Below are 57671 nucleotides of genomic sequence, written 5' to 3' on the forward strand. Positions count from 1 at the left end.
GTGCCGGCCGTGCGGGCCGGACGCTCGTTCGCGGCCTCGACCTTGGTGAACGCACCGTCGAGACCGACCTCCTCGGCCTCGATGTCCAGGTCGGACAGGTCCCAGGACTGAACCGGCTTCTTCTTGGCGGCCATGATGCCCTTGAAGGACGGGTAGCGCGCCTCACCCGACTGGTCGGTCACCGACACGACGGCCGGGAGCTGCGCCTCGAGCTGCTCGGAGGCGGCGTCGCCGTCACGGCGGCCCTTGACCGTGCCGTCCTCGACGGAGACCTCGGACAGCAGGGTGACCTGCGGGACGCCCAGGCGCTCGGCCAGCAGGGCGGGAACCACACCCGCGGTGCCGTCGGTGGAGGCCATGCCGGAGATCACCAGGTCGAAACCGGCCTTCTCGACGGCCTTGGCCAGCACCAGCGAGGTGCCGATCACGTCCGTGCCGTGCAGGTCGTCGTCCTCGACGTGGATGGCCTTGTCCGCGCCCATCGACAGCGCCTTACGCAGCGCGTCCTTGGCGTCCTCCGGACCGACCGTCAGAACGGTGACCTCGACGTCGTCGTCGGAGTTCTCGGAGATCTGCAGCGCCTGCTCGACCGCATACTCGTCCAGCTCCGAGAGCAGACCGTCCACGTCGTCGCGGTCGACGGTCAGGTCATCGGCGAAGTGCCGGTCGCCAGTGGCGTCGGGCACATACTTCACAGAAACAACGATGTTCAGGGTCACAGTCGGCTCTGCTTTCCGTGCGGAGGAGCGGCGGGAGTGAATCGCATGGGTTTTCGTGAAGGCTCCGGCAGGCCGGGATGACCTGCCCGGCGTGCGACAACTCGATCACGGTTTATGTGGCGACGAGTTCCACGATCGTGGCGTTCGCCGTGCCACCGCCTTCGCACATGGTCTGGAGGCCGTACCGGATGCCTTGTTCGCGCATGTGGTGCACGAGCCGAGTCATCAGGATCGCTCCGGACGCCCCCAACGGGTGCCCGACGGCAATGGCACCGCCGAGCGGATTGAGCACGGCGTCGTCGACCCCGAACTCCGCCTGCCAGGCCAGCGGAACCGGCGCGAACGCCTCGTTCACCTCGAATGCGCCGATGTCGTCGATCGAGAGGTCCGACTTGCGCAGCACCTTCTCGGTGGCGGGGATCGGGCCGGTCAGCATCATGATGGGGTCGCTGCCGGTGACGGCTCCGGAGTGGTACCTCGCAATCGGCTCGAGCCCGAGCTGTGCGGCTCGTTCCGGCGTCGTGATGAGTACCCCGGCCGCGCCGTCGGAGATCTGCGACGCGTTGCCACCGTGGATCACACCGTTCTCGAGGAACGGCGTCCTGATGCCGGCGAGCCTTTCCGGTGTCGTACCGCGACGCAGCCCTTCATCGGCGACGAAGTCCGGCAGACCCGGGACACGGATCAACTGACTGTCGAACGCGCCGTCGTCGATGGCGGCAGCAGTGCGCTCATGACTCATCGACGAATACTCGTCGAGCCGGTGCCGGGAGAATCCCCACTTTTGCGCGATCAGCTCTGCGCCAAGCCCTTGGTTGAAGTCGCCGTCGGGGAAGTCCGCGAGCTGCTCGGCGTAGCGCTCACGGGTCAGCTCGCCGAACGGGCGGCCGAACTCTCGACCGCGGCCGGCGCCCGGCGCCACCCGCGACATCGACTCGACCCCACCGACGACGACCATGTCGTACTGTCCGGACATGACCATGCCCGCCCCGAAGTCGATCGAGGCCTGCGCCGAACCACACGCTCGGTTGATCGTCACGCCGGGCACCGACTCCGGCCAGCCGGCGGCGAGTACGACGAAGCGAGCGATCTGCGCCGCCTGGTCCCCCAACTGGTTGACACAGCCCCACAGCACGTCGTCGACGTCGGCCGGGTCGATCCCGGTGCGCCGTTGGAGTTCTTGCAGCACCGCGGCGGACAGATCCACCGGGTGGACGTCGGCGAGCGCGCCGCGGCGCTTTCCGATCGGAGCACGCACCGCCTCGACGATGACTGCTTCGGGCATGATTCCTCCGTACGAGTGCGAGCGTTACGCAGCGGGATTCGATTGCGGCGTGAGGTTCTCGAGCGCTGAGCGCTTGTCCGCGTCGACCAGGGTGTGGCGCATCTCGCCGATGCCCTCGACCCATGTCACCAGTTCGTCGCCGGGTGCCATGAATCGCTGCGGGTCGCGCCCGAACCCGACGCCGGCGGGCGTGCCGGTGAGGATGATGTCGCCGGGCAGCAGCGTGAGGATCTTGGAAAGATAGGCGATCGTCTGCGGGATCGTGAAGACGAGGTTCTCGCTGGTGCCGTGTTGGACGATCTCGCCGTTGAGGCTGCAACCAAGGGTGAGGGCGTCGCGATCGGCGACGGCGTCTGGTGTCACGACGCACGGCCCGATTGGGGTGAAGGAGTCGAACGACTTGCCCATCGCGAACTGAGGCATGCCTCCCGCGTTCTGCGTCACCCGCTCGGAGATGTCCTGTGCGACGGTGAGACCCGCGACGTGGTCCCACGCGTCTGCTTCGCGGACGAATCGAGCTTGCCTGCCGATCACCGCGACGATCTCGACCTCCCAGTCCACCTTGCCGCCGGCGGGGATACCGATGGACCCGGTTGGGCCGGTGATGGAGGTGACGAACTTGGTGAAGACGCTCGGCTCCGCCGGCAGCGGAATGCCGACCTCCGCTGCGTGATCACGATAGTTCAGGCCGATCGCGAAGATCTGGCGAGGACGCGGAGTCGGCGCACCGACCAGGGCGGCGTCGAATGCCTCGGCGGCCTCGTCGCCCTGGCCGGCGGCCCAGGACCGGAACTCGTACCACTGCTCGTAGATCGCCTGGGGGTCGGCGCCGAACCGCCCCGCCGACGCACGCTCGATGTCGATTCCGCGATTCTCACCGGTGACGAGCGTCAGCCGACCGGCGACATTGGCTATCCGCATCTACTGGTTCCGTCTCCTCAGGCCCGCGGCGCGTAGCCGGCGTAGCCGGGTGCTGTACCCGGGGTGACCGCGGTGCGGCCGCCATCGACAGGGAGGATCACTCCGTTGATGTAGCTCGCCTCGTTCGACGCCAGGAACAGGACCGCGGCGGCGTACTCGGCCGGGTCGGCGGCAGGGCCCATCGGGGTCGCGTAGTCGAGTTCCGCGAACACCTGCGGCGCCAGCGGTAGCGCGGTCGAGCCGGCACGGCCGATTCCGTTGACCCGGATGCCGGAGCTGCCGAGTTCACCCGCCAGGCAGTGCACGAGGGCGTGCACACCACCCTTGGACGCCGAGTAGGCCGGGATGTTCGGGTTACCGAGTATCCCGTCGATCGAGCCCGCGTGAACGATGCTCGCCCGCTCGGCGGCACGCAGCGCCGGCAGGAACGACTTCGTCGTGACGAAGGCGCCCGTCAGATTGACGCGTAGTGCCTCCTCGAACTCCTCGCGGGTCGTGTTCTCGACGGACGCGATCGTGGTCGCGAAGTGATGGGTGACGAGCACGTCGACCGAGGACCAGCGCTCCGAGATCTGCTCGGCCACCGCAACGATCTCCGCGGGGTCACGCGGGTCGCTCTTGTAGGCGTGCGCGACACCGCCCTTCGCGGCAATGTCGGTGACACACTCGTCCGCCATCTCCTTCGTCACCTGGACGACAGCGACCTCGGCGCCCTCACGGGCGAAAGCCGCAGCCGAGGCGCGGCCGATGTCGTCGAAGCCGTCGATGCCGAACCCGCTGCCGACGACGACTACGCGCTTTCCTTCGAACCGTGCACCGGTCATGGTGTTCCTCTCGGAATCTGTGTTGTTCACGCCGCAACGCCGCCCCTCGTGGGCAGTCGCCACAGCCAGTCGTAGATGTTCGCGTCCGTCGCTCCCCGCCGGATGCGCGCGTCACGCGCCTCCTGCTCGGGGCCGTCCGGCATGTGGAACACGCCGGCGTTGTTGCGGGAGGTCGTCTGCACCTTGACCGCGCGTTCCTTGCGTCCGCGCTCGTACTCCTTGAGCGCACCGTCGACGCCGGACGGATCGACGCCGGGAAAGACGCGCATCAGGTACTCGCCGTCCTCGATGGCCTGCGCCGCGCCCTGCCCCAGATAGGGGATCATGGCGTGCGCCGCGTCGCCGAGCAGCCCTACCTTGCCATCGACCCAGGACTCCACCGGGTCGATGTCGAACAGGTCGTACCGGATGACGTCGCCACCGAGCTCGGCGAGACGGCGGATGACGGGTGACCACCCTTCGAGGGCCGACATGAGCTCCGAACGGTCGACCTGGGCGGCGCTCGCGCCGGTGGAGATCGGAGGGGCCTGCATGCAGGCCGTGACGTTGATCTCCCGGCCGCCGCGGAAGCGGCAGTGCACGACGTGCCCATTCGGCCCGAGCCAGGACTCGAAGCCGTTCCGCTCGACCAGGTCACGCAGCAGCGGGTCGGCGAGCGCGGCGTCGGTCTGCACCTGCGTCCGGTAGCCAGTCTCCCCGCTGTAGCGCGGGGTGACAGGACCGAAGACGGTCTCACGAACGGCCGAGCGGATGCCGTCCGCACCAATGACTAGGTCGGCACGGTACTCCCCGGCGGCGGTGAGGACGACGCCCGTCTGGGCATCGACCGACTCGCACTTCGCACCGAGGACGACGGTGACGGGCTCGCCCACCCCGGGCTCGTCCTCGGCCTCGGCCAGCAGCGCAGCCTGTAGATCACCACGGTGTGCGAACCAGAACGGGGCGCCGTAGCGCTCCTCGACGTCCGCAAGCGGGTCGACGAAGAGGTCGGATCCGTCCTGCCAGCGACGGCGCGTCGCAAAACGGGGACGCACCGCTGTCCTTTCGAGACGGTGACCGACGCCCAGGCGGCCGAGTGCGGCCGCGGCATTGGGCGCCAGACCGATCCCCGCGCCAACTTCTGCGATCTCCCGCGCTCGCTCCAGGACGGTCACGCGGTGTCCTGCACGACGAAGACCCAGCGCGGCCGCCAATCCTCCGATGCCACCGCCGACGACGACTATCTGCATTGCCTTCTTCCTCGCTCTCGCAGTGTCTGCGGTACGTGCCTGGCGGGGCACCGACCAGGTCTCCATGGACCGGAACATGCCCTCCTAGGAACCCGGCAGACATCTAACGTATCACAGGATTTGCGATACCTGAGATGATTTTCGAAATTCTTGCTGAGCTCTTCGATTTATGGAAAGATGCGAACCATGAAGGATCCTTCAACCACGCGCGGCGAATTGGTTCTCTCGGCGGTTCGCTCCGACATCCTGCGCGGCGAGCTTCCCCCCGGGTCGAAGCTGCCTTTCGCGATGCTGATCGAGCGCTACGACGCCAGCACCGGTGTCCTGCGCGAGGTGCTCCCGCGCCTCGTGGAACAGGGGCTTGTCACGAGCCAACCGCAGCTCGGCTACAAGGTCGTGTCGGTCAGCATCCCCGAGCTCGAGCACCTCACAGCAGCGCGCATCGCGTTCGAGGGCCAGATCCTGCGGCAGTCGATCGAGTCGGGCGACACCAACTGGGAGGGCGAGGTCGTGGCAGCGAACCACCGTCTCTCGCGCATTCCCATGTATGACGGCGAGCAGGTGAGCCTCGCATGGCTCGACGAGCACAGCCGGTTCCACCGCACCCTGTTGGCCGGCTGCCCGAACCCGATGCTGTGCGATCTGGCAGAGCGCCTGCGCGATCTCACCCAGGTCTATCGGTGCTGGTCGATCACCGCTTCCAGCGATCTGGGCCGACTCAGCGACACGGAACACCGGAAACTCGCCGAGTACACCGTCGCCCGTCAGGCGGATGACGCCGTCCGCGTCCTGTCCGAGCATATGCAGCACACGGCAGACTTCCTCATCCGCACACAGCGCGCCCGCGAAGAGGCGAACGCGGAGGCGGCCAGCGCTTCCCACTGACCGCCCGCTCGATCGCATGAGCCGTTTCGAGTCAGGCGCCGAAGGCGCCGTCGGAGGCGAGTGCGGCGATCTCCTCGTCGCTGAGCCCAAGTTCGTGCAGGACTTCGTCGCGTTGCTCCCCCACCCGCGGAACGCGGGCGGGGGCGGCGATGGCGAATCCGGTCGGGTCGGTGGGCAGGCGTATCGTCCCGCCCAGCCCGTCGTCAACCTCGACGAACGCCTCCCGCGCGGCGAAATGCTTCGACTCGAGCACCTCGTTGAGCGTCAGTACGGGGGCTGTCGGCACGTCCTGAGCCAGGATCGCCTCGATCACCTGTTCACGAGGCAGTGTGCGACTCCAGCTCTCGACCAGGTCGACGACCTCCTGTCGTCGTGTCGCACGCTCGAGGAACTTCGCATAGCGTTTGTCCTCGGCAAGTTCGTCGCGACCCATCGCACGGCACAGACGAGCCCACATGACGTCGTTGTTCACTCCGATGTTGAACGCACCGTCGGCGGCTTCGAAGGTCCCGTAGGGAATTCCGTGCAGGTCCTGGTTGCCCGTCTGCGCGGCGACCGCAGGGTCGACGAACTGCGCGCGGGAGAGCGCGACCGCCGTCATCGGCAGCGTCGACTCGGTGAGAGAGCAGTCGATGAGCCGGCCCTCACCGGTCCGGTCCTGGTGACGAAGGGCCAGCAGGATTGCAGCGTGTGCCGTCATGCCGGTCAGTACGTCACCCATCGCGAAGCCGACCCAGGTTGCCCGGCCTTCACGGTCGCGCGTGAGACTGTTCGTTCCGGCGAGCGCCTCCGCGACCATCGCAAGTCCCGCTCGGTTCCCGTCCTCGCCGGTGTTCTCGATCCCGAACCCGGTCATGACCGCGACAACGAGTCGGGGGTAGCGCTCCCGGATCGTGTGCGGGTGGATGCCCAGCCGATCCAGCGCCTGCGGGCGCATGTTGGTCGTAAAGACGTCGGCCGTCTCAAGAAGGCAGTGCAGGGTGTCGATGCCCGCCTTCGACTTCAGGTCGAGGACGACGGAGCGCTTACGACGGTTCAGCGCGGCGTAGTACCCGGAAACAGACCCTTCCTCGGCATGACGGATCGGCTCACGGTGCCGGGTCGCCTCGCCCTGCGGCGGCTCGATCTTGACAACGTCGGCCCCTTCGTCGGCGAGCAGTTGGCCGCAGTACGGCCCGGCGATGAGATGGCAGAGCTCGACCACGCGGACGCCGTTAAGCACGCCGTGGGAAGCAGCGATGTCGGACATGTCGTTCTCCTGTATCAGGCGGCCTGCGTAGCGGCCGAACGGCCCTGTTCCGGCGCGACGACGATGTCGAACCTGACCCGCGACCACGCCGCGTCGCCGAGGTCTCTGCCGTCCGGCGTCGCCGTACCGGGCGCCTGCATCTCGAAGAGCTTGACGAGGGATTGCTTCACACCAAACACGGTGTCGTGCTTCAGCAAGTCGTCACCATCCACGAAGATGTGGGTGACAAGGGTGCGCAGGCCTGGCGCCGTGACCATGAAGTGCAGGTGGGACGCTCGCATGGGGGATCGCCCAGTCGCTTCGAGCATCTTGCCGACCGGCCCGTCGTGCGGAATCGGGTAGGGCGTAGGTGTCAGGCCCCAGAAGTGGTACTCACCGTTCTCGTCGGTGTACAGATGCGCGCGGCATGCGACGCGGTCGTCGCCGTACTGCACGTCGTACAGGCCGTCCTCGTCGGCCTCCCAGACCTCGATGCGCGCTGCCGGTACCGGATTGCCGTCGAGGTCCTTGATCGTCCCTTCGACCCAGCAGGGCTCGCCGTTCGCGCCGCCCGACATGTCGCCGCCGAGTTCGATCTCAGGAGAGCCGTCGACGAAGAACGGGCCGAAGACGGTGGCCTCCGTGGCGCCGGGGATCGCGGCGTTGTTGACGTTGATCGTCTGACTCGAGACGCCGAGCACGTCCGAGAGGAGGATGAACTCCTGACGACGGTCGTCCGTGATGTGTCCGACCGCGGTGAGGAATTCGATGGCCTTCTGCCACTCGGTCTCGGTCAGGCGGACGTCGCGCACGAACTGGTGCGCATGGCTGACGAGTGACTGCATGATCTGCTTCAGTCGCGGGTCCTCGGCCCGCTCGAACGACCTCAGGACGTTGTTCAGCAGCGTCTCCTCGACGAGGGTCTGTTCGGCGCTGACAGTCCGCGCGGCATCGGTCATCGTGTCTCCTCAGGCAGACAGTTCGGCGGGGTCGACGCCGGTGAGAGCCGCGTGCAGCAGCGCGGTGAGCCGCGAGGCCGTGACACGACGGGGATTGTTCACAGGGATGGACGGCAGAGCGACCTCGACGGCCGTAGCGATGCCGTCCTCGGTGAAGCCGAGATCCACAAGGGCTCGGGGTGCTCTCAGTTCCGCGCGCAGCCGCTCGAGACCGGCCACCGCCGTCGGGGCGTCGAGCGCCGCGGCCAGACGTGCTTCGGCGTCCGGCGCGTAAGGCGCGTTGAAGGCCAGGACGTACGGGAGCACGACCGCGTGCGTCTCGGCATGCGGCAGGTTGAACGTCCCGCCGAGAACATGGCAGATCTTGTGGTGGATGCCGGAGCCGGCCGATGCGAAGGCCACCGCCGACAAATAGGCGCCATAGGCCGTCTCTTCACGCCCCCGCAGATCCGAAGCGGCGGCCACGATCCGGGGCAGCCCCGAGGTCAGGGCACGTACGCCTTCGACCGCGAGAGCGGCGTTGATGGGGTCGGCCCGCGGCGCCCACAGCGAGTCGACGCAATGGGCGAGCGCGTTCAACCCGCTGGCGACCGAGATGCCGACGGGCAGCGTCAGCGTCAGCGACGGGTCGTAGATCACGGTCACGGGCAGAACGCGGTCGTCCACGCCTGTCGTCTTTCGCGTTGCTTCCGTGAGCCCCCAGACGTTCGTCGCCTCGGAGCCGGCGTACGTCGTGGGAACAGCAACGATCGGCAGTCCCGCCGTCAGCGCGACGGCCTTCGCGAGCCCGGTTGTCGAGCCGCCGCCGACAGAGACCAGGAGGTCGGCCGCTGCCGCCGCTGCCGCGGCGCGCGCACGCTCGGCGACCTCCACGGGGACGTGCATCACGACCTCGTCGTGCCAGTGTGCCACCTCGATCCGGGCTGCGACGGCACGTGCCATCTCCATCTCGGACTCGGAGGCGATCACCATCACGCGTTGCGCGCCCAGGCGGTCCACCTCGGCCGCAAGATGCTCGGCAGCGCGTCCGGCGCCGAACAGGACGCGCTGCGCCAGCGTGACATGCGCGAAGGAGAGGCTCATCGGCGAGAACACCCTTTCGGGAGTGAGGAGGACGGGTGGAATCTCCAGCAGATTACATGTGCAGATCTCATACATCCAGAGATAATTTCGAATACGGGAAGAATCTCGAACGGCGACTCAGAGAACGTCGAGCAGGACCGACAAGACCCGTCGCGGCGAGTCGAGGATCACGTGATGCCCGGCGTCCTCGACGACGACTTCCGCGAACAGCTCGCCGCCCGCGTCGCGGACGAGCTCCATGACGTCGTCCCGCACCAGCCCGAGTCCGGACCGTACGAGCACGACCTCACCCGGAGCGTCCACGAGCTCGCGCAGGCCGGGGGCCTCGCCCTGACGGGCCAGGACCACCGGATCGCGCTTCCACCCCCATCCGCCCTCGACGCGGTGGACGCTCTCGCGGAACAGGTGCTCCAGAATGAGCGGGTGCGGATCCCTCGGCGAGGGCGGGACGAGGCGGAAGCGCTCACGCGCCCGCTCCAGCAAGGGATAGGGCCCTGGCCGCGGGGGCGCGAGGGAAGCTGGTGCCCGTGCCGTCCTCCGGGTGCCGCGGAGCGGTGTGTCCAGCAGCACCAGCCTCTCGAACGGTGCTCCGAAGCGGGCGGCCGCCGTCAGCGCGAGCGATCCGCCCAGACTGTGACCCACTACGCGTTTCGCCCCGTACGACGCGGCGATACTCTTCACCTGCTCCGCCCAGGCATCCCAGGAGTACGACGGCAGCCAGGCGCTGTCACCGTGGCCGAACAGATCGAAGGCCACGACATGACGGCCCGTAACGAGCCTCGGACCCAGGTGGTCCCACCAGCCCGCATGTGCCTGATTGCCGTGTACCAGCAGAACGGTGGGCGCCTCGGGGTCCCCCCAGGACCGGACGGACGACAGCCGGCCGTCGACCTCGACCGTGGTGCGTCGCGGCAGTGACGCGTAGGCGCCCGTCAGCCATTCCGAGAGGTCGGTGGATCTCGCCGGGAGGCCGGTGGATCTCATCGAGCCCGCACCAGTGGCACACATGGCGCGCCGTCGGCGCCCCGCAGGGGCACGGGGACGGCCTGTACATCCAGGCGCCGTCCCCGGAAGGCCGAGACCGCCGCCGACACGTTCTCCATGATCAGCACATCCGCGCCGAGGAGTGCCCGGTGCACCGGGAACGCGAACCCGTCCTTCCGACGCACCGCGGGAAGATCGGGCGTCGGGGTGTCGACACCGACCACTCCCGCGCCACGCTCGATGAGCAGGTGCGCGGCGTCGACGCCGAGGTAGGGATGATCGCGGTACTCGTCCGTGCCGTATCGCACGGCCCAACCGAAGTCGAGGAACACGAAGTCACCGGGACGGACCGTGTCGATCCTCGGCTCGAGCAGTGCGGCCGGGACCTCCCGGATGCCCAAGTCGGAGAGGTCGATCACCGTGCCCTCGCCGCAGAAGCGATCGACAGGGTACGCGTCGATCGTCGCCCCACCGGCGACGAAGTGCGCCGGTGCGTCCAGATGTGTTCCGACGTGCGCCGCCATCTGCAGCAGTGTGAGCCGCACGCGCCCGTCGCCGCCGATCGGCTCCGTGAGGGTCTGGATGTCCGCGACGCCGCGCGGACCCGGAGAGGGCAACCCGGACCAGACGGGTTGTGCGAGGCTCACCCAGCCCCGGGCCGGTCCACGTGGCACCGTCACGGCAACCGAACCTTCGCCGAGCCGGCGACGACCTCGACACCGCCCTGGTTGACGGTGGAGAGCGCCACCTCGGCGATCCCGTCCTCGATCGACGTCACACGGCCGGTGACGGTCAGGTCGTCACCCGGCCACACCTGCTTCTTGAACCGTACGGCGAAGCTCACCACCCGCTCGTTGCCGAACCACTCGGCAAGGAGTCGTCCGGTGAGTGCCATCGAGAGCATGCCATGGGCGAAGACCGTCGGCGCACCGGCCACCTCACGTGCGTAGACCTCGTCGGTGTGCAGCGGGTTGTAGTCGTCCGCGGCGCCGGCATACTGCACGATCTGGGTCCGGGTGAGGTTCTCGACCGCTCGAAGCACGCGTTCGCTGCCTACGGTGACAGCGTCCGGCGCGCGTGTGTCCACAGCCATCTCACGCCTCCCGGCTCGGAACGTGCGCCGCCTCGACCGTGACCCGCACAGCCGTGGCGACGAGTTCCCCCTTCTCATCGCGGTAGTCGGTGATCAGCTCGCTGAACACCATCCGGCCACCGGCGCGCCCCTGTTTCGTCCAACTGTCGCCGGACCGGCTCTCCGCGAACAGCACATCGCCTGCCAGGACCGGTCGGTGATAATCGAAGCGCTGTTCGGCGAGGAGGCCGGTCCCGCGACGCTGGACGTCGGGCGTGCCGGTCGCCGTCCTGCCGGAGCCCACCCACGGCTCCCCCGGGTGCGGGCGCAGCCGGTTACTCCGGTCGAATCGAGCCGACGACCGCAGGAAGGTCAAGGGCGCGACCAGCGGCACGGCCGGATCGGCGGCGGTGCGCTCGAAGTCGGCGTCCGCCTCCCCCGTCGCTCGCGCCAACTCCAGGATGTGTCCGCGCTCGACTGGGAATCGCAGCATGATCAGTGTCGTCCCTTCACGTGTCAGACCGCCGCACGGAACGTGTCTTCGACGAGAGCGGCCATCCGCTCCAGGTCCCACGGCCCGGTACCGATGATCTGCCGCTTCGGCTCGGGCTTGTTGAACAGGGTGAGGGTGTACCCGCGCGAGTCGATGACCTGACCGTTCAGCCACCGCGAGCGCTCGCTGGCGACGTAGGCGACGATCGGAGCGACATGACGCGGGCTGCGCTCGTCGCCGTCCTCGGAGTAGAGCAGCCGCTCCTTCGGTACCGATGCCGTCATGCGGGTCGCGGCACCGGGCGAGATCGCGTTCGACGTGACTCCGTACTTCGTCAGACCGTTCGCGAGCGAGTAGGTGAGACCGATGACGCCCATCTTCGCGGCCGCGTAGTTGGGCTGTCCGACGTTGCCGAACAGGCCGGCTGCCGACGTGAAGTTGATGACGCGGTTGTTCGCATCGGGGTTGCCCTGCTTGCGCCAGTAGGCGGTGAGCGGGCGAATCGTCGAGAAGTGACCGCGCAGATGAACCTTGATGACCGCGTCCCACTCCTCCGCCGTCATATTGAAGATCATCTTGTCACGGAGGATGCCCGCGCAGTTGACCAGGACGTCGACGTTCCCAAACGCGTCGAGCCCTGTCGCGAGGAGGCTCTCGCCGCCCTCGATCTCCGAGATGTCATCGGTGTGCGCGACGGCTTCGCCGCCCACTGCCTCGATCTCCTTCACGAGATCGAAGGCGGGACCACCCGTGACCTCCGTCCCGTCCAGCGAGGCACCGATGTCGCTGGCCACGATCCGTGCGCCTTCGGCCGCACAGAGCTTCGCGATCTCGCGGCCGATGCCGCCTCCCGCACCGGTGATGGCGATGACGCGCCCGCTAAGCATGCCCATGACGGTTCCCTTCGTTTGTCGTGTTCGGTGGGCCGCGTCAGCGGCCGGTGAAGCGCGGCGCGCGCTTCACCTTGAAAGCGGCGACGCCTTCTTTGTGGTCCTCGCTGCGGCGGGCTATCTCTTGAGCGCGGGTGACGATGCGGAAGTGGTCGGCAAGATCTTGCTGCGAGCTCTGGTTCACGAGCTGCTTGATCATCCCGATGGCGAGCTTGGGCCCCTGCGCGAGGCGTGTCGCCATCTCCAGAGCAACGGGAAGGGCCGCGCCTTCCTCCTCCGTGACACGGTTGACAAGACCGATGCGGAGCGCCTCCCGCGCGTCAACCGCTTCCCCGCTCATCTGCAGCCACTTCGCCGTGGCCGGCCCGACCAGCTTCGTCAGGAGCCAGGTACTGCCGTCGCCGGGGATCAGGCCATGCCGCACGAACGCCTCGCTGAACTTCGCGCGGGCCGAGGCCACGCGGAAGTCGCACGCGAGCGCGAGGCCGCAGCCCAGCCCGTACGCCGTGCCGTCGACGGCGGCGATCGTCGGCTTCGGCAGCGTGTGCAGGCGGCGCACGAGCTCGGGGGCAAGCGGAGTCTCGGGCGCGTCTACGCTCTCGCGCAACGTGTACACGGGGTCGAGAATCTCCCAGGGGGTGGGGCCCGGCACCGTAGTCCCCTTCGCGTCGTCGGCGATGCGCCGGGCGAAGCCCTTCACGTTGGCGCCCGAGCAGAACGCCCCGTCGGCTCCGGTGAGCACGACGGCGCCCACCTCGTCGTCGACCGCGGCGCGCTTGAGCTGTGCGAGCAACTCGGCCCCGCTCTCCGCTCCGAGCGCGTTGCGTGTGGCCGGATCATTGAGCGTCAGTACAAGGACGCCGTCACCGGTCAGCTCGACAAGCAGGGGTGCGGCATCCGTTGAGTCAGCCATCGGCCGTTCTCCTTCGGGTTTTTCGAAATCACTCTGCGAGCGACGCCAGGCCATCGACGATCGCCACACCCTCGCCGGGCGCTCCGATCAGGACAGGGTTGACGTCGAGTTCGCGCAACGTCCCGCGCGCTCCATCGACCAGCTCGGACATCCGCGCGGCGAGCGCGCAGAACGCGTCGAGGTCGATCAGGTCGGCGCCGTCCCGGTGCAGATCACGCCAGCAGCGCAGCCCCCGCAGCGCCGTGCGTACCTCGGCAGCGGTCGTCGGCGCGGGGATGGTCGCGATGTCCGCGAACACCTCCGCGTTCCCGCCGCCGCGCCCGACAGTGAGGAAGGCGAATCCGTCGAGCGCCTCGGAGACGCCGGCCCCGATCAGCAGTTCGTAGCCGGGCGCCGCCATCGCCTCAACGAGCACACCGTCGAGCTTCTCGGCCGGGACCTGTGCACGGGCCGCCTCGTCGACGCGCGAGAACGCGGCACGCAAGTCGTCCACGGTGTGCAGCGACAGTGCGAGCACCCCTGCATCTCCCTTGTGCGGAAGCAGGCTCGACTGCGCCTTGAGGACCACCGGGAATCCGATCTCCGCCGCGGCGGCGGCCGCCTCGTCGGCGTCGGCGACCAGGCGACCGGCGGGCACAGGCAGACCGTGCCGGGTGAACCAGCGCTTCACCGCGAACTCGGGCACGCTCTCGGGGCGCGGGCGGTCGGCCGGCCACAGTCGGTCGACAGGCTGCGCCGAACGTGCTGTCAGGATGCGCTTACGCTCGGCGGCTTCGCCGAGTCGCTCGTGGTCGGCGCCACGCTGCGCGAGCACCAAGGCGGCGTGCGTCACGCCGCGCTGGGTGGGGAACCACGGCACACCGGCGGCGGCGACCGCCTTCGCGCCCTCTTCGGCAGGCGCCGTATAGGTGTAGGACAGCAATGGCTTCGACAGCGGCAGGATCGGCTTGAGGCTCTCCAGACGCGCCAGGGTGCGCTCGGCGACGATCATCGATTCGATCGCGATGACCGCGTCGATCTCGTCGGAGTCGGCGACCGTCCGCAGCACGGTCCCCAGCGTCGACGACCCGTGCGCCGCGCTCGCCGTCATGTCGACCGGATTGCGCACCGACGCGAAGTACGGCAACTGCGGGAGCAGCTCCGCCTGAGTGTCGGCCGAGAGGACCGGGATCGCCGCCCCCATGCCTGCCGCAACGTCGGTCAGCCACGCGCCGGAGCCTCCGGAACCGGTGACGATGCCGATGCGCGGGCCGGTCGAGCGGGGGTACTTCGAGAGCACCGCGACCGTGTCCAGAAGGTCCTCGAAGTCGGTGACCTCGACGATGCCCACACGACGGAACACCGCGGAGTACAGCTCGCTGGGGCCGGTCATGTGGCCGGTGTGCGAGATCGCGGCGGCCTGCGCCTGAGCGGTACGGCCCACCTTCGCGGCAACGATCGTCTTGCCTAGCTCATGAGCGCGCAGCGCCAACTGCTCAAGGCGCGCGATCGAGCTGACGCCCTCGAGGAAGAGGACGACGACCGTCGTGTCGCGATCGTCCTCCAGGAGGTACTCGAGGTAGTCAAGGGCATCGAGATCGGCCTCATTGCCCGTCGAGACGACGTGAGTGAAGTCGATGTTCCGGGCGAGCCCGCGTTGGAAGATTCCGAACCCGAGTCCACCGCTGTGCGACAGTACGGCGACGTTTCCCGGCGTCGGGCGCTCCCTCAGTCCGCGTTCGTAGTCGACCGTCGGACTGAATCCGATCGCGATGTCATCGACGATGTTGTAGATGCCCTCGGCGTTCGGCCCGCCGACGGCCATGTCAATCTCGGCCAGGACGGCTTCGAGCTCCGTCTGCAGCCCTTCGCCCTCGGTCCCCTTGCCGGCCTCGGCGAAGCCCGAGCTGATGACGTACGCCGCGCGCATGCCACGGGCCGCGAGCTCACGCAACGCCCCGGGCACCATCGGCGCGGCGATCGCCACGAGGGCAAGGTCGATCCCCTCCGGCAGCCCGGCGATTGAGGGCAGGCACGGGGTCCCGTCGATCTGGTCTTGGTTGGGGTTCACGAGGTAGATCTCCCCCGCGAAGCCGTGCTGCTTCAGGATCAGGAGGGTCCGGCCGCCGGGCGAGTCCGGATTCGCGGACGCCCCGATGAGCGCGATACTTCCAGGGCGCAGGAAGCTTGCGACGCGCGCACGACTACCGCTCACGCGACCCACCCGAGGGTAGGCGCCATGCGGGACCTCTGCCACTTCGGGTCGCCCAGCAGGGCATAGAGGGTGCGCGAGGCCTGCGTGTACACGGTGAGGCCGTAGTCGGGGTCGCTGCCCAGGCCGGCGTGGACCTCGTGCGCGGCGTTCGCGGCCTCGAGGCAGGACTCGCTCGCCGTGGAGGCGGCCAGGTAGCTACGGCCCGCGCCGTTGCGGTCGTTCTCCAGCGCCCAGGCGGCTTCGTACGTCGTCCAGCGCGCGGCGTCCAGTGCGTTGATGAGGCGCACGATATGGTCCTGGACTCGCTGGAACCGGCCGATCGGCTGGCCGAACTGCTGACGTGTGTTCGAGTGCTGGATCGACATGTCCAGCATCTCCTCGCAGCCGCCGAACTGATAGGCGGCCAGTGCCACACGAGCGATCGACATCGCGTCGTCGAGCTCGGTGCCGGTCGCGGTGCGGATCAGGTTGTCCTCCGGGACGGCCACATCTGAGAACACCACCTCGTAGTGGGCGTGGAGGAACCCGCCCAGGTGACGCACCGAGATGCCCTCGGAGTCCGCTGGGACCAGTGCGAACGTCGCACCGTCGGCGGCGTCGACGCTCACCAGGAAGTGCGTCGCGTCGGCAGCCCACGGCACGTACACCATCATGGCGTCGAGCACACGCGAGCCTGCGGCACCGGTCAGCGTCGCCGGCGAGCCGAGCAGGCCCTTCCATGAGGTCTTGGGCCGGCGCACCGCCGGGACCACGATCGCCTCGCCCGCGGCGATGCCGCCGAGGATCGCGTCACGCACGTCGGTCTGCTCCGCCCCGAGAAGAATCGACGTACTCAGGATGCTCGAGACGAACAGCGGCGACGGGATCGCATGACGGCCCATCTCGGCCATGAACACCACGACGCTCGTCGGGTCGAGCTGGGCACCGCCCTGCTCCTCGGGGATGACAAGAGCGGTCCAGCCGGCCCGCGCGAACTGCCGGTACCACTCCGGCTTCCAGAGCTGTCCGGACCGACGGAGCGTCTGCAGCTCGGCGCGCATCGATTCGCGCTGGGCGAACGAACGGACGGAGTCGCGGACGGAGAGCTGTTCCTTGCTGAGAGATAGATCCATGGCGCTTGCTCAGTTCCTCTCCGTCGAGCGGCGACGCGTGCTTTCGACGCCCAGGCTTCCGGCCTTCTCGCGTTCTCTCTTGCCCAGGCCCAGACGGCGGGCCATGATGACGCGCTGGATGTCGGTCGTACCGCCCGGGTGCATACCGACGATGCCCGCGCGCTGCTCGTACTCGGCGATGCCGTCGAGAGCGCCATGGACCGGGTCGTCGGTCAGCGCATCGAATCCGAGCAGGTCGTGCACCGCCTTCGTGAGCCACAGGTCGGTCGTTTTGCGCACGTACGAAACCTGCGAACCCTCGTAGGTGCGGTGCTCGTTCGCGTAGAGCTTGTAGAAGTTGCGCGTCTGGAGCAGCCGCACCACCTCGAGGCGGGAGTAGATCTCGGCCAGGCGCTCCTGAACCTCGGCGTCTTCGATCAGGGGCCGACCGTCCCGCTCGGTGGTCCGGCAGTAGCGGAGAAGATGCCCCCAGACCTTGTTCGGGCGGATGTTCCCCGCTCCGCTGTGCTCGGCCTCCAGATGCGTCGACGCGACCTTCCAGCCGTTGTTCTCGCCACCGATGAGGCTGAATGCGGGAACCCGCACATCCTCGAAGTAGATGGTGTTCTTGTGGCCGTAGGGGTCGGTGTCTCCCTCGGCGCCCGGGCTCAGCATCCACTGCGGTTGCATCGTGATCCCGGGCGAGTTCGCGTCGACCATGAACCACGAGAGGTTCTTGTGCCGCTCACCGCCGGGGTCGGTGTTCGCGAGTACCCAGAGACGGTCGGCGCCGTTGGAGGAGCCGATGTAGATCTTCGTGCCGTTGAGGATGTAGTCGTCCCCGTCACGGACCGCGGTCATCTTCACGCCGGCCAGATCGGATCCCGCCGTCGGCTCGGTCAGCAGCTGGAAGGTCCTGACCTCGCCGCGGTAAATCGGGCGAAGGAACGCCTCCTTCTGCTCCGGGGTGCCGAAGATGCGCAGACAGGCACCGCCCATCTTGCCGCCCGAGTCGTAGTAGGGCGGCAGCGAGAAGCCCCGCTTGGTCGACTCCTCCTCCAGCACGATGATCTGGTCGAAGGTCAGGCCACCGCCCCCGTACTCCGGGTCGCCCGCCGGGTACAGCCAGCCCTTCTCACCGAGTTGGCGCCCGAACTCACGATGCAGCTTGTAGAGCTGCGTGCTCTCCTCCGGATTGGTCGGTCGCCGGCCGACACCCTCGGGCACGTGCTCGTCGAACCACGCGTTCACCTCGGCTCGGAAGCCCTCCTGCTCCTCCGAGTACGTCAGTTCAAAGTCCATCAATCTCTCCTTCTGCGTGGACGAACGACTCATTCGGTCCGCGAGACCTGCACGAATCCGCAGCCCGACCGCCGCGGTCCGCAGACCGTCGCCGGCAGAACACCGAGCGGGTGCGGCGTCGGTCGCCATCAACGTCTTCAGAGAATCATGAACTGCTTTCCTCCGTCAACTAAATTTCGAATATTGCTCAAGTTCTCGGGATGTGCCAGGATCAGATCAAATCAGTCCTATGTTCGGCTGGCCAGTGACAAGCGAACGATGGCGGAAGGAACCTCGCATGAAGCTGACCGAGGACCAGTTGGCGATCCAGCAAGCAGTCACCGAACTGTGCGCCCCATTCGACGACGCCTACTGGCATCACATCGAGGCTGCCGGCGAGTACCCGAAGGAGTTCGTCCAGGCGCTCACCGACGCGGGCTGGCTCGCCGCCCTGGTCCCGGAGGAATACGGCGGCGCCGGCGGCTCGATCATCGACGCCGCGATCATCCTGGAGGCGCTGGAGCGCGCGGGCTGCCCCACCGTGGTAGCACACGCTCAGATGTACACAATGGGTACACTGCTGCGGCATGGCTCGGAGGAACAGAAGAAGCGCTACCTGCCCGGCGTGGCCGACGGCAGCATCCGCTTCCAGTCCTTCGGCGTGACGGAGCCGGACGCGGGCTCGGACACCACCCGGATCCGGACGTTCGCCCGGCGTGAGGGCGACGAGTACATCGTCAACGGCAGCAAGATCTTCACCTCTCGCTTCAACTACTCCGATGTGCTGATGCTGTTGGTGCGGACGCAGAAGTACGACGACGTGGTGAAGAAGACGGACGGCATGACGGTCCTGCTCGTCGACATTCCGGAGGCCGTCGCCTCGGGGCAGATCGAGGCGCGTCCGATCGAGACCATGATGAGCCACGAGACGAACGAGCTCTCCATCCGCGACCTCCGTGTCCCTGTCGCCAACCGCATCGGCGAGGAGGGCAAGGGGTTCCGCTACATCCTCAGCGGAATGAACGCCGAGCGGGTGCTCGTCGCGTCCGAGTACATCGGACACGGCCTGTGGTTCATCGACCGGGCGACCCGCTATGCCCGCGAGCGGGAGGTCTTCGGCCGCCCGATCGGGCAGAACCAGGGAGTCCAGTTCCCGCTCGCGCAGGCGTACGCGAACCTTCACGCGGCCAGCCTGGCCCGCTGGAACGCGGCAGAGCTCTTCATGGCGGGTGAGCAGCCCCAGTACGAGGCCAACTCGTGCAAACTGCTCGCATCCCAGGCACTGTGGGCGGCCGCCAACGCCGCGATGGATACGTTCGGCGGCTATGGGGTCACGAAGGAGTACGGAATCGAGCGGCGGTTCCGCGAGGCACGGCTACCGCTGGTGGCCCCACTGAACAACAACGTCATCCTCGCCGGGATCGCGCACGGCACCCTCGGCCTGCCAAAGTCCTACTGAGCACCGCCATGATCATGACCTCGCCCCTGAACACCCGCTCGATGACGGGCCTGCGCGTGCTGGAGATCGGCACGAGCGTCGCAGGACCGTTCGCCACGCAGATCCTGGGCGACCTCGGCGCCGAAGTCATCAAGATCGAGCGCGTGACGGGCGGAGACGACACACGCAGTTGGGCTCCGCCCGCCTGGAACGACGAGAGCGTCGCGTTCCTGTCGTTCAATCGCAACAAGAAGAGTCTCGCCCTCGACTTCAAGACGCCGTCGGGGCGGAAGATCCTGGAGCGTCTTGTCGGGACGGTAGACGTCCTCGTACAGAACCTCCGCCCTGGCGCGCTCGCGGCCAGCGGCTTCAGCGCCGGGCGGCTGCGGCAACTGAACCCGCGTCTGATCTACTGCGAGATGACCGGGTTCGGCGGTCGCGGTCCCCGCGGGAACCAGCCGGCGTACGACCCGCTCCTGCAGGCCTATGCCGGAATCGTCAGCATCACCGGCGAGGAGGGCGGCGCCCCGGTGAGGGTTCCCGTCTCGATTCTCGACATGGGGACCGCCATGTGGTCGGTCATCGCCGTGCAGGACGCGTTGAGCCAACGGGACCGTACCGGCGTCGGCTGCCACATCGAAACGTCACTGCTGCAGACGGCGGTGAGTTGGCTGGCCTCCTCACTGGTCGGAGTCCTTGCCGGCGGATCATCACCGAGCCGCCTCGGGTCGGGCGTCGCCGGAGTGGTGCCGTACGGCGCCTTCCCCACCAGCGACGGTCACGTGTTCATCTCGGCGGGAAACGACGCCGCATGGGGCCGTCTCTGCGACGCACTCGATGCCGACGACCTCCGCCAGGACGGGACGTACGCGACGAACCCGCTGCGGGCACAGCGTCGCGAGCGGGTAAATGCCGATGTCGCCCGGCGGACGCGGCGCTACACGATCAAGGAGCTTCTGGCGCGCCTCGAGGCGCACCAGGTGCCGTGTGCGCCCGTCCGCGACATAGCGGAGGTCGCGCAGGATGAACAGGTCCTAGAGCTCGGTCAGCTGCAGGACCTCCCGCATGCGGCCATCCCCGACCTGCGCGTCATCAACACCCCCGCCACATTCGACGGCGCCTACCCGCCCCACCAATCCGCCCCGCCCGCGTTGGGAGAGCACAGCGCACACGTCCTTCGCTCCGTCGGAGCCACTGAGGAGGACATCGCGCGTCTCATCGCCGACGGCGTCGTCACACAACCCGCGCATCAGCCTGCCCTCGCTGATGGGCGCGATCTCGATCCCCTGCCGAGTTCGGGACATCCGCCGTCAACCGGCCGACCACTGATTTGAGGACTGGGTCTCGCCTGAGTCCGACAGAGTGCGATCGTCGACCCACCACCCTGCGTATGAGGCATCCGCAGGGTGGTGGGTCGACGTTTGAAGGTAAGTGTTCCGCGAGCGGATCGGATCTCCTTGGTGGCGGCCGAGCGGTTCGCTGCCGACGCCTCAAATGCCGCGATCGCCGAGAAGTTATGGTCACCCCGCGCTCGATGCTGCGCCGGCACCAGACCTGGCAGGAGGCGGAGACGGGAGGACTGGCGCCCGGCTCGTCCCGCCTCTCTGCCCAATCCGAGCACGCGGTGACGGGTCGGGGGAAGGAGACCTGACCGCCGACCGCCCACGCTTGATCCCACCGCGGAACCACTCCGGTAACCGGGGTCCGAGGACGCTCCCGATGCCGCATCTCGATCGCGGCCCTGGTCTGCCGGACGTCCGTTGCGAAGGATGACCCGCGTCATACCGGTCGGGGTCGTCGACGCGATCAACGCCACCCCCAACGCACACGGGCCCGTCCCTCGGGGGACGGGCCCGTGTGCCCAGCTCGGCGTTGTCATCGCCAGTCGCGGCCGTACGGCTGGAAGGTCAGCTCGCCCTGGTCGGGCGGGTAGCCGTCGGCCAGCCGGACGCGGACGCCGCTGCGGATCGCCGACGGGGAGCCGAGAAGCCGGCAGCGCAAGCTGAAGCCCTCGGTCATGAGGATGACGCCCACGATGCGCTGCCGGGGAGTGTTTCGGTTGACCACCACGGCGCGGACGACGACGCCGACGCCGACACTGAGCTCGGGCTCCAGGTCGGTGGAGGCGCAAACCGTGCAGAGCAACCGCCGGAACATCGGCGTGTGACACCACCGGCAGCGCTGGAAATGCAGAGGGGGCCGGGCCGCATCCGCGACCAGGACGTCCGTAGCACTCGCCGTGCGAGAGCGGAGCATGTTGTCATCTCCCTGACTCCAGGTACAGGTCATCTCAATCGGAGAGTCGCCAGTGGCAAATGAGGGGGCAAGCGACGCTGGTGAAGGCCAGGAAGTGGCCGGCTTTGCGTCGTAACGGCGGTGCGGGCGGCGGCATTGGGCGAGCCAGGCCCCCCACCGCAGCCGACCCCCCTCATTTCAGGGTTGCCGGCATGTCCTCAGGCGGCGAAGACGTATCCGGGCTCCTCTAGCCGCAGTTGCACTTCGGTCTCCGGCAACCCGAATCGCTCGATGACACTCACCGTCTGCTCGCCAACGCGGAAGAGGTGGTCGTAGCCGCTGCCGACGTACGAGCTGCTGACCAGGGTCGCGGGCAGGCGGTCGAGCCCGTCGGCGACCGCTTCCCCGGGAGAGACGACGCTGAGGCGCTCAGGCCGGACACCGACGCTGACGCGGGAGCCCACCTCGAGGTTGTCTTTCGTCGCCGTCAGCCGCGCACCGCACTCATCGAGTTGGACCACCCCACGCTCGACGATATGGCCGGGGAAGAAGACGCACCGTCCGACGAAGTCGGCCGAGGCAGGGGTCGCGGGGTCGTCGTAGACCTCCTTCGGAGTGCCGACCTGCAGTACGCGGCCCTGATCCAGCACGGCGATCCGGTCGCTCGCGTACAACGCCTCCTGCTGGTCGTGCGTGACGTAGATCGTGGTGATGCCGGTCTGCCGTTGCAGGTCTTTCAGCCACTCCCGTGCCTGGAGCCGCAGCTTCGCGTCGAGATTCGACAGCGGTTCGTCCAGCAGCAGGACCGACGGCTCGTAAACGAGTGCCCGGGCAAGGGCGACACGCTGCTGCTGCCCGCCTGACAACTCGTGCGGGTAGCGCTTGTGGTGCTCTCCGAGACCGACCTGTTCCAGCACCTTGTCGATGAGCGCCGCCCTGTCCTGCTTCGCCACCTTCTTGATCTTGAGGGGCATCGCCACGTTCTGGGCCACCGTCATGTGCGGCCACAGCGCATACGACTGGAAGACCATCCCGATCTCACGGCGCTCGGGCGGCATGTAGTACTTCCGCTCACCGCTCACAAGGACGGTCTCGCCGACGGAGATCGTCCCCTCCGAGGGGTTCGTGAACCCGGCGATGCTCTGCAGTGTCGTCGACTTGCCGCATCCCGACGGGCCGAGCAGCGTGAAGAACTCGCCGTCGCGAACATGGAAGCTGAGGTCGTTCACGACCCGGTTGCCTCCGTAGTCGTGGCTCAGGTGGTTGACGGTGATGTCAGGCATGCTTGTTACCTTTCGCAACGAGCCGACCGACGCCCGTGGCCGCGACGGCGATGGCGATCTGGATGAAGGACAGCGCAGCGGTCTGTCCGGACGCACCCGACTGCCACATAGCAAGGGCGACCTGACCCATCACCTGCGAGTCGCCGTCGGAGAGGAAGATCGCCTCGGAGTACGCGCGCACCATCGACGCGAACAGGAGAAAGTAGGTGGCGACCATGATGGGGAGCACCAGACGGAACAGGACGCTTCGCACCGTGCGCCACCAGTCGGCGCCGACGGCGCGGGCCGCCTGATCGAGCTCCTGGCCGATCTGGAGCACTCCCGGCGACAGTGCGCCGAAGGCAACCGGGAACGCCCGGATCGAGAAGGCGATGACGAGCGCCAGCACCGTGCCGCGCAAGGAGCCCAGGGCAGGAACGAGCAGGAACACATAGAAGAGGCCGAAGCCGACGATGATGCCCGGAAAGGAGAGCGGAGCGAACGCCACGAGCTCCAGCTGCCGGGCGAATCGGAAGGTCGAGCGACGAGCCACGAACACCGTCAGCGCCATGAGCAAGGTCGTGACGGCGGCAGCGATCAGCGCGACCGTCACGCTGTTGACGATGGCCGATCGGTAGCCGGCAACCTCGAAGATCCCGGTGAAGTTCTGCAGTGTCAGCACGTCGAGCGGGGAGATGAGCGGCGAGAGCACCTTGGTGAACGCACGGGCAGCGACGGCGAGCGCAGGCACCACAGGGCCGAGCAGGGCGTAGACGAGCACGATCGCGAAGCCGAGCCAGCGCAGCGACCCGACCTCGAGTCGCCGCTCGGCCGCACCCTTGCCGCGCACGGTGGTGAAGCGCTGAAGCTTGCGCAGCGAGAGCATCTGGAGGACGACGAGCACCGTCAGGATCGCAAACAGGAAGACGCAGGCCGCGCCGACGATGCCGTAGTCGACGGTTGTCGACCGGAACCCCTTCTCGAAGATGAAGCTGGTAAAGAACTGCTTGCGGGCCGGAGGGCCGTAGATCAACGGGATGCTGAGCTCTTCGAGGGAGAGCGTGAACGCCAGCACCGCACTGTAGGCGATCGACGGGCGCAGCAAGGGCAGCGTGATCGACCTCAGGAGGCGCAGCGGACCCATCCCCGCGCTGCGCGCCGCGTCTTCGAGGCGCGGATCGATTCGTCGGATCGAGTTGGAGGTGTACTGGTACACGATCGGGATCAGCGTGATCGTCGATGCGACAGCCATCCCTGGAATCGAGTAGACCGACCCGATCGAGATACCGGCACGTGTCAGCTGCGAGGTGACGTATCCCGCCGGGCCGTATGCGATCACGAAACCGAACGCGACGACGAGCGGCGAGATGAAGAGCGGTATCAGGATGATGGTCTCGAAGAGCCGCCCGCCGGGAATCCCGACGCGTTGCACGAGTACGGCGAGGAGAACGCCCATGGGGACTGCCATGACCGTCGTGAGAACTGCCAGGACGAGGCTGTTGCGGATGACGTCGCCGAACGCCGCCTCGGTGAAAAGCCGGACGTAGTTGTCCCACGTGAAGGCCGCCTCCGCCATGTAGAGCGGCTGGTCGGCGAGGGACTGGGCGATGACCGGCAACAGCCCGGCCAGGACCAGGGCCACGACGGTCAGCGCGATGGCGTAGTGGATCACGTTGTCACGGCTGAACCGGTGCCGCTTGAGTGGCTCCGGGCTCGGGGCGGACCGGTCTGGGCTCGTCGCCGAGCCCAGGAGATGCCGCTCCTCCAGTTTGGGTCTCATGTTCGTGAGGTCCTATCGGTTCCGGTCAGGCGTTGTCGTCCTGTGAGGTTGTCCCGGCCAGACCGAAGACCTTGTTGAATCGCTTCACGAACTCCTTCTGACCCGGGGTCTTCTCGAGCCCCGTGAAGACGACGTTCTCCTCACCGACCTCGGCGGTGATCGACTTCACCGTCCGCGGCACCGATTCGCTCACCGGGATGTCACGCACCGGGGTGCTTTCGCCCTCGCCGATAAGGGCTTGGCCCTCCTCGGACAGCGTGTAGTCGAGGAAGAGCTTCGCGGACGCGGGGTCCTCGGTGTACTTGCTGATCGCCTCACCACGGTTGTAGAAGATCGTGGCGTCGTCCGGGAGGACCACCTCGATCAGGCCCTCGGCGTTGACCGCACCGGTGTACGCCGTACGGCCCGATGACATGACGGAGACGAGACTCTCACCTCGGGTCACGCGCTCGAGCTGGTCGCCGCCGCCGATCGGGCCGGCGAGAGTGTGCGGCGCGATCGACTCGTAGAAGTCCCACGCCCAGGGGAACTTCTCCGCGAGTGCCTTGTGGCCCGCGTATCCGAAACCGCTCACGTCGTAGGTGATGATCGACTGGTCGGGGAACTCGCTCGGGTTCTCCTCCACGATCTTGGCCAGGTCCTTGAGGCCGGTCGGATGCAGCTTTTCGGGGAGAACCTGCGGGTTGTAGAACATGACGAGTGGGTCGGACGCGAAGGCGTAGAGCCCCTCGTGAGGGTTGGACGACTCGTCGTAGTACTTGTCCTCGACAGATTGGTAGTCGAGGATACCCGTTCCCCCGATCACATCCTCCCAGACCTCGCCCGCAACGGCTGTGATGATGAGGTCCGCGTCAGTGGCCTTCCGGGAAGCCTCCGCGTTGTACCGCTGGATGACCTCTTCGGCGCTCATATCCCCGGCCGAACTGACCGAGATCCACGGGTACTTCTCCTGGAAGCCCTTGATGAGCGGCGCGAGGTTCGGCTCTGCAAGGTTCGTGTAGAGCGAGAGCTTCCCCGACTCCTTCCGGGACTCGTCCACCAGATCCGCGTAGTCGGCGGGGTAGTAGTCGGGGAAGGTCAGCTTCGCCGACGACCCGTTGGGGGATCCGGGTCCCTCGGCGCCGCCGCATGCCGTGAGCGCGGCGGCAAGAGCCAGGCTCGCACCCACTGCAGTACTCATGCGGATCGCTGCGCGGGCCCAACCGGTGTGGCGGTGAGAACCGCGTCTGGCGGGGAGCCCCGGTGTTGCCTTGTCCATCGTTGCCATCCTGTTCTCGATCGCGGCGTCAAGAAACCGCAGGTCACTCGGCGTCGGCGCGCCTCGCCCGTCCTGGCCGCGGCGCACTCCTCGAGAGTGCGACGCATGAGAGCGTCCTCACTCCGTCGGCGACTTTGCGCAACAGGCTCAAGAGTTGGCAGCGGCGTGCCGCACATCACACCACCACGCGATGAGTGCCTAAGTCAACGGTATTTCGGAACTTTCTCTTAATACCGCTAACTCTGAAGTTCTCCTATGTGATGGGCCGTCCTCGCATTGATGCCCGATGTTCGATAACCGGCGAAGCGAGGCTCCACATCGTTGATTTTTGCTGGTCAGCAGGGCGACGTGACGACCGGGTGGGGTGTCCGGGCCGACCGCGGATGGTGGTCTGCACCTTGATCGCCTGTCAGCGGGCACCTTCGTGGAGGGGGAAGGATGAGGAGGGCTCACAGCAGTGGGGTCGCGCGGCAGGTCCGATCGTGAGCACGCGTCAGATCTCCGGCCGGCGAAGCCGTGTTCGTCGAGCGCCGACCGGCCGGGTGGCGAGCGCCTGGCAGGCCCGCCTCCGAACGGGACGAGCCGCACCGGGCCGACCACGCTCATTGACCAAATGTCCGCCTGGGAAGCTAACTTGATGGAGCATTTGCATCATCGGCAACGCAGTGGCCCGCTCCAGCAGGTCCACGACCTGCGCAACATTCGCGGCAACGATGACCGCGCCAGCAGACCTGGTGCGCGGCTCTGCCGCGCTGCCGCTCCCCGCCGACGGCAGCGCCGAGACCCATCCGAGGGGAGCCCGCCAAACTCACATATGACGGTGTGCAGTGGGTGGGAATGGACCTTCACCGTCGCCGCTCGGTCCTGGTACGGATGTCGGCCGACGGCCAGCGGCTGGGCAAGATGGTCCGCTTCACCAACGATCCGGCCCGGCTCAAGCGGGAGATCGCCAAAGCCGGGCCGCAGCCGAAGGTCGTACTGGAGGCCACGCTCGGCTGGTACTGGGCCGCCGACGCGCTCGCCGAGGCCGGGGCCGAAGTCCACCTCGCCCACCCGCTGGGGGTGAAGGGGTTCGCCTACCGGCGGGTGAAGAACGACGAGAAGGACGCCGCCGACCTGGCCGACCTGCTGCGGCTGGGACGGCTGCCGGAAGCCTGGCTGGCCCCGCCCGAAACCCGGGAATTGCGCGAGATGGTACGCGGGCGGCACAAGCTGGTGCGTCTGCGGACCAGCTGCCGCAATCAGGCCCACGGCGTGATGGGCAAGCTGGGCATCGCCGTCCCGATGAGCGACCTGTTCGGCACCAGGGGCGCGGTGTTCCTCAACGAGCTGCCACTGCCCGCCGGCCATGCGGCCCGGCTGCCGCCACTTCGTCGAGCAGCTGCTCGCCGCTGTGGAAATAGGCAGCCGTGAAGGCCTTCTTCCCGCCATGGATCTGGGTGGCCGGGATCGCGCCGATACTATTTCGAATCGACTCCTTGTGCAGATGCGCAAACGCCGCGTGCTCAAACAACGAGGCATACCGATTGATGCCCGCCGCCACCACCACACCACCCGGCTTCAGCACACGGTAAGCCTCCACCAATGCCCGGTCACGGTCAGCGCGCTCCAAGAGGTGGTAGAGCGGCCCCAGGACCAGGACGACGTCGTAGGAGGCGTTCTCGGCAGTCAGGTGGCGGGCGTCGCCCAGTTCGACGCTGTGCACGACTCCTCACCACCGCATACCACCTACTCACCGACGAACCCCAATAACACCCCCGCACAGCCCCTCGACGACGTCCACATGGCTGGCGCAGGACACAGTAGTGCGGCTCCAGTTGCTCGATGTCCGTGAACTCCACCAGCAGGCCCTGGGCCCGGCGGCCCGCGTCGCGGAAGTACATCTCGCCCAAGCCCTCAGCCAGGATGGCCTGCAACTGCTGTTCGGTTGCGCCCGCCTGCTGGGCGGCGAAGAGGCGGGCCGCGTATTCCGGAGGCAGGGCCTGGTTGATGTGGCGCACGCGAGGGTCGTCCGTGGTACCGGCCGCCGCGGTGAAGCCGAAGCGGGCGCGGGTGGAGGTGAAGATGCCGTCCGTGGTCGCCGCCCGCTGCCTGGCCCGCGCACGCACCCGAGGCTGCCAGCGGCGGCGCACCTCGCGGTACAAACGGGCCGCCAGGTCGCGGCGAGGGGTCTTCAGCTGTCCTTTGACGTAGCGCTCCACCGTGCGCTGGGAAACGCCCAGTAGTTCGGCCACGGGCCTGGTGCCCTTCAACTGCCGTACCAGGAAACGCATCTGAGCCTGCGCGGACCTGGGACAGGGCGAGTGAAGTGTTCGGCGTCGGCATCGTCGAGGCTGTTGCCGATGTCGGCCATCGTGGGTGCCCTCCCCTGCTCTCCGGCCTTCGTGGTGTTGTCCGGTCGGGGAACGCAAGGACCGGCAGTGAAGTCACGGTGCCGGCAAGGTACGACTTACCGCGTGCGTCGTAGGCGGCTGGCGGGGTCGGTTATCGCGGCGAGAGGTGCAGGCCCGGTAGTGAGCCCTCATTCCGCCAGTCGGCCAGGAGTCTGAAGAACTCGAAAACATCGCCGCCGAAGTTGGAGCTGAGCGGCGACCTGAGTTCGGGGTGCCCCTCACTGTTGGACCTTCCTGGAGTGCAGGACTCCAGGAAGGTCGCGTCGTCGCGTCGCCGCTGGAGGATGGTGCGGCACCACTCGTCCTCGGCCTCGGCGGTGACCTCGACCGCGGCCATGCCTTGGCCCTCGGTCGTGGCGATGATGTGTGCGATGTGTCCGGCGTTCTCCTGGATGGAGTGGGCGAAGTTCTCGGTCACCACTGACTGGGAGTTGGGTACGGGGATGATGAACAGGTTGGGGAACCCGTTGGTCATGACACCGTGGAGAGTTCTCGGGCCGTTGCGCCACTTCTCCCCGAGACTCACGCCCTCGCGTCCCACCGGGTCGAACCCGATCTTGTGCACGTAGGGGGTGTTCCACTCGAACCCGGTGGCGAAGACGAGGCAGTCCACCTCGTAGTCGCTACCGTCGACGCGGAGCCGGTTCCCGCTGATCTCCTGCAGCCCGCCGCGTGCGGCGTCGACCAGGGTGACGTCGGGCCGGTTGAAGATCCCGAGGTATTCGTCGTGGAACCCGGGTCGCTTGCAGAAGTATTCGTAGTAGGGCTTGAGCAGCTCGGCCACCGACTGGTCCCGCACCGTGGCCGAGACCCGGGCGCGGATCCCCTCCATCCGGCGCAGGTCCGCGTGGGCGCGTGCCTCGCGCGCCTGATCCGGTGGGAGGGTCGAGAACTCGGGCCGGAACAACACGTCGCGGTACAGCTCGGTCCACCCGTCGCCGACCAGGTCCTGCCTGACGGGCAGGCCGTTGAGCACGGCGCTGAAGTTCTGCACCCGCTCCCACTGCCAGCCCGGCTTCCATGACTCGACGGCGGCCACGTCCACCGGCCCGTTGTCGCGGCGCGCGACGGTCGACGGGGTCCGCTGGAAGACGTACAGATGCGCCGCGGACTCGGCCAGGGGTGGCACGCACTGGATCGCGGTGGCTCCGGTTCCGACGACGCCGACCACCTTGTCCGCGAGCCCGGTCATGGGTGCGTCGGGTCCGCCGCCGGTGTAGGCGTAGTCCCACCTGCTGGTGTGGAAGGAGTGGCAGGTCATGTCCTTGATCCCGGGCACGTCCGGGAGCTTCGGCATGCTCAGCGGCCCGTTCGCGATGACGACGTGGCGCGCGCGGATCTGGTCGCCGCGGTCGGTCCCGACCTGCCAGGCGGCATCGGGCTCGTGCCAGGTCATACCGAGCACACGGGTATGGAACAGGGCCCGCTGCCGCAGGCCGAAGTGGTCGGCGAGAGCGGTGAGGTGACCCCGGATCTCGCTCGCGGTGGCGTAGCGCTCCGTGGGCAGCGTTCCGACCTCCTCGAGGAAGGGCAGGTAGATCAGCGACTCGACGTCGCAGCGAGCACCGGGGTACCGGTTCCAGTACCAGACCCCGCCCACGTCGCCGGCGGCGTCGACCAGCATCACGTCATCGAGACCGGCCTGCCGGAGGCGCGCTCCCGTGACCAGGCCGGACATGCCGGCGCCGACCACGAGGATGTCGACCTCGGTCCGGAGGCCCTCACGGGGTCGGAAGGGGGTGTGAGGGTCCTTGAGGTAGCGCTCGAACGGCCCGCTGAGGTCCGCGACGTCTCGGCGGCCCCCCGCCTGGACCCGCTTGTCGCGCTCGGCGCGGTAGCGGTCCCTGAGCCGTTGGCTGTCCTCGACCTGCATGGTGCTGGTGCCTCCTGTCGGCTCGGTGGACTCCCGCAGGCCGGGCTCGAAAAGCGGGTCGGCGGCGCGGGCGAGACCCACCGCAGCAGCTCTTCGGTCGCGGCGTGGACGATGTCGTCGGGCCCGGCCAGCTGGTCCCACTGGTCCCGACGACCGGCGAGGTGGACCAGCGAGGAGGTCCGCACGCTCTGCACGGTGTCGAGCCCTGCGGTCATCATCGGGAAGAAGATCCCGAGGATCTCGGCGCCGGTCAGGCGCCGGCCGTCCAGCCCGGCGTCGAGGATCACCGATGTGACGTCGTCACCGCGGGTGGCGGACCGGCGCTCCTGGATCAGCGCGAGCATGTACTCGCTCATCTCGAAGTGGGCCTTGGTCCAGACCTCGAGATTCTCCTCAACGCTTCCCCCGGTGCGCCGTGCAGGAGCGCCGCCGTCGGTCGGCGAGTTCGGCCAGGTGCTCACTTGGGACGGGATTCGGGGCCGGACTCGGTCAGCACGAAGCCGGCGTATCCGTCGGCCTCGACCTGCCGAAGGCGGTCGATGTAAGCGGGCAGTGCGCCGATGTAGGCGACGTAGCGACGCGGCCGGCCCGGAACGTTGTCGCCGTAGAGGAAGGACTTCGCCTTCGACATCAGGTTCGCGTTGCCGGCGGCGATGACGTTGTCGGTCCAGTCCCGCTCGGCGGCGGGGTCCGGCTCGACCCGGCGGTACTCCTGCCGCACCACCTTCTCCGCGAGGTCGGCGATCCACTGGAGCGGCACCTCGGCGCAACGCGTGGAGTTGCCATGGCCGCCCTTGCCGTGCGGGCCGCCGATCATGAACAGGTTGGGGAACCCGGAAACCGCGATCCCCAGGTAGGTCTCGGGACCATCGGCCCAGCGATCGCGCAGCGCCATCCCGCCGACGCCACGGATGTCGATGCGGTTGAGCGAGCCGACGAACGCCTCGAACCCGGTGGCGTAGACGATGAGGTCGGCCTCGACCACCCGGTCGGCCAGGCGGACCCCTTCGGGCACGATCTCGAGGATCGGGTTGTCGCTGATGCGGACGAGGTCGACGTTGTCCTGGTTGAAGACTTCGTAGTAGCCGAACCCGTCCCCCTGGTAGCCGGCCGACTCGCAGTCGACCGGCTTGGCACCGAACGGGTGGTCGGGTATCAGCTGCTCCGCGACTTTCGGGTCGTCCACCCGGGCCCGGATCTTGCCCGCGACGAAGTCGGCGAAGTGCCGGTTGACGGTCTCGTCGGCCAGGACGTCGTAGGGCATGCCGAAGTACTTGGTGAAGCCCGCGCCCTGCCACGCCATCTCGTAGAGCTCCTTGAGTTCCCCGGGCGCGTAGGTCGTGGTCGGACGGCTGCCCGGGTTGTGGAGGAACCCGCCGAAGGTGGTCGCAAGATACTTCCGCAGGTCCGGGTAACCCGCGCGGATGGACGCCATGTCGTGGACGTCGAGGACGCGGTTGTTGAGGGGGACCACCCAGTTCGGGGTTCGCATCAGGACGGTGAGGTGGGCGGCCTCCTTCGCCACCTGCGGAATGATCTGCACACCGGTCGAACCGGTCCCGATGACGACCACACGCTTGCCCGCGAAGCCGACCGGCTCCCACGGCCAGCGAGCCGTGTGGAAGGACTCACCCTCGAAGGTGTCGAGGCCGGGCACATCGGGGTAGATCGGCGCCGAGAGCGGCCCGGTTGCGGAGATGACCACACGCGCGGTGTAGGTGCGCTCCGGGTCGGTCCGCACGGTCCAGATGTCGGCATCCTCATCGAAGGTCATCGAGACCACGCGGGTGTCGAGGTCGATGTCCTTCTTCAGGTCGTGCTTGTCGGCCACGCGGTTGAAGTAGCGTTCGAGCTCGGGCTGTCCGGCGAACAGCTCGTTCCAGTCCCACTCCTCCAGCAGTTCCGGATCGAAGAAGAACTGGTAGGAGTGGCTTTCCGAGTGCAGCCTCGCGCCGGGGTAGCGGTTCCAGTACCACGCCCCACCGACCCCGCTCCCCTGTTCGAGCACGCGGACCCGGAGGCCCTTCTCCCGCAGGAGGTACAGCCCGTACAGCCCTGCCGAACCGGCGCCGACGATCAGGACGTCGTAGTCGCTTTCAGTGCCCTGAGTAACATCCACTTGAGCATAAGAGCACATTGCTTTAAACACGACAAGGGTGTGTCGCCACTCATCGCGGCGCCGACCCCCCTTCGAGTTCGTCGAGGAGCGACCTCACCGCCGTCGCGCACGCAGCCGGTTGGTCGAGGGGGACATGGTGAAAGGCCTCGGGCACGACGGTCGCCGCGACCGGGCGCCCCAGCCATTGCTCGAGCTGGCGACGCGACTTGGGGCCACCCATGTCGCTCTTCGCGCCGTGCATGTAGGCAACCGGGCATTCCACTCGCCCGAGGTCTGTCCGCACCCCGTCGTTGGTGAGTCGCCGGCGGGCCGCCGGATCGAATTTCCACCGCCAGCCGTCGGGCGTCTCGACCAGTCCGTCCCGGGCCAGTCGCCGTAGGAGCTGCGCATCCGCGTTGGTGTGCTCGGGCAGCAACCGGAAACGGTCCAGCGCCTCGGATTCCGAACCGAACAGGCGCGCCGGCTTGGTCGGAGCCGGCAGTCCGCGAAGGGGAAGGCGCGTGTCGACGAGCACCAGGGCGGCAACGAGCCGGGGCGAGCGAGCGGCAGCAGCGGTGGCGATCAGCCCGCCCATGCTGTGACCGACGACGGCGGCGGGACGATCTGTCGTCGCCTCGAGGACCGCGGCCACTTCCGCAGCCCATGCCTCGGCCGAATAGGCCGTGCGGTGGGTGCTGTCCCCGTGCCCACTCAAGTCGCTGACCACCACCTGGTGAGTGGTGGCCAGTCTCGGAGCGACCTCGTCCCACCACCCGGAGTGTGCGGCACCACCGTGCAGCATCAGGACGGTCGGTGCGTCGGATCGGCCGTATCGGCGGTATGCGATGGACACCGGGCCGAGCTGAAGGCGCGTCTTTGCGATGTCGGCGGCGTGCGTCATCGAGCGGCTCTCACGATGCGACTCGCGAGGCGTCCAGCAGTTCCTGGATCGTCACCAGCTTCTGCCGGGGCCGCGAAGCCTCCCGCCCCCGGCGCTTCTCCTCCAGATCGATGCGGCCCCAGGCGGTCTTGTCGAGCAGATCCTCGACGCGGCCGCGCAGCAGCTTCTCGAAGTCCTCGGCCGATCCGGTCGGGTCGGCCAGCCGGCCCGCCCCCAGGTCCTGGAGGATGCTGTCCACGGTCTCCTCGGCGTCCTGCTTGTTGCTGCCGATGATGCCCCGCGGGCCTCGCTTGATCCAGCCGGAGCAGTAGACCCCGTCCACCGCCTCGTCACGCTCCGGGTCGACCACCCGGCCGGCTTCGTGCGGGAGCGTGGCGGTGACCTCGTCGAACGGCAGGCCGTCGACGCGGGCGCCGCGGTACCCGATGGCCCGTAGCACGAGCGAGGTCTCGATCCGTTCGGTGCCACCGTCCGGACGGCGGAAGGTGATCGCCTCGGCCCGCTCCTCACCCTCGATCGCCAGTGGCTCCAGCCCGAACCGGAACCGGATCACCTTTCCCGCGGCGCCGCCACGACCGGCCGCGCGCAGCAGGACCGCCTGCTTGCGGTCGCCGTCGTGTTCGCCGACCTCGTCGGCCTCGGCGAGCACGGTGATCCCCTCGACCTGGTCGAGAGCGAGCAACTCGCCCTGTGAGTACGCCGCGTGCTCCGGGCCCCGCCGGGCGACGACGACCACCTCGGACACGTTGCTCGCGGCCAGGGCGTCGACGGCGTGCTGGGCCATGTCGGTGGCGGAGAGCTCGTCGGCCGGCCGCAGCAAGGTCCTGGCAACGTCCAGGGCGACGTTGCCGTTGCCGATCACCACGACCCGCTCGCCGTCCAGCCCGAAGCTTTCCGCAACGTGGTCCGGATGCCCGTTGTACCAGGCAACGAAGGTCCGGGCGGCGTGCACGCCGGCGAGGTGCTCGCCGTCGATACCCAGCTTGCGGTCATCGGGGGCGCCGCCGGCCCAGAGCACGGCGTGGTGGTGCTGCAGCAGTTCCTCGATGGTGAGGTCCCGACCGACCTCGACGTTGAAGTAGCTCGTCACGGTGGGCCGGGACAGGACACTGCCGAACCGGTCGGCCATCTTCTTGGTGTTCGCGTGGTCGGGGGCGACGCCGGCCCTCACCAGACCGAACGGTGTGGGCAGACGCTCGAGCATGGTCACCGAGACGCCCTTGATGTCGCTCAGGGTCCCGGCCGCGTAGCAAGCCGCCGGCCCGGTGCCGACGATCGCGACGCGTAGCTCGGGCCGGTCGGCCGGCAGCGCCCTGCGGGTGAACGAAGGGGGGCCGACGCCGACCAGCGGGTTGAGGGCGAAGTACTCGGCGTTGATCTCGAGGTAGTCCGAGAGATGCTCCGGCAGATCCCAGTCCGAGTGCACGGCCTCGACCGGGCACTCGTCGAGACACGCCCCGCAGTCGATGCACGTGGCCGGGTCGATGTAGAGCTGCTCGGTGGTGTTGAAGTCGGCGTCCCCAGGCCTCGGACGGATGCACTGGACAGGGCAGACGGTGATGCACGAACCGTCGTTGCAGCAGCCCTGAGAGATCACGTACGTCATCGGTGGTGGCCTCCGGTGAAAGCCTTCGGACAAGAGAACAACACATTAATCCAAGACCACAAGAGGGACCACCCTGGCCAGGAACGTTGTTGATTGACGACTTATCTTAGTCGTGTCAGAGTCATGTGTGAACATGCTTACAGTCCCCGGCAGTGAGGAGCTGGCATGAGCGCGCCGGCCGACGTCGTCGTCACCGACTTCGATCACCATTCGGCGAAGTTCGCCGCCCGTCCGTTCGAGGTCCTGGAGGAGCTGCGCGACGCCGCCCCGGTGGCCTGGTCGACGGCGCACGGCGGCTTCTGGGTGATCACCGACCACGGGAAAGTGGTCGATGGCCTGGCCGACTACTCCACGTTCTCCTCCACGGCGGGCCCGGCCATTCCCGCCAACCCGTTCGGCACCCGCCACATCCCGGTGGCATTCGATCCTCCGCTGCACGCTCTGTACCGAAAGGTGCTCAACGAGTGGTACAGCAGGGCCGAGATCTCCCGGCGTGAGCCGGAGATCAAGGCCATGGTCGCGGAGATCGTCACCGGACTGCGCGAGCGAGGGAGCTGGGACTTCGTCTCCGACCTGGCCAACGTCTCCCCGGGGGCGGTCACCCTTGGGATCCTCGGCTGGGATGTCGGTCAGCGCCTCGAACTGCTGGACGTGATGACCCAGTCACTGCGCAACCAGGCGAACCCCGATCCCGAGGTCCAGAAGCAGAACGCCCAACGGAATGCGTGGTTCCGGGAGCAGATCCTGCGCGAGGCGAACGACCGACGGGCCAACCGGCGTGACGACCTCATGTCGGTGCTCGCGAACGACCCCATCGTCGACGGCCAGCCGCTGACCGACGAGGAGCTGGCCGACATGGTCGTCCTGCTCATTCTCGCCGGCTTCCACACCACCAGCGGTGCCCTCACGGCGCTGCTGGTCCACATGGAGGAGCACCCCGAGGACAAGCAGCGGCTCGACCAGGACCGGAGCCTGATCCCGCACGCGATCGAGGAGATCGTACGGATCTACTCCCCCGCCACCGCCCACGCTCGGAAGGTCACCCGGGACACGGAGTTCGGCGGCGTCGAGATGAAGAAGGGGGACTGGACGCTCTTCGTCAACATGGCGGCCAACCACGACCCGGGAGCCTTCCCCGACCCCGAGCGGGTCGACCTCGACCGCAACTTGGCCAAGAGCGTCGCCTTCGGCTGGGGCGTCCACCGCTGCCTGGGGCTGCACCTGGCCCGGCTGATCCTGCGGTTGGAGATCGAAGCCGTACTCGACCTGCTGCCGGGGTACCGCATCGACCTCGACGCAGCCGTGCGTTCGGACCACATGGGACTCGGGTACTTCTACCTCTCGGTCCCGGCGAGCATTGCCCAGGAGGCCTGAGACATGAGGATCGGTATCGACCCCGGCGTCTGCGAGGGGAACGCCGTGTGCGAGGCCCTGGCGCCGATGGTCTTCGAACTCGACGAGCGTGACCAGGCGCGGGTGATCGACGACGTCGTCGCTCCTGACGGCTCGGTGTCGGACGAGCATCGAGCGCTCGTGGAGCGAGCCGCCGAGGGGTGCCCCCGGCTGGCCATCCGAATATCGGGGTAGGGCCGGTATGCAGTGCTGTTCAGCGGGGTGACACAAGTGGTGCTACTCCCGGGCGCCGGGCATCAAGGTGAGGTCCAGGCCGCCGTTGACGGGCACCTCCACACCGGTCAGATGCCGGGCGCCCGGACCGGCCAGGAAGAGGACGACATCGGCGATGTCGTCGGACTCGGCCAGACGCGACAGGGGGGTGGCCGACTCGCGACGTGCCCTACGGGCCCGGGCCGCGGGGTCGGTCGGATCTCCGAAGCTCCTGAAAGTCATCGGTGAGTGAGTCGGGCCCGGGGCGACGGCGTTGACGCGCACGCCGGCCGGTCCCCACTCCAGAGCGAGGTGGCGGACCAGCATGGACAACGCGGCCTTGGAGACGCTGTAAGCGCCGGCCCGGGGTGTCGGGTGGAGGGCGGAGATCGATGTTGTCACCACGACGCTGCCATGCGCTGCCTCGAGCGCGTCGTACGCCGCCCGGGCCAGAAGCCAGGTGGCCCGCACGTTGAGGTCGAACGTCGCCTGCCACTCCTCGATCGAGACCTCCCGCAGCGTCCCCCGGCCGGTGGCACCGGCGTTGCTCACCAAGGTGTCGAGCCCGCCGAGCGCGGCTGCCACCTCGGCGACAGCGGCGGACGGCGCCTCGGGGGCGGCGAGGTCGGCGACCACCGGCACCGCGAGTGCGCCCAGCGCCCGGACCTCGGCGGCCACGCGTCCCAGAGCGCCACCGTCGCGGTCGACCAGTCCGATCCCGGCACCGGGGACACCGGCGGCCCGACGCGCCACCGCCGCGCCGATACCGCTCCCGGCTCCGGTAATCAGCCATTTCACAGGAGGCTCCGATGAGGTTGGCAACGTACGACGACGGAACCGGTCCGCGGGCCGGGCTGATCACCAGCGACGATCACGTCCACGATGCCGCCGCCCTCCTGGGCACCGGGCCACTGCACGACGTCGGCGCCCTGTTGGAGCACCCCAACGCGTTGGAACGCCTCCGCGACACCGACCTGGGAGCAGGACGACCGCTCGCCGAAGTGAGGCTGCGGGCACCCCTGCTGCGCCCGCCCAGCATCCGCGACCACATCGCGTTCGAAGGCCACGCCAGCCGGACCGGCACCCGGGACCTGCCCGACGTGTGGCACCGCCGTTCGCTCTACTACTACAGCGGAGTGGGGCGGATCCACGGGCCGGAGGACATCGTGCCGATGCCGCTCACCGAGCGGCTCGACTACGAACTGGAGATCGCCGCCGTCATCGCGCGAGACTCGTCGGACGTCGCCTACGCGGAAGCCATGGACGTCATCGCCGGCTTCACGCTGTTCAACGACTGGAGTGCCCGCGATCTGCAGGCCGACGAGATGGCCTACGGCCTCGGACCGTCCAAGGGCAAGGACTTCGGCTCGTCGTTCGGCCCCTGGGTGGTCACCACCGACGAGCTGGCACCGCACCTCGTCGACGGCCGCCTCGACCTCGACGTCACCGTGCGCGTCAACGGCCAGACCTGGGCGACGTCGAACAGCCGGGCCATGGCTCATTCCTGGCCCGCAATGGTCGAACATGCCTCGTACGACGGGCGCCTGCTGGCCGGTGACCTGCTCGGCTCCGGCACGGTCGACGGCTGCTCGATCGGCGAGGCCCTGCGTGTCGGCACTCCGGGAGTCCGCTACCTGCGCCCGGGCGACCACGTGGAGCTCGCGGTGGCCGGGATCGGGGTGCTGGCCAACACGATCGGCGAGCCTTCCAAGCGCCCGGCCCCGGCCGGGTTCCGCCCACCGGCCCTGCCTCCGATGCCGGCTCCGCCGGACAGCTGACCGCTCAGACCGGCCCGCCCGGCTCACCCGGCCACCGCCCGCAAAGTCCGGCGACGTGAGGAGGGGTGGAGCTCAGCCATGGCGAGAGTGACCTTGCCCCCCGTGCCGCGGACCCCTTCCTGGTACGGCGGGTCGGTCAGGTGCTCACGAAGATCCTTCACCGTCGGACTCGCCGATCCGTCAGAGCGGCCCGAAGACCGGGACGACCGGATGCTCGCCGACCGCCTGGAACCGGGCGCGGACCCGGGCGCCCATCGGGTCGGCTCCCGGCGGGAAGCCGTCCAGGGTGCTGAGCAGCCGGACCCCGCTGTCCAGCTCCACCAGCGCGACCTCGTAGGGGACTCGCCCCTTGAGATGGGCGGCGTAGGCGCGGTGGTAGACGACATAGCTCCACACCGTGCCGACCGGCTCGACCTCTTCCCACGCGAACGACCGGCTCAGACACTCCGGGCACACACCGGCGGCCGGCCAGCGGAGGAAGGCGCAGTCCGCGCAGCGCTGGAAAACCAGTCGTCCCTCGCTCGCCTCGGCCCAGAACCGTGAGTCGTCCTGGGTCTGCGGGGTCTCGTAGCTCACCGGGCCTCCGTCGAGAGGATCGTGCTGGCCGCCTTCATGAAGCCGAACGTCGAGCAGTACTGCGCCGTGGTGAGGTCCCCGACCTGTCGGTCCCCGGCCTCACCGCGCAGTTGCCGCACGGCCTCGACCAGATGCAGGAAGCCCCACATGTAGGCCTCGGAGAGCTGGCCACCGTTGGTGTTGAGCGGCAGTTTCCCGCCGTGTCCGACCGCACCCGAACGGAACGCCTCGCCCACGCCACCGGGCTCGACGAAGCCGTAGTGCTCCAGCATCTGAAGCACCCAGATGCTGGTCGGATCCTGGATGTAGAGGGCGTCGATCCCGTCCTGGTCGATGCCCGCGGCGGGGTAGACCCGCTCGGCCACCGACCGGATCCAGGGCCGCATCCACTGGTCGGCGTTCTGCCGGTCCCGCAGTCCGGTCTGCTGGGCGATCCCCATGACGTGCACCGGCTTGTCGGTGAGCTCCGCCGCCCGGTCCGCCCGCGCGACGATCAGGCAGGCGGCACCGTCGGAGATCATGCACAGGTCGGCCCGCCGCAACGGCGCCACGAGGTACGGAGCGGCCAGGTAGTCGTCCACCGTCATAGGCTCGCGGAAGATCGCCAGCGGGTTGTCGGTCGCGTATCTCCGCTGCGAGACCGAGATCTCGGCCAGGTCGGCCTCGGTGGTGCCGAACTGCATCTGGTGGCGCCGGAAGGCCATGGCGGCGGGTCCGGCCACGTTGAGGAAGCCGTAGACCGACGCCTCGTCCTGACGTCCCAGCGGGTGACTGAACTTGTTTCCCGCGCTGCGCTGGTTGGTGCCGTAGACGATGGCCACGACGCTGGCCAGCCCGGCGTCGATCACCGCGCAGGCCAGGTGGAGCGAGAAGTTGCAGGTGCCGTAGTCCAGCGTCGCGCTGTAGGCAGGGTTGAGCCCGGCCAGCCGGCCGATCTCGGTGTCGATCCCGAAGCCGCCGTAGGACTTGCAGGTGATCAGACCGTCGATCGCCGACTTGTCGATGCCGGACTGGGCCAGGGTGACGCGCAGTCCTTCGACGGCCAGCTCGTCCGCCGAGATCCCGGGGATGGTGCCCTGCTCGGTGGAGCCCGCCGCGACCACCGCAGTGCGGCCGCGGATGGCGCCACCGAGCCGGGACGAGGCGTCCGCCATCAGATCGCGTCCTCGGCGGCCAGGCTGTCGACCTCGTCCCGCGAGAGTCCGAGCAGCTCCTCGTAGACCTCGTAGTTGTGCTCGCCGTAAGTGGGCGCACCTCTGCCGACCCGGCCGCCGGCGTACTGCGGGGTGTCGGACATCTTCACCGACGGCGCCGCCACCGGCCAGCGGCCGAAGTTGGTCGCGTCGAGCTCGGTGAGCCAGTCCAGCGCGGCCAGCTGCGGGTCGTTCTCCACCCGGTCCTGGGTGGTCTGCGCGACGCCGGCGGCCACGCCGATGAGCTGCAGCCGGTTCATCAGATCGAACCCGTCGTGCTCGGCGGTCCAGGAGGTCACCAGCCGATCCAGCGCTTCCCGGTTGCGGTGCCGGTCGGCGGGCGTGCGGAAGTCGGCGTGCTCCAGCCACTCCGGGTGGCCGGCCTCCTTGGCCAGCGCCACCCAGTCGTCATCGGTGCGGCATGTGATCGCGATCCAACGGTCGTCGCCGCGGGTGCGGTACAGACCTTCCGGCGCCGCGGTCGAGTACGGCGACCGGTTCCCGGCACGCTCCCACACCCGCCCGTTGACCTGGAAGTCCAGAGTCGGCACGCCGGTCATGAAGATGCCGACCTCGCTCTGCGACGCGTCGATCGCCTGGCCCTCGCCCGTGACGTCGTGGTGGTAGACGGCGCTGAGGATGGCCAACGCGAAGCTGTAGGCGCCGTACCAGTCCAGGTAGGAGTAGCCCCAGCCGGCGGGCGGGAACGGGTCCGGCAGGCCGCTCATCTCCGAAGTGCCGGCGAACGCCTGCGCCACCGGGCCGATGGTGCGGAACCGGCCGTAGATCCCCTTGGTGCCCATGCCGGACTGCTTGGCGTAGATGATGTCCGGCTTGATCTTGCGCAGTTCGTCGTAGCCCAGGCCCCAGCTCTCCATCACGCCCGGCGAGAACCCCTCGGAGACCACCGTGCTCTCGGCCACCATCCGCCGGGCCAGCTCCAGCCCCTTGGGGTGCTTGACGTTCAGTGAGATGCCGCGCTTGCCAGGGTTCTTGTTGTTGTACTGCGCCCCCACCGGTCCGCCGAGATCGGCCGGCCACTGTGATGGCACGGGCCCGGTGGCCCGTTCCCGGGCCTCCCGGCCGCCGACCGGATTGCCGCCTCGGCGCGGGTCGAGGTTCTTGTGCCACTCGACCTTGATCACGTCGGCGCCGAGCGAGGCCAGGAACCGGGTGGCCCCGGCCGAGGCCAGCATCCAGGTGAAGTCGAGGATCCGGACGCCCTGCAGCGCCCAGGGCTTGCCGTGGACGGACAAGGCGTCAGGCGTCGTCAGCGGCGCCCGGACCAAGGTGCGCGGCCTCACCTGCAGCAGCTCGCGGTGCTGGTCCAGTCGGGGAGCCGGGCTCTGCCCGACCCACTGCGTGCCGGTCGCGATCCACTTGCTGGTCGGGTAGCGCAGCGACCGGCCGAGGTCGGCGTGCTCCACGTCGCCGAACGTGCCGCGCTGCAGCCAGTGCTCGTCGTAGGCCGACTCGTGGGGCTTGCGGACCGGCACCCACATCAGCCCGGCCTCCTGCGCCTCCCGCCAGGGGACGTCCTCGAAGAGGTACCGACGGACGGTGTGCTCGACGGCGTCCATGTTCCGGGCCGCGCCGCCCTCCATCCCGGGCAGCACCCGGGAATCCTTGCTCTTCTCGTCACTGCCGTCGCTGACTTCGTCTCCGATGCCGTACTTGTCCAGGAACGGCCCGAGCAGCTTGGCGTTACGAGTGGAGGCGAGGATCCAGCGACCGTCCTTGGTGGGGAAGATCGAGCGGTGGACCGACACGTCGGGCGCGGAGTGACGGCAGGTCTGACGCAAGAAGGGTGTGCGCAGGCAGATCCACGACATGAGGTCGCCCTCGGTGTTCTTGGCGAGCGCCTCGTGGACCGCGCACGACAGGTGCTGACCGCTGCCGGTGCGGCGCCGGCTGATCAGTGCAGCGACCACGGTGAAGGCGAGCTGCTCACCGGCGACGGCGTAGGAGTGCTCGAGCTGCGAGGCCACCGGCGGCAGGTCGTACTTCCCGGAGGGGTCCGGGTCGTAGCCGTTGTTCATCACCTGCCCGCCCAGCGCCAGGTGGACCAGGTCGGTCGCCTTCCAGTTCCGGCGGGGCCCTTCCTCACCGAACGGGGTCATACGGGCGACGACGAGCGCCGGGTGCCGCTCGCGCAGTTCGGCGCTGCTCAGCCCCCGCTCGTCCAGGTAGCCGACGGGGCTCGCGTCCAGCAGGACGTCGCTCGCGGCGGCCAGGTCCTCCAGCCCGCGACGGCCCTCGTCGGTGTCGAGGTCCAGGACGACCGAGCGCTTCCCGCGGTTGTAGGCCCAGAAGTGCAGCGACCGCTCAGGGTCAGGGACGTCGTCGACGAACGGACCCATCCGGCGGCTCTCGGCGCCCTCGGGCGGCTCGACCTTGATCACCTCGGCACCGAGACCGGCCAGTACGAGTCCGCAGTACTCGCCGATCCGGTCACCGACCTCGACCACCCGCACGCCGTCGAGGGCTCCGGGCTTCATCTGCTCAGGGGTGTGGCTGGGCATGGGTGCTCTGCTCCCTGGGGTCAGGACCGCGCGGGGTCGAGGGGGGCGCCGCGCCCCTCGACCCGCTCGAAGTCGGTGAGGTCGGCGTCGGCGTACTGGTCGACGTGCTGGGCGCGGGTGAAGGGCCAGATGATCGGGGTTCCGCCCTGGTCCGTGTACCAGTTGTCGCAGAGCGAGTAGGTGGTGTCCGGGAGGGCCGCGCGCACGGTTCCGCAGAACGCCTGGGTCGCTTCCTCGGTGGGGGCGAGCGCACACCCCTCCTGCTGCATGGTCTCGATCAGCCGCATCAGGAAGCCGACCTCGTCACGCAGGCAGGTCGGGATGGCGATCGAGTTCACCGGTGCGAACGGGCCGTTGAGCAGGAAGAAGTTCGGGAAGCCGGGCAGACCGACACCGCGGTAGCTGTAGACGCCCTCGGCCCACAGCTTGTCGACGGTCAGACCGTCCGGGCCGACGACGCCCATCGGGCGCATGTAGGCGTGGGTGTCGAAGCCGGTGGCGTACACGATGACGTCGAGCTTGTGCAGCTCGCCCTCGCTGTCCACGATTCCGGCCGGCTCGATCCGCTGCACCCCGCCGAAGACCGGCGTCACGTTCGGACGCTGCACCACCCGGTAGTAGTCCGGCGACTTGGGGATCCGCTTGCAGCCCAGCGGCTCCTTGGGAGTGAGCTGCTCGCGCAGCACCGGATCCGGGATCTCCTCGACCAGCTTGGCCCGGAACCGCGCGTTCATCTCCTCGCGCTCGGGCCCCGGGACCAGACGCCAGGTCTCCGAGCCGTCGGTCTCCAGGCGCAGTGCCGCCATCTTGCGGTCCCAGTGGCCCGCCAGCGCCGGCACGCGCAGCAGGAGCTTCTCCAGCAGGGAGATCTTCGGGTTCTCCTTCACCTGGATCCACTGCGGCGTCCGGATGAAGTGCTCGACGTGGTGGCCCCGCTTGCCCAGCTCGCTGACGATCTGGATGCCGCTGGACCCGGTTCCGACGACGCCGATCCGCTTGCCCTTGAGGTCGACCGAGTGATCCCACTCGGCCGAGTGCCAGCTGTGCCCGGCGAAGGTCTCGGTGCCGGGGAAGGCCGGGCGCTTGGGCACGTGCAGAAAGCCTGTGGCGGCGACCACGACGTCGAATCGCTCGGTGACCCCCCCGGGCAACGTGAGCGTCCAGGCGCCTTCCTCCCAGGTGGCGAGCTGGACCTCGGTGCGGAACCGGATGTGCTCCCGGATTCCGGTCTGGACGGCGAATTCGGTCAGGTAGCGACGGATCTCGCTGCCCGGCGCGTACCGCTTGCTCCAGTAGTGCTTGCGCGCGAAGGGGAATTCGTAGGAGCGAGTGATCACGTCGACGTGAAGGCCCGGGTAGGTGTTGTCGTGCCAGGTGCCCCCCGCACCCTCGCGCTTCTCGAAGATCGTGTAGTCGATCCCGGCGGCGGCGAGGTGGTGGGCCAGGAAGAGGCCCGACATCCCCGCACCGATGATGCCCACTCTCACGGTCGCCCTCCACTGCTCTAACTGATTAAGAACATTAATCTAACATAATTGCTACCACGCTTGAGCGTCCGCGTCACGTCACCCTGGTCACACGGCCCGTCAGCCGCTCGAACAGCGATGCCGACGCTCAAACTATGTTGATAGACATCCTACTATGGTGTTGCAGCCGCGTTCGAAGGTAGGATCGCGAAGCCTGACCTTGACTGGAGGAACCATGACCGAGACCGCGCCCAGGACCAAAGCGGCAACCGGCAACCCGGAGGACAAGAGCGGGGTCCGCTCGTACGACGTCGTGATCGTGGGCGCGGGACTGACCGGCATGTACCAGCTCAAGCTGGTCCGGGAACTCGGCCTGTCCGTCCGGGTCCTGGAGGCCGGGGACGGTGTCGGCGGCACATGGTTCTGGAATCGCTACCCCGGCGCACGGCTCGACTCGGAGTCGTACTCGTACCAGTACTCGTGGGACGAGGAGCTCCTGCAGGAGTGGAAGTGGAAGGAGATGTTCGCCGGCCAGCCCGAGCTGGAGGCGTACTACAACCGGGTCGCCGACAAGCACGACCTCCGCAAGGACATCGACTTCGGTACCCGGGTCGAGAGCATGGCCTTCGACGAGGAGACCGACCACTGGACGTTGCACTCCGCCGACGGGCGGACGTACGAGGCTCACGTGGTCGTGATGGCCAGCGGCATCCTCTCCGACCCGAACTTCCCGAAGATCCCCGGGCTCGAGAACTTCAAGGGCGAGTGGTACCACACCTCGCTCTGGCCCAATGAGAAGATCGACTTCTCCGGGAAGCGGATCGCCGTCATCGGCACCGGCGCCACCGGAGTCCAGGTGATCCCCGAGGTGGCCAAGACCGCCGGGCACCTGACCGTGTTCCAGCGCACCGCCAACTGGGCCGTCCCGCTGCGCAACCGTCCCCTGTCCGAGCAGGACATGGACGAGATCCGCGCGGGTTACCCGGAGATGTTCCCGTTCCTTCGCAGCTCCTTCAGCGGCTTCCTGCACACCTGGGACAAGACCAAGTCCACCGACGTCACGCCCGAGGAGCGGGACGCCCGCTACGAGGAGGCGTTCAACTCCCCCGGGTTCACCAAGTGGATCGGGCTCTACAACGACCTGGCCTACGACGCCGAGGCGAACAAGATCTACTGCGACTTCCTCGCCTCGAAGGTCCGTGAGCGGGTCAACGACCCGGAGACGGCCGAGAAGCTGATCCCGAACGACCACTACTTCGGCACCAAGCGGGTCCCCTGCGAGACCAACTACTACGAGGCCTACAACCGCGACAACGTCGACCTCGTCCTGCTCAAGGAGAACCCGATCAAGGAGTTCACCGAGAGCGGCATCCTCACCGCCGAGGGTGAGCTCGAGGTGGACATGATCATCCTGGCCACCGGGTTCGACGCCTTCACCGGCGCCCTGAACAAGATCGACATTCGCGGACTGGGCGGCCAGACCCTGCGCGACAAGTGGAAGAACGGCCCGCTCACCTACCTGGGCATGCAGGTCTCGGGGTTCCCGAACATGTTCATCGTCGGCGGCCCGCACGGCAAGGGCGGCCACGGCAACGGCCCCCGCTGCTCCGAGCCCGTCGTCGAGTGGGTCGCCCACGTCGTCGACGACATCTTCGCCCACCCGTGGCGCCGCGTGGAGGCCGATCCCGCAGCCGAGAAGGAGTGGACCGACAGCGTGGTCTCCACCGCCGAAGGCACGCTCCAGGCCTCGGCCAAGTCGATCTTCTTCGGCGACAACATCGAGGGCAAGCCGCGCGTCTACGTCGCCTACCTCGGGGCCCTGCCCGAGTTCGTCGACAAGCTCTACGACGCCCGCGAGGCCGGCTACCGCGGCTTCATCCTGAGCTGACTTGAAGGCTCCCCTCCCAGAAGGGAGGGGATTCTCCACCCTCCAGGGCCGATGTGGGGATTCACGGCTCAGGCCGCCTCTTGGTCCAGCGGACCAGGAGGTCTTACGCCCTCGGCACCGTCCGGGTTCCAACCTGCCCGGACCAGCATCACGCGGGCGGAGTTCTTGTCCCTGGGGGAGACGGCTCCGCACGCGGTGCAGGCATAGGTTCTCATCGAGAGAGGTAGTGCGTGCTTGGTTCTCGCTCCGCACTGCGCACAGTCCATCGTGGTGTGCGCCGGGTGCACGAGACGGACGTCCCGTGCGTGCTTGCGCCCCATCTCGACCAGAGCGCGTTTGGTTGTGCCGATGGCGGCATCGGCCGCCTTGCGGGCCATCGTGGTCTTCGCGAGGAACTTCGGCCGGAAGTCCTCCACCGCCACTCTGTCATGATCGCGCATGACGGCCTTGGCCCACTTGCGGCCGGTGTCCTCACGCTGCCGCGCGATCTTCCTGTGCAGCTTCGCCGCCTGTGCCTGCGCGGCCCGGTAGCCCGCGGATGCGGCCTGTCCCTTCGGACGCCGGCGCCGGGCCATCATCCGCTGGTAGCGGGCGAGCCCCTGCGCGGCCCGCTTGCCGTGCTCGGCATGCGGGAGATCGTAGGCGTCATCCGTGGTGATGGCCGTCTCCTTCACACCCCAGTCCACCCCGAGCACACGCCCCGTGAGGGCAAGCGGTTCGGTCCGCGCGGGGGCGACGAAGGAGGCGTACCAGTGTCCGAGCGTGTCCTGGTACACGCGCACACTCGACGGCTCGGCCGGAAGGTCCCGCGACCACACCACCGTCAGCACGATCCCGCCCGCAAGGTGCAGACGACCGTCCTTCAGACGGAAGCCGCGCCGCGTGTAGTTCAGGCTCGGGCGGCTGTCCCGCTTGCGCTTGAAGCGGGGCATCCCCGCCCGGCGGTGCACCGGAAGCCGGTCCTTGATGTCCTTCAACGCCTTCGCCCTCGACTTGGCGAAGCCCCGAATCACCTGCTGCTGAGGCACCGACGCACCCTCAGCCAGCCACGGCGTCACCCGACGCGCCTCGGTCAGCATCCTGTCCAACTGCGCCGGACCACACGTCAGCTTCTCACCGGACTCCTTGCTCTGCTGGTGGACCTGCTTCGACTTGGCCACGCACTCGTTCCAGAGCCACCGGCAACGGTCCCACTCCGCTTCAAGTGCGCGCCGCGCGGTAGCAGACAGGCGCACACGGAAGGAGTACCGGACATGCCCGATCTCCCCCGTGCTCGCGTCTGGCGTCATGCATCCGAACCTATACGGGAGGACTGACAGTTGAGGCCTCTTGATCGCCACGGGCTCGCTCACCTCGTCGCGGGTGGACGGTCTTTCGCCCTGGAAGCGAAACCTCTATTTCCTGTCCTGCTCCGCAGGAGTCCGATTCCTCCCCGGCCTGAAGGCCGGGGCATCCTCGGAGGAACCCGGTGACGCGTTCTGTCGTGCTGGTGCACGGCGCGTTCCACGGCCGCTGGTGCTGGGAACGCGTCGTGCCCCGCCTGTCGGCCCTCGGCGTCGCGGCCGTCGCGCCCGAACTCCCGTACACCTCGTGGGAGGACGACGTCGCCTGCGTACGCGCGGCGATCGCGGCCGCGGGCGGCCCGGTGCTCCTGGTCGGCCACAGCCTCGGCGGCGGTCTGGTCTGCGAGGCCGGCGCGGACCCGGCGGTGACGGCCCTCGGCTTCGTCTCCGCGCTGGTCGTCGGGCCGGGCGAGACGATTCGCGAGCGGCTCACCGCCGCCGGGGTGGCCGAGGAACTGCGGGACGGGTCCAACCCTGCGATCGGCGCCGCGATGCGGGTCGGCGAGGACGGGCGGATCGCCCTCGATCCCGAGGCCGCGGCGGCCGTCTTCTTCTCCGACTGCACGCCCGAGGACGCCGCGCTCGCGGCGAGCAGGCTGCGGTCGATCAGCCCGTCGTCACTGGGCGGGCGGCCGAGCCGGGCACCGTGGCGGGACAAACCGTCGAACTACCTTTTCTGCAGCGAGGACCAGGCGCTGGCCGACGAGGTGCAGGAAGGCTACGCCGCCGGGCTGACCGGGCGGCGAGACCGCCTGACCGCCTCGCACTCGCCGTTCTGGAGCCGTCCCGACGCACTGGCCGGCGTGATCGCCGACTGGGCGGCCGCGCCCGAACTGGAGGTACCCGAATGAAGCCGGAGCCGTTCGTCCTCGATGTGCCCGAGGCGGACCTGGAGGACCTTGACCGTCGACTGGCGCAGACGCGGTTCGCACCCGACGTCGACAACGCCGACGGACGCTACGGCGTCTCCACCGAGCGGTTGCGCGGGCTCGTCGAGCACTGGCGGCACGGCTTCGACTGGCGGGCGCAGGAGCGAGCGATCAACGCCCTTCCGATGTTCACCGTGGAGATCGACGGGCTGCCGATCCACTACGTCCACGTACGGGGGAAGGGGCCGGCGCCGACGCCGCTGCTGCTCAGCCACGGATTCCCGTGGACGTTCTGGGACTTCCACCGCATGATCGGACCGCTCACCGACCCGGCGGCGTACGGCGGTGACCCGGCCGACGCGTTCGACGTCGTCGTCCCGTCCCTGCCGGGATTCGGCTTCTCCTCGCCGCTGCCGCGCTCCGGCGTCAACTTCCTGACCACGGCGGACGTGTGGGTCACGCTGATGACCGAGGTGCTGGGCTACGACCGGTTCGCCGCACACGGCGGGGACTGGGGCGCGCAGGTCACCGCGCAGCTCGGCCACAAGTATGCCGACCGCCTGCTCGGCATCCATCTGACCAGTCTGATCTCGTTCCCCGCGGGGTGGAACTCCGACCGGCCGTGGAACCTGCTGCAGAAGGCGGCCGACGCCGCGAGCCCCGAGAACCGGGCCGCCGTCGTCGCGTGGGAGAAGCGGCGCGTCGGGCACCTGGTGCCGCAGATCGTGCACCCGCAGACGATCTCCCACGGCCTCAACGACTCCCCGGCCGGGCTCCTGGCCTGGCTCACCGAGCGGCGGCTGGCCTGGATGGACCACCAGCAGCCGGTCGACGACGTCTTCCCACCAGACTTCCTGATCACGACGGCGGCGCTCTACTGGTTCACGCAGACCTACCCGAGCGCGGCGCGGTACTACGCCGAGGCGGCCACCCACCCGTGGCAGCCCTCGCACGACCGGACACCGGTGATCCAGGCCCCGGCCGGGCTCTCCGTGTTCCTCGACGACAACCCGCCCGGGGCCCGCTTCGACTGGCTGCCGGCGATGTACGCCGACGTCGTACATCAGGTCGAACACAAGGTCGGTGGCCACTTCGGCGCCATGGAGCGCCCGGACGACGTGGTGGCCGACCTCCGCGCCACCTTCCGCACCTTGCGCTGAAGCGCACCGAAAGGAACGACGAACATGGGCCGAACCCCGAAGAACACGACCTTCGACTACGTCATCGTCGGGGCCGGTGCCGCCGGTTGTGTGTTGGCCAACCGGCTCTCGGCCGACCCGCACACGAGCGTCCTGTTGATCGAGGCCGGCGGCGACGACGGCCACCCCATGCACCTGGTGCCCAAGGGGTTCTACTTCACACTGGTCAACCCCAAGTACGCCAAGAACTTCGCCACCGTGGCTTTCCCGGACGGCCACGTCGAGCAGCTCCCCCGCGGCAAGGTGGTCGGCGGCTCGACGACCATCAACGGCATGGTCTGGAACCGCGGCTGGGCCAACCACTACGACGGCTGGGAGAAGGCCGGCAACACCGGCTGGAACTGGGCCCGCTTCCTCGACGCGTTCAAGCGCATCGAGCGCCACCAGCTGGGCGGCAACGAGGTGCGCGGCGGCAGCGGCGCGGTCGACATCGAGATCGCCGGTCCGCCCGAGGAGGCCTGCGACGCCCTGATCGCCTCGTTCGCGAAAAACGGCATCCCGTTCGAGCAGGACATGAACGCCAGCGGCGGTGAGCGCGCGTCCTACGTCGCGTCCAACACCCGCAAGGGCACCCGGATGAGCGCCGCCCGCGCCTACCTGCGCCCGGCCCGACGGCGTCGCAACCTGACCGTCGTCACCCACACCGAGGCCGAGCGGCTGATCCTGGACGGCACGCGCGTCACCGGAGTCCTGTGCCGGGCGCCGGGCGGGCGGGTCACCTACACCGCCACCCGCGAGGTGCTGGTCTGCGGCGGCGCGTTCGACTCCCCGCTGCTGCTGGAGCGCTCCGGGATCGGAAACCCCGATGTGCTGGCCGCGGCCGGCGTCCCCGTCCGGGTGACCAGCCCCAGGGTCGGCGAGAACTTCAAGGAGCACCGGGGCGTCCTGCTGCAATACCGGCTGACCGGGGTGAAGGGCTACAACGCCGACGCCGCCTCGGCCCCGCGCTACCTGTGGACCGGGTTCAAGTACCTGTTCAGCCGCAGCGGGATGGTCGCCCACGGCGGGTACGCCGTCAGCGGCATCTACAAGTCCGACCCGGCCTCGGAGTTCCCGGACACCCAGTGTTTCTTCACACCGATCTCGACATCGGCGGTGAATCCCATGACCGGGCGGATGGTGGTCGACAGGTTCCCGGGCGCGAAGTACGTCGCCCTGCCCATGTACCCGACCAGCCAGGGCTCGCTGCACATCACCGGCCCGAGCCTCGACGACGCCCCGCGCCTGGAGCCGAACTTCCTCAGCACCGAGGAGGACCGACGGATGCTGGTCAAGGTGGTGCGCCGAGCCCGGGAGATCGTCGCCACCGAGCCGTTCACCAAGTTCGTCGTCGAGGAGCTGCAGCCCGGACCGCAGATCACCGAGGACGACGAGATCATCGAATACGGGATCAACAAGGGCAACGCCGGCGCCCACGGACTGGGCACCTGCGCCATGGGACCGGACGCGGACGACGTCGTCGACACCTCGCTGCGGGTCCGCGGCACCCAGGGCCTCCGGGTGGTCGACGCCTCGGTGTTCCGCGACCAGCCCTCGGGCAACAACAACGCGCCGACCATGGCGCTGGCCTGGATCGCGGCCGACATCATCATGGCCGAGCGGAGCTGAACACGGGGAAGGCCCCGACGCCGCGGCGTCGGGGCCTTCCCCGTGTTCGGGCTCAGCGCTGGAGCAGACTGATCGCGCCCTCCGGGCAGGCGGCGGCGACGTCCTCGGCGAGGGCGCGCTCGTCGTCGCCGATCGCGACGTCCTTGACCTCGGCGTAGCCGACGTCGTCGCAGTCGAACCACTGCGAAGCAAGGGTGTAGCAGCGTCCGTGGCCGACACACAGATCGGTGTCGATCTTGAAGCGCAGCCCGGTCTTCTGCTCGGTGCTCTCGGACATGGTGGTTCCTCTCAGCGGGCGGCCGGCTCGATCTCGAGCGGCAGGTGGTAGAGCTGCTGCATGAAGCTGCCGTAGCGGTACTCCTCGACGAAGTCGTCGGGGATCCGGTACTGGGCGATCCGCTCGTGCCAGACCTCGAGGCCGATGCGCATCTCCAGCCGGGCGACGTGTGAGCCCAGGCAGCGGTGAACACCGAGGCCGAACGCCGAGTGCGGGACGCCGGTGCGGGACAGCTGCACTTCGGGGGCGAGTCGGCGGTCGGCGCCACAGCGAGCGATGAAGATCCGGTCGCCGGCCTTCACCGGGAAGCCGTTGAGCTCGGTGTCCTGCTTGGCCACGCGTCCGGCCGAGCCGCCGGTGTTGTAGTAGCGCATCAGCTCCTCGATCGCGCCGGGGATGCGGCTGGTGTCCTCGATCAGGAACTGACGGTCGCTCTTGTTGCGGGCCAGGTGCCACATGATGAACCCGAGCTGGCTCGAGGTCGTCTCCTGGCCGGCGATGAAGGCGAGCTTGGCCATGCCGACCAGCAGGTCCTCCGGAATCGGCTCGCCGTCGACCTCCATGTTGACGAATGCCGTGGCCAGGTCGCCCGGGTTGGGGTTGGTGCGCCGGTCGGTCATCGCGCCGCGGACGATCGTGTCGATCTGCCGCTCGATGTCGTTGCGCTCCTCCTGGGTCGGGAAGTCGAAGGTGGCCCGCTCGGCCAGGTGGAACATCCGGTCGACGTCTTCGGTGCCGATCCCCAGCCATTCCAGGAAGAACAAGGCCGGCAGCTTGGCCGCGAACTCCTTGGCGAAGTCGCAGCTGCCCTTCTCCAGGATTCGGTCGATGAGTTCGTGGCAGATCTCGCCGATCCGCGGCTCCAGGTGGGCCACGGCCTTCGGGCCGAACAACGGTGCCAGGGCCTTGCGGTACTTGGTGTGCACCGGCGGGTCCATCGTGATCGGCGGGACGTCGAGGATGACCTCCTGCTTGGTGTACACGATCGAGCTCGGCAGGTTGGACCAGGTGTGCGGGTCCTGCAGGACGTGCCTGACCGTGTCGTAGTCGGCCGCCACCAGATAGCCACGGTTGACCGGGCTGTAGAACAACCCGCCGACATCGGTCATCTCGTCCCACACCGCGAACGGGTCGACGCCGAGCCGCTCGTCCCCCTCCAGGTCCAGCTTGTGGATCGGGAGACCGTGGGCCTCGGCGCGCTCCTGCATCGTTGTCATGTCCGAACCTTCTCCATCCACTGGCTAGGCGGTTCTAACATAAGAGTACGGCGCGATGAACATTATTGGCTACCTTATTGGGCCGGGCGGTTCGCGGCCTGGATCAGCGAGAGATCCGCTCGAACATGCCACCGGAGCGGAACGACCGAGCCATCGAGCCGGCCAGGTACGGGTGCGGGTAGGCGAGCGGTACGGCACTGGCCTCGTCGAGGCGGGCGACCTGCCCCGGGGTGAGCTCGAGCTCGGCGCTGCGGAGATTCTCGGCCAGTTGGGCGACGCTGGTCGCGCCGAGGATCGGCACGACGTGGATCGGTCGGTGCCGCAACCAGGCGAGGGCGAGCTGAGCCGGCGTGACGTCGAGCTCGACGGCCAGCGCGCCCAGCGCGTCGAGCACGGTCTCGACGTCGGCGCCGTGCTGACCGCTCCAGGCCATGGCGGGCGAGCTCCAGACCTCGGCGGACAGGCGCGAGCCCACGCCCCCACCGGCGGCATACTTGCCGGTGAGCAGGCCGTTCTTGAGCGGCGACCAGGCCAGCACGGACAAGCCGAACTCCTGGGCCATCGGGAAGAACTCCGCCTCGGCGCTGCGGCCGAGCAGGCTGTACTCGATCTGCAGGCCTACATAGCGGGACCAGCCGCGCAGCTCGGCCATCGTGTTGGCCTGGGCGACCACCCAGGCGGGCGTGTTGGAGACCCCGACGTGAAGCACCTTGCCCGCGCGGACCAGGTCGTCCAGGCCGCGCATCACCTCGTCGACCGGAGTGAGCAGGTCCCAGGAATGGACGACGTAGAGGTCCAGGTAGTCGGTGTTCAACCGGCGCAGTGAACCCTCGACCGACTGGACCATGTTCTTGCGCTGGTTGCCGCCGGCGTTGGCGTCGCCGTTGCGCGGCGCGGAGTTCGTGTACTTCGAGGCGATCACCACCTCCTCGCGATGCCCGGCGACCAGCCCGCCGATGATCCGCTCGCTCTCGCCGCCGGCGTACTGGTTGGCGGTGTCGAGATAGTTGCCGCCCACCGCGCGGAAGGTGTCGTAGAGCTCCTTGGCCGTTTCGGCGCTGACGCCCCAGCCGTTGGTGGCACCGAACAGCATCGTCCCGAGCGCGACGTCGGAGACCCGCAGCCCACTGCGGCCCATCAGCCGATAATTGAGCATGATTGCATCATAGCAGCAACACGATTAAAATTCGGGATATGACAATAGCGCCGGACCCCTGCCGCCTCCAGGAACTGATCGACCGGCAGGACATCCACGATGCACTGCTGCGCTACACCCGCGGGGTCGACCGCCTCGACGAGGACCTGGTTCGCTCGGCCTACTGGCCCGGCGCGATCGACGACCACGGGGTGTTCCGCGGGACCGTCGAGGAGTTCATCACCTGGGCGTTCGCCGGTCACCGCAAGGCGCACCACGGCGAGCAGCACTACATCACGAACCACACCTGCGACCTCGACGGCGACATCGCGCACACCGAGACCTACTTCGTCATGGTCGGACGCAACCGCACCGGCACACCCGTGACGCTGCACGGCGGTCGGTACATCGATCAGTTGGAGAAGCGCGACGGCGAGTGGCGGATCGCGCATCGCGTCTCGATGGTCGAATGGGTCGGCGGCGTGACCGAGCCCGATCTGCCCCCGGTGCAACGGGAGGAGAACGGCATCGTCGCGCGGGACCGCACCGACACGTCGTACGACCGTCCGCTGCTCACCGAGGCGCGACGCGCGCGCTGACCATCGCGTAACGGACCACCGCCCCGACGACGCCGGCACCGGCGACCAGCCCGGAGAGCACCACCGCGGTGCGGGGGCCGAAGGCGTCGCCGACCCAGCCGACCACCGGCGCGACCAGTGGGACGCCGCCGACGAAGACCATGAGGTAGAGCGCGGCCACGCGGCCTCGCAGGGCAGGCGCGCTGCGGAGCTGGACCGCGGCTGAGGCCAGGGTCCCCGCGGTGAGGAAGGCCGCACCCGTGAACGGGAGGACGGCCGCGTACGTCGCGAAGGTCGGCATCAGTCCGGAGGCGACGGTGAGCACGGCCAGCACCAGCCCCGCCAGGACGATGTGACGCAGGCGGGCGTCGCCACGCCGTCCGGCGACCAGCAGCGCCCCGGCCAGCGAGCCGGCCGCCAGCAATGAGCCGAGCAGGCCGAACGCCTCCGACCCTCGGCCGAACTCGACCTGGGCCATGAGCGCGCTGGTGATCTGGAAGTTCATCCCGAAGCCGCCGACGAAGAACACGCAGAGCAGGACGACCTGCAGGTCCGGACGGCTACGGACGTAGCGCAGTCCTTCGGCGGCGGCGCCGCGGTGGTCGCCCAGCGGTGCGGTGCGCTGCAGGCGGTCCCGGTCGAGTCTCGCAAGGGCGAGCCAGGAGGCGCCGAAGCTGGCCGCGTCAAGGAGCATTACCCAGCCGGTCGCCCGCGTCCCGGCGCCCCAGGCGGCGATCAGCGCCCCGGCCGCGGCCGGCCCGAGCAGCCGGCCGGCGTTGAACGAGGCCGAGTTCAGCGCGACGGCGTTGCCGAGCCGCTCGTGGCCGACCAGCTCCGGGACGATCGTGTGCCGGGCCGGGGCCTCCAGCGCTCGGCCGACGCCCGAGGCGAAGGCGAGCAGGTGGACCTGCCAGGGGGCGACGGCGTCGAGCACGGCCAGGACCCCGAGTACCGCGGCGGGCACGGCCATCACCACCTGCATGACCCGCAGGACGGCGTCCTTGGCGAAGCGATCGGCCAGTACGCCGGCGTGGGCGGAGAGCAGGACCGTCGGCAGAAGCTGTAGTGCGACGGTGAGCCCGACGGCCAGCCCGTCGCCGGTGAGCAGCAGGACCAGCCAGGCCATGGCCGTGTTCATCATCCAGGTGCCGACATTGGAGATCAGGGCCCCGGCGGCGTAGAGCCGGTAGTTGTGCTCGGCCAGCGAGGCGAAGGTCCGCCTTCGCGCGGTCACCGTGTGGAGACCACGGTGGTCTTCAGCTGCGTGTAGTGGAACAGCGACTCGAAGCCCTTCTCGCGGCCCAGTCCACTGGACTTGTAACCACCGAAGGGCGTCTCGATGCCGGTGCGGCCGCCGTTGACGATCACCTGCCCGGCGTCGATGCGGGAGGCCACTCGCAGGGCCCGGGCCGAGTCGGCGGTCCAGACGCCGGCCACCAGGCCGTACTCGGAGTCGTTGGCGAGCGACACGGCGTCGTCCTCGGTGGTGAAGCGGGTGACGGCGAGCACGGGACCGAACACCTCTTCGCGGAAGATCCGCATCCGGGGGGTGACGTCGGCGTAGACGGTCGGCTCGACGTAGCGGCCGGCGGCAAGCTCGCCGGTCACGGCGTGGCCGCCGGTGACCAGCCGTGCGCCCTCGTCCCCCGCGATCTCGAAGTACTCGACGACCTTCGCGAACTGACCTTCGGTGGTCATCGGAGCCAGGTGCTCGCCCGGCGTCCGGGCCCGCATCTGCTCGGCTACACGCTCCAGCACGGCGTCGTGGATCTCGTCCTGGACGAGCAGGCGGCTGAGCGCCGCGCATTGCTGCCCGGCACCGACGCAGATGGTGAGGGCACCGGCCACGGCGCGATCGAGGTCGGCGTCGGCGAAGACGACGTTGGCCGACTTCCCACCGAGTTCGAGGATGACCGGAACCAACCGACGCGCTGCCCCCTCGGCGACCCGCCGCCCGGTGGCGACCGAGCCGGTGAAGGCGACCAGGCGGACGTCGGGGTGGTCGACCAGGGCAGCGCCGACGTCGGGGCCGGTGCCGACGACGACGTTGACGACGCCCGCGGGGATGCCGGCCTCCTCGCACAGCCGCGCCAGCATCAGCGTGGTCGAGGAGGTGAACTCCGAGGGCTTGACCACGACGGTGTTCCCGGCCGCGAGCGCGGCGGCCATCCCACGTGCGGCCTGGGTGAGTGGTCCGTTCCAGGGAGTGATCATGCCGACGACGCCGTACGGCTCGCGGCTGGTGAAGGCGTGGTCGCCGGCGCCGAGGTTGATCGTCTCGCCGAACAGGGCGCGTACGACGCCGCCGTAGTACTCGAAGTAGTCGGCGGCGACGTTCAGCCCGCCGCGCATCTCGGCGACGAGCTTGCCGGTCTCCTCGACCTCGGTGGCGACGAACTCGTCCTGTCGTTCACGGAGCCGACGGGCGACCTCGGCGAGCAGGCGGCCGCGGTCGACGGGAGCGCGGTCGGCCCAGTCCCGGGCCGCCGCCCGGGCGGCGGCGACGGCGGAGGCAACGTGCTCGGGTCCTCCCAGCGCGACGCGGGCGATCACGGCGCGCTCGAACGGCCCCTCGATGACGAGCGTCTCCTGCGTCCCCCGCGGCACGCTCTTGCCGTCGATCCAGTGGTCCAGCTCGCGCGGCATCCTGCCTCCTAGGCTGGGCCGTCCGGCCCTCACCATAATTCAATCATGGCTTTACCATCATTGATATGGCGGCCGGTGTGATAGAACCTTAACTAGAGCATTATAGGAAGGTTTGGCGACATGACCAACAGCCCGGAACTGCCCGCCCTCGACGGCGTCCGTGTCCTCGACGCCACCCACGGCATCACCGGGCCGCTGGCAGGCATGGTGCTCGGCGACTTCGGGGCCGAGGTGATCCGTCTCGCCGCGCCGCACGACCCGGAGGACCGCACCCGGCCCGGGGCTGTCGCATGGCACCGGAACAAGACCGTCGTCCCCCCGGAGCGAGGGCCCGCCCTGGCCGCAGCCGCCGACCTCGTCCTCACCTGCGACGGCGCCACCGCCGCCGCGCTGGGCCTCTCCCTCGATGCCGAACCGCCCGCCGGCGTCGTCCACCTTCATCTGCCGCTGTGGCACGAGGAACTGGATCTCGACCCGTTCACCCGCGACCGCATGGTCTCGGCCGAGTTCGGGGCCGCCCGGCGGCAGACGTCGTTCAGCGGCGGGCCGGTCGACGAGGTCTACCCGTTCCTCGCCTACATGCAAGGGGTGTGGGGCGCCACGGCAGGCATAGCCGCGCTGGTCGAGCGGGCGCGCCGAGGGCGCGGGCAAAGGGTCGTCGTCGATCCGCTGCACGGCTCGATGGTCACCGTGATCACGACGATGCTGGTCAGCCCGGACGAGCCACTGCCCGACACCACTGTCGGGCCCGGTGGCCCCAACCCCACCTTCGGGACCTACCGCTGCTCCGACGGCGACTGGCTGTTCGTCGGCGCCCTCGGCTCGAAGTTCCAGGACCTGCTGTTCGACTGTCTCGGCACCACCGACATCGTCCAC

49 protein-coding genes and 2 pseudogenes (1 of these 51 running past the window's edge) are annotated in these 57671 nt (G+C 68.5%); 13 read left to right on the plus strand and 38 right to left on the minus strand.

Annotation, left to right across the window (positions count from 1 at the left end; all coding sequences use genetic code 11):
* From AB0I54_RS33750 to AB0I54_RS33770, 5 genes are all read right to left on the minus strand, one after another.
* A partial coding sequence (locus tag AB0I54_RS33750) for an electron transfer flavoprotein subunit beta/FixA family protein (protein ID WP_363300046.1) occupies positions 1-719 on the minus strand: 719 nt, incomplete at its 3' end.
* A 112-nt stretch (positions 720-831) separates the two neighbouring features.
* Positions 832-2004 carry a thiolase family protein gene (locus tag AB0I54_RS33755; RefSeq protein WP_363300048.1) on the minus strand — a complete coding sequence of 391 codons (1173 nt, stop codon included), beginning with the start codon at positions 2002-2004 and terminating at the stop codon, positions 832-834.
* Between the two features lie 24 nt (positions 2005-2028).
* Entirely contained in the window at positions 2029-2925 is an 897-nt protein-coding gene (locus AB0I54_RS33760) for a fumarylacetoacetate hydrolase family protein (protein ID WP_363300049.1), read from the minus strand.
* 17 nt (positions 2926-2942) lie between these two features.
* Positions 2943-3749 carry an SDR family oxidoreductase gene (locus tag AB0I54_RS33765; protein ID WP_363300050.1) on the minus strand — a complete coding sequence of 269 codons (807 nt, stop codon included), beginning with the start codon at positions 3747-3749 and terminating at the stop codon, positions 2943-2945.
* A gap of 26 nt (positions 3750-3775) precedes the next feature.
* Positions 3776-4978 (minus strand): FAD-dependent monooxygenase, encoded by a 1203-nt coding sequence (locus AB0I54_RS33770; RefSeq protein WP_363300051.1) that lies wholly within the window; start codon positions 4976-4978, stop codon positions 3776-3778.
* A 186-nt stretch (positions 4979-5164) separates the two neighbouring features.
* Between AB0I54_RS33770 and AB0I54_RS33775 the strand changes: the two genes are divergently transcribed.
* On the plus strand, positions 5165-5863 hold the full coding sequence (locus tag AB0I54_RS33775; protein ID WP_363300052.1) for an FCD domain-containing protein: 699 nt from the start codon (positions 5165-5167) through the stop codon (positions 5861-5863).
* Between the two features lie 31 nt (positions 5864-5894).
* Here AB0I54_RS33775 and AB0I54_RS33780 read toward each other — a convergent pair whose 3' ends face one another.
* The 12 genes from AB0I54_RS33780 to AB0I54_RS33835 form a co-directional block, all read right to left on the minus strand.
* Positions 5895-7112 (minus strand): CoA transferase, encoded by a 1218-nt coding sequence (locus AB0I54_RS33780; protein ID WP_363300053.1) that lies wholly within the window; start codon positions 7110-7112, stop codon positions 5895-5897.
* A gap of 14 nt (positions 7113-7126) precedes the next feature.
* The gene (locus AB0I54_RS33785) at positions 7127-8050 is read right to left on the minus strand and encodes a dioxygenase (RefSeq protein WP_363300054.1); all 924 of its coding nucleotides are present in this window, start codon (positions 8048-8050) and stop codon (positions 7127-7129) included.
* 9 nt (positions 8051-8059) lie between these two features.
* A complete protein-coding gene (locus tag AB0I54_RS33790) occupies positions 8060-9133 on the minus strand; it encodes a maleylacetate reductase (protein ID WP_363300193.1) in 1074 nt (357 codons plus the stop codon).
* 117 nt (positions 9134-9250) lie between these two features.
* Positions 9251-10117, minus strand: a complete 867-nt coding sequence (locus AB0I54_RS33795) for an alpha/beta hydrolase (RefSeq protein ID WP_363300055.1) — start codon at positions 10115-10117, stop codon at positions 9251-9253.
* Positions 10114-10797 carry a cyclase family protein gene (locus AB0I54_RS33800; protein WP_363300056.1) on the minus strand — a complete coding sequence of 228 codons (684 nt, stop codon included), beginning with the start codon at positions 10795-10797 and terminating at the stop codon, positions 10114-10116. Before AB0I54_RS33800 ends, AB0I54_RS33795 begins: the two co-directional genes overlap by 4 nt.
* Entirely contained in the window at positions 10794-11210 is a 417-nt protein-coding gene (locus AB0I54_RS33805) for a MaoC/PaaZ C-terminal domain-containing protein (RefSeq protein ID WP_363300057.1), read from the minus strand. Before AB0I54_RS33805 ends, AB0I54_RS33800 begins: the two co-directional genes overlap by 4 nt.
* Position 11211: 1 nt before the next feature.
* A complete protein-coding gene (locus AB0I54_RS33810) occupies positions 11212-11682 on the minus strand; it encodes a MaoC family dehydratase N-terminal domain-containing protein (RefSeq protein WP_363300058.1) in 471 nt (156 codons plus the stop codon).
* Positions 11683-11705: 23 nt separating this feature from the next.
* On the minus strand, positions 11706-12575 hold the full coding sequence (locus AB0I54_RS33815; protein WP_363300059.1) for an SDR family NAD(P)-dependent oxidoreductase: 870 nt from the start codon (positions 12573-12575) through the stop codon (positions 11706-11708).
* 37 nt (positions 12576-12612) lie between these two features.
* Positions 12613-13485, minus strand: a complete 873-nt coding sequence (locus AB0I54_RS33820; RefSeq protein ID WP_363300060.1) for an enoyl-CoA hydratase-related protein — start codon at positions 13483-13485, stop codon at positions 12613-12615.
* Positions 13486-13513: 28 nt separating this feature from the next.
* Entirely contained in the window at positions 13514-15688 is a 2175-nt protein-coding gene (locus tag AB0I54_RS33825; protein WP_363300061.1) for an acetate--CoA ligase family protein, read from the minus strand.
* A complete protein-coding gene (locus tag AB0I54_RS33830; RefSeq protein ID WP_363300062.1) occupies positions 15676-16791 on the minus strand; it encodes an acyl-CoA dehydrogenase family protein in 1116 nt (371 codons plus the stop codon). The genes AB0I54_RS33825 and AB0I54_RS33830 overlap by 13 nt, the downstream gene beginning before the upstream one ends.
* Positions 16792-16800: 9 nt before the next feature.
* Complete coding sequence (locus AB0I54_RS33835; protein ID WP_363300063.1) at positions 16801-18072, minus strand: acyl-CoA dehydrogenase family protein; 1272 nt, start codon at positions 18070-18072, stop codon at positions 16801-16803.
* 277 nt (positions 18073-18349) lie between these two features.
* On the opposite strand from AB0I54_RS33835, the gene AB0I54_RS33840 reads away from it, so the two are divergent.
* The gene (locus tag AB0I54_RS33840) at positions 18350-19510 is read left to right on the plus strand and encodes an acyl-CoA dehydrogenase family protein (protein WP_363300064.1); all 1161 of its coding nucleotides are present in this window, start codon (positions 18350-18352) and stop codon (positions 19508-19510) included.
* Positions 19511-19518: 8 nt separating this feature from the next.
* Positions 19519-20823: a CoA transferase gene (locus AB0I54_RS33845; RefSeq protein WP_363300065.1), complete on the plus strand. Its 1305-nt coding sequence runs from the start codon at positions 19519-19521 to the stop codon at positions 20821-20823.
* 541 nt (positions 20824-21364) lie between these two features.
* On the opposite strand, the gene AB0I54_RS33850 is transcribed toward AB0I54_RS33845, so the two are convergent.
* The 4 genes from AB0I54_RS33850 to AB0I54_RS33865 all read right to left on the minus strand — a co-directional run bounded on the left by AB0I54_RS33850 (position 21365) and on the right by AB0I54_RS33865 (position 25946).
* Positions 21365-21634 (minus strand): hypothetical protein, encoded by a 270-nt coding sequence (locus tag AB0I54_RS33850; RefSeq protein WP_363300066.1) that lies wholly within the window; start codon positions 21632-21634, stop codon positions 21365-21367.
* 308 nt (positions 21635-21942) lie between these two features.
* A complete protein-coding gene (locus AB0I54_RS33855) occupies positions 21943-23007 on the minus strand; it encodes an ABC transporter ATP-binding protein (RefSeq protein ID WP_363300067.1) in 1065 nt (354 codons plus the stop codon).
* Positions 23000-24658, minus strand: a complete 1659-nt coding sequence (locus AB0I54_RS33860; protein WP_363300068.1) for an iron ABC transporter permease — start codon at positions 24656-24658, stop codon at positions 23000-23002. The genes AB0I54_RS33855 and AB0I54_RS33860 overlap by 8 nt, the downstream gene beginning before the upstream one ends.
* Before the next feature lie 133 nt (positions 24659-24791).
* Positions 24792-25946 (minus strand): extracellular solute-binding protein, encoded by a 1155-nt coding sequence (locus AB0I54_RS33865; RefSeq protein WP_363300069.1) that lies wholly within the window; start codon positions 25944-25946, stop codon positions 24792-24794.
* A 915-nt stretch (positions 25947-26861) separates the two neighbouring features.
* On the opposite strand from AB0I54_RS33865, the gene AB0I54_RS33870 reads away from it, so the two are divergent.
* Positions 26862-27437, plus strand: a complete 576-nt coding sequence (locus tag AB0I54_RS33870) for a transposase (RefSeq protein ID WP_363300070.1) — start codon at positions 26862-26864, stop codon at positions 27435-27437.
* Here the strand turns inward: AB0I54_RS33870 and AB0I54_RS33875 are convergent.
* From AB0I54_RS33875 to AB0I54_RS33900, 6 genes and pseudogenes are all read right to left on the minus strand, one after another.
* Positions 27379-27723: pseudogene (locus tag AB0I54_RS33875) on the minus strand (class I SAM-dependent methyltransferase); the annotation flags it as partial. The gene AB0I54_RS33870 and the pseudogene AB0I54_RS33875 sit on opposite strands and share 59 nt — an antisense overlap.
* A gap of 112 nt (positions 27724-27835) precedes the next feature.
* Positions 27836-28377, minus strand: a pseudogene (locus tag AB0I54_RS33880) (XRE family transcriptional regulator); the annotation flags it as partial.
* Positions 28378-28508: 131 nt separating this feature from the next.
* Positions 28509-30371 (minus strand): NAD(P)/FAD-dependent oxidoreductase, encoded by a 1863-nt coding sequence (locus AB0I54_RS33885; RefSeq protein ID WP_363300071.1) that lies wholly within the window; start codon positions 30369-30371, stop codon positions 28509-28511.
* Positions 30372-30747: 376 nt separating this feature from the next.
* Positions 30748-32409 (minus strand): NAD(P)/FAD-dependent oxidoreductase, encoded by a 1662-nt coding sequence (locus AB0I54_RS33890; protein ID WP_363300073.1) that lies wholly within the window; start codon positions 32407-32409, stop codon positions 30748-30750.
* A gap of 49 nt (positions 32410-32458) precedes the next feature.
* Positions 32459-33289 (minus strand): alpha/beta hydrolase, encoded by an 831-nt coding sequence (locus AB0I54_RS33895; RefSeq protein ID WP_363300074.1) that lies wholly within the window; start codon positions 33287-33289, stop codon positions 32459-32461.
* Positions 33290-33299: 10 nt separating this feature from the next.
* On the minus strand, positions 33300-34895 hold the full coding sequence (locus AB0I54_RS33900; protein WP_363300075.1) for an FAD-dependent oxidoreductase: 1596 nt from the start codon (positions 34893-34895) through the stop codon (positions 33300-33302).
* A 165-nt stretch (positions 34896-35060) separates the two neighbouring features.
* Here AB0I54_RS33900 and AB0I54_RS33905 point away from each other — a divergent pair, with 165 nt between their 5' ends.
* On the plus strand, positions 35061-36269 hold the full coding sequence (locus AB0I54_RS33905; RefSeq protein WP_363300076.1) for a cytochrome P450: 1209 nt from the start codon (positions 35061-35063) through the stop codon (positions 36267-36269).
* 3 nt (positions 36270-36272) lie between these two features.
* Positions 36273-36482: a ferredoxin gene (locus AB0I54_RS33910; protein WP_363300077.1), complete on the plus strand. Its 210-nt coding sequence runs from the start codon at positions 36273-36275 to the stop codon at positions 36480-36482.
* 42 nt (positions 36483-36524) lie between these two features.
* On the opposite strand, the gene AB0I54_RS33915 is transcribed toward AB0I54_RS33910, so the two are convergent.
* Complete coding sequence (locus AB0I54_RS33915; RefSeq protein WP_363300078.1) at positions 36525-37298, minus strand: SDR family oxidoreductase; 774 nt, start codon at positions 37296-37298, stop codon at positions 36525-36527.
* Between the two features lie 11 nt (positions 37299-37309).
* On the opposite strand from AB0I54_RS33915, the gene AB0I54_RS33920 reads away from it, so the two are divergent.
* Positions 37310-38278, plus strand: coding sequence for a fumarylacetoacetate hydrolase family protein (locus tag AB0I54_RS33920; protein WP_363300079.1), 969 nt, complete (start codon positions 37310-37312; stop codon positions 38276-38278).
* 180 nt (positions 38279-38458) lie between these two features.
* Here AB0I54_RS33920 and AB0I54_RS33925 read toward each other — a convergent pair whose 3' ends face one another.
* From AB0I54_RS33925 to AB0I54_RS33940, 4 genes are read right to left on the minus strand one after another with little or no spacing between them, the layout of a single operon-like run.
* On the minus strand, positions 38459-38854 hold the full coding sequence (locus AB0I54_RS33925) for an OB-fold domain-containing protein (RefSeq protein WP_363300081.1): 396 nt from the start codon (positions 38852-38854) through the stop codon (positions 38459-38461).
* On the minus strand, positions 38851-40008 hold the full coding sequence (locus AB0I54_RS33930) for a thiolase family protein (protein WP_363300082.1): 1158 nt from the start codon (positions 40006-40008) through the stop codon (positions 38851-38853). The genes AB0I54_RS33925 and AB0I54_RS33930 overlap by 4 nt, the downstream gene beginning before the upstream one ends.
* Positions 40008-42569 carry a CoA transferase gene (locus AB0I54_RS33935; protein ID WP_363300083.1) on the minus strand — a complete coding sequence of 854 codons (2562 nt, stop codon included), beginning with the start codon at positions 42567-42569 and terminating at the stop codon, positions 40008-40010. The genes AB0I54_RS33930 and AB0I54_RS33935 overlap by 1 nt, the downstream gene beginning before the upstream one ends.
* 20 nt (positions 42570-42589) lie before the next feature.
* Positions 42590-44056, minus strand: coding sequence for an NAD(P)/FAD-dependent oxidoreductase (locus AB0I54_RS33940; RefSeq protein WP_363300084.1), 1467 nt, complete (start codon positions 44054-44056; stop codon positions 42590-42592).
* A 214-nt stretch (positions 44057-44270) separates the two neighbouring features.
* Between AB0I54_RS33940 and AB0I54_RS33945 the strand changes: the two genes are divergently transcribed.
* Positions 44271-45923, plus strand: a complete 1653-nt coding sequence (locus tag AB0I54_RS33945) for an NAD(P)/FAD-dependent oxidoreductase (protein ID WP_363300085.1) — start codon at positions 44271-44273, stop codon at positions 45921-45923.
* A 68-nt stretch (positions 45924-45991) separates the two neighbouring features.
* Here AB0I54_RS33945 and AB0I54_RS33950 read toward each other — a convergent pair whose 3' ends face one another.
* Positions 45992-47212 (minus strand): transposase, encoded by a 1221-nt coding sequence (locus tag AB0I54_RS33950; protein WP_363300086.1) that lies wholly within the window; start codon positions 47210-47212, stop codon positions 45992-45994.
* A gap of 179 nt (positions 47213-47391) precedes the next feature.
* Between AB0I54_RS33950 and AB0I54_RS33955 the strand changes: the two genes are divergently transcribed.
* From AB0I54_RS33955 to AB0I54_RS33965, 3 genes are read left to right on the plus strand one after another with little or no spacing between them, the layout of a single operon-like run.
* Positions 47392-48117: an alpha/beta fold hydrolase gene (locus tag AB0I54_RS33955; RefSeq protein WP_363300087.1), complete on the plus strand. Its 726-nt coding sequence runs from the start codon at positions 47392-47394 to the stop codon at positions 48115-48117.
* Positions 48114-49295, plus strand: coding sequence for an epoxide hydrolase family protein (locus AB0I54_RS33960; protein WP_363300088.1), 1182 nt, complete (start codon positions 48114-48116; stop codon positions 49293-49295). Before AB0I54_RS33955 ends, AB0I54_RS33960 begins: the two co-directional genes overlap by 4 nt.
* 24 nt (positions 49296-49319) lie before the next feature.
* Positions 49320-50942, plus strand: coding sequence for a GMC family oxidoreductase N-terminal domain-containing protein (locus tag AB0I54_RS33965; RefSeq protein WP_363300089.1), 1623 nt, complete (start codon positions 49320-49322; stop codon positions 50940-50942).
* 52 nt (positions 50943-50994) lie between these two features.
* On the opposite strand, the gene AB0I54_RS33970 is transcribed toward AB0I54_RS33965, so the two are convergent.
* The 3 genes from AB0I54_RS33970 to AB0I54_RS33980 form a co-directional block, all read right to left on the minus strand.
* On the minus strand, positions 50995-51219 hold the full coding sequence (locus AB0I54_RS33970) for a ferredoxin (protein WP_363300090.1): 225 nt from the start codon (positions 51217-51219) through the stop codon (positions 50995-50997).
* 11 nt (positions 51220-51230) lie between these two features.
* On the minus strand, positions 51231-52436 hold the full coding sequence (locus AB0I54_RS33975; RefSeq protein ID WP_363300091.1) for a cytochrome P450: 1206 nt from the start codon (positions 52434-52436) through the stop codon (positions 51231-51233).
* Positions 52437-52539: 103 nt separating this feature from the next.
* A complete protein-coding gene (locus AB0I54_RS33980) occupies positions 52540-53592 on the minus strand; it encodes an aldo/keto reductase (RefSeq protein ID WP_363300092.1) in 1053 nt (350 codons plus the stop codon).
* A gap of 38 nt (positions 53593-53630) precedes the next feature.
* Between AB0I54_RS33980 and AB0I54_RS33985 the strand changes: the two genes are divergently transcribed.
* On the plus strand, positions 53631-54170 hold the full coding sequence (locus AB0I54_RS33985; protein ID WP_363300093.1) for a nuclear transport factor 2 family protein: 540 nt from the start codon (positions 53631-53633) through the stop codon (positions 54168-54170).
* Here the strand turns inward: AB0I54_RS33985 and AB0I54_RS33990 are convergent.
* Together AB0I54_RS33990 and AB0I54_RS33995 are read right to left on the minus strand one after the other, a co-directional pair.
* Positions 54145-55383 (minus strand): MFS transporter, encoded by a 1239-nt coding sequence (locus tag AB0I54_RS33990; protein WP_363300094.1) that lies wholly within the window; start codon positions 55381-55383, stop codon positions 54145-54147. The genes AB0I54_RS33985 and AB0I54_RS33990 overlap by 26 nt on opposite strands.
* Positions 55380-56795 (minus strand): aldehyde dehydrogenase family protein, encoded by a 1416-nt coding sequence (locus AB0I54_RS33995; protein ID WP_363300095.1) that lies wholly within the window; start codon positions 56793-56795, stop codon positions 55380-55382. Before AB0I54_RS33995 ends, AB0I54_RS33990 begins: the two co-directional genes overlap by 4 nt.
* A 120-nt stretch (positions 56796-56915) precedes the next feature.
* Between AB0I54_RS33995 and AB0I54_RS34000 the strand changes: the two genes are divergently transcribed.
* On the plus strand, positions 56916-57671 hold the 5' portion of the coding sequence (locus tag AB0I54_RS34000) for a CoA transferase (protein ID WP_363300096.1). Its footprint extends 1449 nt past the window's final position; only the first 756 of its 2205 coding nucleotides appear in the window; it begins with the start codon at positions 56916-56918; the stop codon falls past the right edge of the window.

The organism is Streptomyces sp. NPDC050625, assembly GCF_040654755.1.
GTDB lineage: Bacteria > Actinomycetota > Actinomycetes > Streptomycetales > Streptomycetaceae > Streptomyces.

Excerpts from the sequence above, each read along its gene's own strand:
- AB0I54_RS33975 (WP_363300091.1), bottom strand. The coding sequence starts at position 52,436 with ATGACAACGATGCAGGAGCGCGCCGAGGCCCACGGTCTCCCGATCCAC.
- AB0I54_RS33760 (WP_363300049.1), bottom strand. The coding sequence starts at position 2,925 with ATGCGGATAGCCAATGTCGCCGGTCGGCTGACGCTCGTCACCGGTGAG.
- AB0I54_RS33780 (WP_363300053.1), bottom strand. The coding sequence starts at position 7,112 with ATGTCCGACATCGCTGCTTCCCACGGCGTGCTTAACGGCGTCCGCGTG.
- AB0I54_RS33755 (WP_363300048.1), bottom strand. The coding sequence starts at position 2,004 with ATGCCCGAAGCAGTCATCGTCGAGGCGGTGCGTGCTCCGATCGGAAAG.
- AB0I54_RS33840 (WP_363300064.1), top strand. The coding sequence starts at position 18,350 with ATGAAGCTGACCGAGGACCAGTTGGCGATCCAGCAAGCAGTCACCGAA.
- AB0I54_RS33935 (WP_363300083.1), bottom strand. The coding sequence starts at position 42,569 with ATGCCCAGCCACACCCCTGAGCAGATGAAGCCCGGAGCCCTCGACGGC.
- AB0I54_RS33815 (WP_363300059.1), bottom strand. The coding sequence starts at position 12,575 with ATGGGCATGCTTAGCGGGCGCGTCATCGCCATCACCGGTGCGGGAGGC.
- AB0I54_RS33865 (WP_363300069.1), bottom strand. The coding sequence starts at position 25,946 with ATGAGTACTGCAGTGGGTGCGAGCCTGGCTCTTGCCGCCGCGCTCACG.
- AB0I54_RS33970 (WP_363300090.1), bottom strand. The coding sequence starts at position 51,219 with ATGTCCGAGAGCACCGAGCAGAAGACCGGGCTGCGCTTCAAGATCGAC.
- AB0I54_RS33870 (WP_363300070.1), top strand. The coding sequence starts at position 26,862 with ATGGACCTTCACCGTCGCCGCTCGGTCCTGGTACGGATGTCGGCCGAC.
- AB0I54_RS33965 (WP_363300089.1), top strand. The coding sequence starts at position 49,320 with ATGGGCCGAACCCCGAAGAACACGACCTTCGACTACGTCATCGTCGGG.
- AB0I54_RS33895 (WP_363300074.1), bottom strand. The coding sequence starts at position 33,289 with ATGACGCACGCCGCCGACATCGCAAAGACGCGCCTTCAGCTCGGCCCG.
- AB0I54_RS33795 (WP_363300055.1), bottom strand. The coding sequence starts at position 10,117 with ATGAGATCCACCGGCCTCCCGGCGAGATCCACCGACCTCTCGGAATGG.
- AB0I54_RS33910 (WP_363300077.1), top strand. The coding sequence starts at position 36,273 with ATGAGGATCGGTATCGACCCCGGCGTCTGCGAGGGGAACGCCGTGTGC.
- AB0I54_RS33770 (WP_363300051.1), bottom strand. The coding sequence starts at position 4,978 with ATGCAGATAGTCGTCGTCGGCGGTGGCATCGGAGGATTGGCGGCCGCG.
- AB0I54_RS33835 (WP_363300063.1), bottom strand. The coding sequence starts at position 18,072 with ATGGACTTTGAACTGACGTACTCGGAGGAGCAGGAGGGCTTCCGAGCC.
- AB0I54_RS33905 (WP_363300076.1), top strand. The coding sequence starts at position 35,061 with ATGAGCGCGCCGGCCGACGTCGTCGTCACCGACTTCGATCACCATTCG.
- AB0I54_RS33985 (WP_363300093.1), top strand. The coding sequence starts at position 53,631 with ATGACAATAGCGCCGGACCCCTGCCGCCTCCAGGAACTGATCGACCGG.
- AB0I54_RS33945 (WP_363300085.1), top strand. The coding sequence starts at position 44,271 with ATGACCGAGACCGCGCCCAGGACCAAAGCGGCAACCGGCAACCCGGAG.
- AB0I54_RS33900 (WP_363300075.1), bottom strand. The coding sequence starts at position 34,895 with ATGACGTACGTGATCTCTCAGGGCTGCTGCAACGACGGTTCGTGCATC.
- AB0I54_RS33930 (WP_363300082.1), bottom strand. The coding sequence starts at position 40,008 with ATGGCGGACGCCTCGTCCCGGCTCGGTGGCGCCATCCGCGGCCGCACT.
- AB0I54_RS33805 (WP_363300057.1), bottom strand. The coding sequence starts at position 11,210 with ATGGCTGTGGACACACGCGCGCCGGACGCTGTCACCGTAGGCAGCGAA.
- AB0I54_RS33775 (WP_363300052.1), top strand. The coding sequence starts at position 5,165 with ATGAAGGATCCTTCAACCACGCGCGGCGAATTGGTTCTCTCGGCGGTT.
- AB0I54_RS33785 (WP_363300054.1), bottom strand. The coding sequence starts at position 8,050 with ATGACCGATGCCGCGCGGACTGTCAGCGCCGAACAGACCCTCGTCGAG.
- AB0I54_RS33790 (WP_363300193.1), bottom strand. The coding sequence starts at position 9,133 with ATGAGCCTCTCCTTCGCGCATGTCACGCTGGCGCAGCGCGTCCTGTTC.
- AB0I54_RS33995 (WP_363300095.1), bottom strand. The coding sequence starts at position 56,795 with ATGCCGCGCGAGCTGGACCACTGGATCGACGGCAAGAGCGTGCCGCGG.
- AB0I54_RS33950 (WP_363300086.1), bottom strand. The coding sequence starts at position 47,212 with ATGACGCCAGACGCGAGCACGGGGGAGATCGGGCATGTCCGGTACTCC.
- AB0I54_RS33855 (WP_363300067.1), bottom strand. The coding sequence starts at position 23,007 with ATGCCTGACATCACCGTCAACCACCTGAGCCACGACTACGGAGGCAAC.
- AB0I54_RS33810 (WP_363300058.1), bottom strand. The coding sequence starts at position 11,682 with ATGCTGCGATTCCCAGTCGAGCGCGGACACATCCTGGAGTTGGCGCGA.
- AB0I54_RS33980 (WP_363300092.1), bottom strand. The coding sequence starts at position 53,592 with ATGCTCAATTATCGGCTGATGGGCCGCAGTGGGCTGCGGGTCTCCGAC.
- AB0I54_RS33830 (WP_363300062.1), bottom strand. The coding sequence starts at position 16,791 with ATGGATCTATCTCTCAGCAAGGAACAGCTCTCCGTCCGCGACTCCGTC.
- AB0I54_RS33765 (WP_363300050.1), bottom strand. The coding sequence starts at position 3,749 with ATGACCGGTGCACGGTTCGAAGGAAAGCGCGTAGTCGTCGTCGGCAGC.
- AB0I54_RS33920 (WP_363300079.1), top strand. The coding sequence starts at position 37,310 with ATGAGGTTGGCAACGTACGACGACGGAACCGGTCCGCGGGCCGGGCTG.
- AB0I54_RS33845 (WP_363300065.1), top strand. The coding sequence starts at position 19,519 with ATGATCATGACCTCGCCCCTGAACACCCGCTCGATGACGGGCCTGCGC.
- AB0I54_RS33960 (WP_363300088.1), top strand. The coding sequence starts at position 48,114 with ATGAAGCCGGAGCCGTTCGTCCTCGATGTGCCCGAGGCGGACCTGGAG.
- AB0I54_RS33820 (WP_363300060.1), bottom strand. The coding sequence starts at position 13,485 with ATGGCTGACTCAACGGATGCCGCACCCCTGCTTGTCGAGCTGACCGGT.